Source organism: Streptomyces sp. 8N616 (assembly GCF_052246385.1).
In the GTDB taxonomy this organism is placed as follows: Bacteria; Actinomycetota; Actinomycetes; order Streptomycetales; family Streptomycetaceae; genus Streptomyces.
The window spans coordinates 1-54,552 of record NZ_JBQQBY010000047.1 but is presented as its reverse complement, the minus strand read 5'-3'; the positions used below and the strand labels follow the sequence as shown (position 1 = coordinate 54,552).

The 54,552-nt window shown below is 71.3% G+C and carries 52 protein-coding genes and 4 pseudogenes (1 of these 56 only partly in view); 30 read left to right on the top strand and 26 right to left on the bottom strand.

Going from position 1 to position 54,552, the window contains the following annotated elements:
• On the bottom strand, positions 1-1,893 hold the 5' portion of the coding sequence (locus tag ACTWQC_RS31780) for a thioredoxin domain-containing protein (RefSeq protein WP_443319306.1). It extends 150 nt beyond the left edge of the window; 1,893 of the gene's 2,043 nt are visible here — the first part of the coding sequence; its start codon is at positions 1,891-1,893; the stop codon falls past the left edge of the window.
• A gap of 134 nt (positions 1,894-2,027) precedes the next feature.
• Here ACTWQC_RS31780 and ACTWQC_RS31775 point away from each other — a divergent pair, with 134 nt between their 5' ends.
• On the top strand, positions 2,028-5,363 hold the full coding sequence (locus ACTWQC_RS31775; protein ID WP_443319305.1) for a tetratricopeptide repeat protein: 3,336 nt from the start codon (positions 2,028-2,030) through the stop codon (positions 5,361-5,363).
• 107 nt (positions 5,364-5,470) lie between these two features.
• On the opposite strand, the gene ACTWQC_RS31770 is transcribed toward ACTWQC_RS31775, so the two are convergent.
• Entirely contained in the window at positions 5,471-5,767 is a 297-nt protein-coding gene (locus ACTWQC_RS31770) for a hypothetical protein (protein WP_443319304.1), read from the bottom strand.
• A gap of 4 nt (positions 5,768-5,771) precedes the next feature.
• Entirely contained in the window at positions 5,772-6,623 is an 852-nt protein-coding gene (gene mca / locus ACTWQC_RS31765) for a mycothiol conjugate amidase Mca (protein ID WP_443319315.1), read from the bottom strand.
• A 150-nt stretch (positions 6,624-6,773) separates the two neighbouring features.
• Between mca and ACTWQC_RS31760 the strand changes: the two genes are divergently transcribed.
• Together ACTWQC_RS31760 and greA are read left to right on the top strand one after the other, a co-directional pair.
• Positions 6,774-7,184 carry a DUF4307 domain-containing protein gene (locus tag ACTWQC_RS31760; protein ID WP_443319303.1) on the top strand — a complete coding sequence of 137 codons (411 nt, stop codon included), beginning with the start codon at positions 6,774-6,776 and terminating at the stop codon, positions 7,182-7,184.
• Between the two features lie 166 nt (positions 7,185-7,350).
• Positions 7,351-7,848, top strand: coding sequence for a transcription elongation factor GreA (greA, locus tag ACTWQC_RS31755; protein ID WP_443319302.1), 498 nt, complete (start codon positions 7,351-7,353; stop codon positions 7,846-7,848).
• Between the two features lie 129 nt (positions 7,849-7,977).
• Here greA and ACTWQC_RS31750 read toward each other — a convergent pair whose 3' ends face one another.
• From ACTWQC_RS31750 to ilvA, 3 genes are all read right to left on the bottom strand, one after another.
• Complete coding sequence (locus tag ACTWQC_RS31750; RefSeq protein ID WP_443319314.1) at positions 7,978-8,826, bottom strand: ABC transporter permease; 849 nt, start codon at positions 8,824-8,826, stop codon at positions 7,978-7,980.
• A 5-nt stretch (positions 8,827-8,831) separates the two neighbouring features.
• Complete coding sequence (locus tag ACTWQC_RS31745; protein WP_443319301.1) at positions 8,832-9,887, bottom strand: ATP-binding cassette domain-containing protein; 1,056 nt, start codon at positions 9,885-9,887, stop codon at positions 8,832-8,834.
• Between the two features lie 184 nt (positions 9,888-10,071).
• Positions 10,072-11,322: a threonine ammonia-lyase gene (gene ilvA, locus ACTWQC_RS31740; RefSeq protein ID WP_443319300.1), complete on the bottom strand. Its 1,251-nt coding sequence runs from the start codon at positions 11,320-11,322 to the stop codon at positions 10,072-10,074.
• Positions 11,323-11,467: 145 nt separating this feature from the next.
• On the opposite strand from ilvA, the gene ACTWQC_RS31735 reads away from it, so the two are divergent.
• From ACTWQC_RS31735 to ACTWQC_RS31725, 3 genes are all read left to right on the top strand, one after another.
• Positions 11,468-12,028: a MarR family winged helix-turn-helix transcriptional regulator gene (locus ACTWQC_RS31735; RefSeq protein ID WP_443319299.1), complete on the top strand. Its 561-nt coding sequence runs from the start codon at positions 11,468-11,470 to the stop codon at positions 12,026-12,028.
• A gap of 129 nt (positions 12,029-12,157) precedes the next feature.
• Positions 12,158-12,616, top strand: coding sequence for a sigma factor-like helix-turn-helix DNA-binding protein (locus ACTWQC_RS31730; RefSeq protein WP_443319298.1), 459 nt, complete (start codon positions 12,158-12,160; stop codon positions 12,614-12,616).
• Positions 12,613-12,864: a hypothetical protein gene (locus tag ACTWQC_RS31725; RefSeq protein ID WP_443319297.1), complete on the top strand. Its 252-nt coding sequence runs from the start codon at positions 12,613-12,615 to the stop codon at positions 12,862-12,864. Before ACTWQC_RS31730 ends, ACTWQC_RS31725 begins: the two co-directional genes overlap by 4 nt.
• A gap of 66 nt (positions 12,865-12,930) precedes the next feature.
• Here the strand turns inward: ACTWQC_RS31725 and ACTWQC_RS31720 are convergent, their stop codons facing one another.
• Positions 12,931-14,109: a cystathionine gamma-synthase gene (locus tag ACTWQC_RS31720; RefSeq protein WP_443319296.1), complete on the bottom strand. Its 1,179-nt coding sequence runs from the start codon at positions 14,107-14,109 to the stop codon at positions 12,931-12,933.
• 221 nt (positions 14,110-14,330) lie between these two features.
• On the opposite strand from ACTWQC_RS31720, the gene ACTWQC_RS31715 reads away from it, so the two are divergent.
• The 3 genes from ACTWQC_RS31715 to ACTWQC_RS31705 all read left to right on the top strand — a co-directional run bounded on the left by ACTWQC_RS31715 (position 14,331) and on the right by ACTWQC_RS31705 (position 16,963).
• On the top strand, positions 14,331-15,443 hold the full coding sequence (locus ACTWQC_RS31715) for a hypothetical protein (protein ID WP_443319295.1): 1,113 nt from the start codon (positions 14,331-14,333) through the stop codon (positions 15,441-15,443).
• A 160-nt stretch (positions 15,444-15,603) separates the two neighbouring features.
• On the top strand, positions 15,604-16,269 hold the full coding sequence (gene msrA / locus ACTWQC_RS31710) for a peptide-methionine (S)-S-oxide reductase MsrA (protein ID WP_443319294.1): 666 nt from the start codon (positions 15,604-15,606) through the stop codon (positions 16,267-16,269).
• Positions 16,270-16,441: 172 nt separating this feature from the next.
• Positions 16,442-16,963, top strand: a complete 522-nt coding sequence (locus ACTWQC_RS31705; RefSeq protein WP_443319293.1) for a hypothetical protein — start codon at positions 16,442-16,444, stop codon at positions 16,961-16,963.
• Here the strand turns inward: ACTWQC_RS31705 and ACTWQC_RS31700 are convergent.
• A complete protein-coding gene (locus ACTWQC_RS31700; RefSeq protein WP_443319292.1) occupies positions 16,941-17,588 on the bottom strand; it encodes an HdeD family acid-resistance protein in 648 nt (215 codons plus the stop codon). The genes ACTWQC_RS31705 and ACTWQC_RS31700 overlap by 23 nt on opposite strands.
• A gap of 255 nt (positions 17,589-17,843) precedes the next feature.
• On the opposite strand from ACTWQC_RS31700, the gene ACTWQC_RS31695 reads away from it, so the two are divergent.
• Positions 17,844-19,448 (top strand): MFS transporter, encoded by a 1,605-nt coding sequence (locus tag ACTWQC_RS31695; RefSeq protein ID WP_443319291.1) that lies wholly within the window; start codon positions 17,844-17,846, stop codon positions 19,446-19,448.
• 252 nt (positions 19,449-19,700) lie between these two features.
• Here ACTWQC_RS31695 and ACTWQC_RS31690 read toward each other — a convergent pair whose 3' ends face one another.
• Positions 19,701-20,135, bottom strand: coding sequence for a DUF7144 family membrane protein (locus ACTWQC_RS31690; protein ID WP_443319290.1), 435 nt, complete (start codon positions 20,133-20,135; stop codon positions 19,701-19,703).
• A gap of 33 nt (positions 20,136-20,168) precedes the next feature.
• Positions 20,169-20,585 carry an SHOCT domain-containing protein gene (locus tag ACTWQC_RS31685; RefSeq protein ID WP_443319289.1) on the bottom strand — a complete coding sequence of 139 codons (417 nt, stop codon included), beginning with the start codon at positions 20,583-20,585 and terminating at the stop codon, positions 20,169-20,171.
• A gap of 571 nt (positions 20,586-21,156) precedes the next feature.
• On the opposite strand from ACTWQC_RS31685, the pseudogene ACTWQC_RS31680 reads away from it, so the two are divergent.
• From ACTWQC_RS31680 to ACTWQC_RS31665, 4 genes and pseudogenes are all read left to right on the top strand, one after another.
• A pseudogene (locus tag ACTWQC_RS31680) lies at positions 21,157-21,261 on the top strand (peptide-methionine (S)-S-oxide reductase MsrA); the annotation flags it as partial.
• A gap of 91 nt (positions 21,262-21,352) precedes the next feature.
• Positions 21,353-21,706, top strand: coding sequence for a DUF6247 family protein (locus ACTWQC_RS31675; protein ID WP_443319313.1), 354 nt, complete (start codon positions 21,353-21,355; stop codon positions 21,704-21,706).
• Complete coding sequence (locus ACTWQC_RS31670) at positions 21,703-21,900, top strand: hypothetical protein (RefSeq protein WP_443319288.1); 198 nt, start codon at positions 21,703-21,705, stop codon at positions 21,898-21,900. Before ACTWQC_RS31675 ends, ACTWQC_RS31670 begins: the two co-directional genes overlap by 4 nt.
• 177 nt (positions 21,901-22,077) lie before the next feature.
• Positions 22,078-22,209, top strand: a pseudogene (locus ACTWQC_RS31665) (peptide-methionine (S)-S-oxide reductase MsrA); the annotation flags it as partial.
• 197 nt (positions 22,210-22,406) lie between these two features.
• Here ACTWQC_RS31665 and ACTWQC_RS31660 read toward each other — a convergent pair.
• From ACTWQC_RS31660 to ACTWQC_RS31650, 3 genes are all read right to left on the bottom strand, one after another.
• The gene (locus ACTWQC_RS31660; RefSeq protein WP_443319287.1) at positions 22,407-23,096 is read right to left on the bottom strand and encodes a haloacid dehalogenase type II; all 690 of its coding nucleotides are present in this window, start codon (positions 23,094-23,096) and stop codon (positions 22,407-22,409) included.
• A 403-nt stretch (positions 23,097-23,499) separates the two neighbouring features.
• Positions 23,500-24,378, bottom strand: a complete 879-nt coding sequence (locus ACTWQC_RS31655) for an alpha/beta fold hydrolase (RefSeq protein ID WP_443319286.1) — start codon at positions 24,376-24,378, stop codon at positions 23,500-23,502.
• A 45-nt stretch (positions 24,379-24,423) separates the two neighbouring features.
• Entirely contained in the window at positions 24,424-25,230 is an 807-nt protein-coding gene (locus tag ACTWQC_RS31650) for a class II aldolase/adducin family protein (protein WP_443319285.1), read from the bottom strand.
• 119 nt (positions 25,231-25,349) lie between these two features.
• On the opposite strand from ACTWQC_RS31650, the gene ACTWQC_RS31645 reads away from it, so the two are divergent.
• Complete coding sequence (locus tag ACTWQC_RS31645; protein ID WP_443319284.1) at positions 25,350-25,967, top strand: TetR/AcrR family transcriptional regulator; 618 nt, start codon at positions 25,350-25,352, stop codon at positions 25,965-25,967.
• A 187-nt stretch (positions 25,968-26,154) separates the two neighbouring features.
• On the opposite strand, the pseudogene ACTWQC_RS31640 reads toward ACTWQC_RS31645, so the two are convergent.
• Both ACTWQC_RS31640 and ACTWQC_RS31635 read right to left on the bottom strand, forming a co-directional pair.
• Positions 26,155-26,908: pseudogene (locus ACTWQC_RS31640) on the bottom strand (glycosyltransferase); the annotation flags it as partial.
• A 2-nt stretch (positions 26,909-26,910) separates the two neighbouring features.
• Entirely contained in the window at positions 26,911-27,321 is a 411-nt protein-coding gene (locus ACTWQC_RS31635) for a nuclear transport factor 2 family protein (protein ID WP_443319283.1), read from the bottom strand.
• Positions 27,322-27,392: 71 nt separating this feature from the next.
• Between ACTWQC_RS31635 and ACTWQC_RS31630 the strand changes: the two genes are divergently transcribed.
• Positions 27,393-28,310 carry a LysR family transcriptional regulator gene (locus ACTWQC_RS31630; RefSeq protein ID WP_443319282.1) on the top strand — a complete coding sequence of 306 codons (918 nt, stop codon included), beginning with the start codon at positions 27,393-27,395 and terminating at the stop codon, positions 28,308-28,310.
• A gap of 203 nt (positions 28,311-28,513) precedes the next feature.
• Here ACTWQC_RS31630 and ACTWQC_RS31625 read toward each other — a convergent pair whose 3' ends face one another.
• Positions 28,514-29,710: a trans-sulfuration enzyme family protein gene (locus tag ACTWQC_RS31625; protein WP_443319281.1), complete on the bottom strand. Its 1,197-nt coding sequence runs from the start codon at positions 29,708-29,710 to the stop codon at positions 28,514-28,516.
• A gap of 64 nt (positions 29,711-29,774) precedes the next feature.
• Between ACTWQC_RS31625 and yczR the strand changes: the two genes are divergently transcribed.
• The 8 genes from yczR to ACTWQC_RS31585 all read left to right on the top strand — a co-directional run bounded on the left by yczR (position 29,775) and on the right by ACTWQC_RS31585 (position 36,617).
• Positions 29,775-31,235: an aminotransferase class I/II-fold pyridoxal phosphate-dependent enzyme gene (gene yczR / locus ACTWQC_RS31620; RefSeq protein WP_443319280.1), complete on the top strand. Its 1,461-nt coding sequence runs from the start codon at positions 29,775-29,777 to the stop codon at positions 31,233-31,235.
• A gap of 196 nt (positions 31,236-31,431) precedes the next feature.
• The gene (locus ACTWQC_RS31615; protein WP_443319279.1) at positions 31,432-31,623 is read left to right on the top strand and encodes a hypothetical protein; all 192 of its coding nucleotides are present in this window, start codon (positions 31,432-31,434) and stop codon (positions 31,621-31,623) included.
• 102 nt (positions 31,624-31,725) lie between these two features.
• The gene (locus ACTWQC_RS31610; protein WP_443319278.1) at positions 31,726-32,547 is read left to right on the top strand and encodes a hypothetical protein; all 822 of its coding nucleotides are present in this window, start codon (positions 31,726-31,728) and stop codon (positions 32,545-32,547) included.
• Complete coding sequence (locus ACTWQC_RS31605; protein WP_443319312.1) at positions 32,547-33,491, top strand: DUF6895 family protein; 945 nt, start codon at positions 32,547-32,549, stop codon at positions 33,489-33,491. The genes ACTWQC_RS31610 and ACTWQC_RS31605 overlap by 1 nt, the downstream gene beginning before the upstream one ends.
• 4 nt (positions 33,492-33,495) lie before the next feature.
• A complete protein-coding gene (locus ACTWQC_RS31600) occupies positions 33,496-34,746 on the top strand; it encodes a serine hydrolase domain-containing protein (RefSeq protein ID WP_443319277.1) in 1,251 nt (416 codons plus the stop codon).
• A gap of 73 nt (positions 34,747-34,819) precedes the next feature.
• Complete coding sequence (locus ACTWQC_RS31595; protein ID WP_443319276.1) at positions 34,820-35,233, top strand: hypothetical protein; 414 nt, start codon at positions 34,820-34,822, stop codon at positions 35,231-35,233.
• An 82-nt stretch (positions 35,234-35,315) separates the two neighbouring features.
• Positions 35,316-35,735, top strand: a complete 420-nt coding sequence (locus ACTWQC_RS31590) for an acyl-CoA thioesterase (protein WP_443319275.1) — start codon at positions 35,316-35,318, stop codon at positions 35,733-35,735.
• Positions 35,736-35,873: 138 nt separating this feature from the next.
• Positions 35,874-36,617: an SCO6745 family protein gene (locus tag ACTWQC_RS31585; protein ID WP_443319274.1), complete on the top strand. Its 744-nt coding sequence runs from the start codon at positions 35,874-35,876 to the stop codon at positions 36,615-36,617.
• 40 nt (positions 36,618-36,657) lie between these two features.
• On the opposite strand, the gene ACTWQC_RS31580 is transcribed toward ACTWQC_RS31585, so the two are convergent.
• The 4 genes and pseudogenes from ACTWQC_RS31580 to ACTWQC_RS31565 all read right to left on the bottom strand — a co-directional run bounded on the left by ACTWQC_RS31580 (position 36,658) and on the right by ACTWQC_RS31565 (position 42,425).
• Positions 36,658-40,011 carry a S8 family peptidase gene (locus ACTWQC_RS31580; RefSeq protein ID WP_443319273.1) on the bottom strand — a complete coding sequence of 1,118 codons (3,354 nt, stop codon included), beginning with the start codon at positions 40,009-40,011 and terminating at the stop codon, positions 36,658-36,660.
• A 197-nt stretch (positions 40,012-40,208) separates the two neighbouring features.
• A pseudogene (locus ACTWQC_RS31575) lies at positions 40,209-40,349 on the bottom strand (ABC transporter ATP-binding protein); the annotation flags it as partial.
• A 107-nt stretch (positions 40,350-40,456) separates the two neighbouring features.
• Positions 40,457-41,743: a L,D-transpeptidase gene (locus tag ACTWQC_RS31570; protein WP_443319272.1), complete on the bottom strand. Its 1,287-nt coding sequence runs from the start codon at positions 41,741-41,743 to the stop codon at positions 40,457-40,459.
• A 262-nt stretch (positions 41,744-42,005) separates the two neighbouring features.
• The gene (locus ACTWQC_RS31565; protein ID WP_443319271.1) at positions 42,006-42,425 is read right to left on the bottom strand and encodes a hypothetical protein; all 420 of its coding nucleotides are present in this window, start codon (positions 42,423-42,425) and stop codon (positions 42,006-42,008) included.
• A gap of 107 nt (positions 42,426-42,532) precedes the next feature.
• Here ACTWQC_RS31565 and ACTWQC_RS31560 point away from each other — a divergent pair, with 107 nt between their 5' ends.
• Complete coding sequence (locus ACTWQC_RS31560) at positions 42,533-42,841, top strand: hypothetical protein (protein WP_443319270.1); 309 nt, start codon at positions 42,533-42,535, stop codon at positions 42,839-42,841.
• Between the two features lie 73 nt (positions 42,842-42,914).
• Here the strand turns inward: ACTWQC_RS31560 and hutH are convergent, their stop codons facing one another.
• The 5 genes from hutH to ACTWQC_RS31535 form a co-directional block, all read right to left on the bottom strand.
• Complete coding sequence (hutH, locus tag ACTWQC_RS31555; protein WP_443319269.1) at positions 42,915-44,459, bottom strand: histidine ammonia-lyase; 1,545 nt, start codon at positions 44,457-44,459, stop codon at positions 42,915-42,917.
• Positions 44,460-45,856: 1,397 nt separating this feature from the next.
• Positions 45,857-46,960 (bottom strand): diguanylate cyclase domain-containing protein, encoded by a 1,104-nt coding sequence (locus ACTWQC_RS31550; protein WP_443319311.1) that lies wholly within the window; start codon positions 46,958-46,960, stop codon positions 45,857-45,859.
• Positions 46,961-47,176: 216 nt separating this feature from the next.
• On the bottom strand, positions 47,177-47,977 hold the full coding sequence (locus tag ACTWQC_RS31545) for an enoyl-CoA hydratase/isomerase family protein (protein ID WP_443319268.1): 801 nt from the start codon (positions 47,975-47,977) through the stop codon (positions 47,177-47,179).
• A 157-nt stretch (positions 47,978-48,134) separates the two neighbouring features.
• On the bottom strand, positions 48,135-49,226 hold the full coding sequence (locus ACTWQC_RS31540) for an adenylate/guanylate cyclase domain-containing protein (protein WP_443319267.1): 1,092 nt from the start codon (positions 49,224-49,226) through the stop codon (positions 48,135-48,137).
• 346 nt (positions 49,227-49,572) lie between these two features.
• Positions 49,573-50,457, bottom strand: coding sequence for a biotin--[acetyl-CoA-carboxylase] ligase (locus ACTWQC_RS31535; protein WP_443319266.1), 885 nt, complete (start codon positions 50,455-50,457; stop codon positions 49,573-49,575).
• A 168-nt stretch (positions 50,458-50,625) separates the two neighbouring features.
• On the opposite strand from ACTWQC_RS31535, the gene ACTWQC_RS31530 reads away from it, so the two are divergent.
• The 4 genes from ACTWQC_RS31530 (at position 50,626) to ACTWQC_RS31515 (ending at position 53,469) form a co-directional block, all read left to right on the top strand.
• Complete coding sequence (locus tag ACTWQC_RS31530) at positions 50,626-52,215, top strand: acyl-CoA carboxylase subunit beta (protein WP_443319265.1); 1,590 nt, start codon at positions 50,626-50,628, stop codon at positions 52,213-52,215.
• A gap of 50 nt (positions 52,216-52,265) precedes the next feature.
• Positions 52,266-52,472 carry an acyl-CoA carboxylase epsilon subunit gene (locus tag ACTWQC_RS31525; RefSeq protein WP_443319264.1) on the top strand — a complete coding sequence of 69 codons (207 nt, stop codon included), beginning with the start codon at positions 52,266-52,268 and terminating at the stop codon, positions 52,470-52,472.
• A gap of 192 nt (positions 52,473-52,664) precedes the next feature.
• On the top strand, positions 52,665-52,790 hold the full coding sequence (gene mmpB, locus ACTWQC_RS31520; protein WP_443319263.1) for a morphogenic membrane protein MmpB: 126 nt from the start codon (positions 52,665-52,667) through the stop codon (positions 52,788-52,790).
• 76 nt (positions 52,791-52,866) lie between these two features.
• A complete protein-coding gene (locus ACTWQC_RS31515) occupies positions 52,867-53,469 on the top strand; it encodes a Maf family protein (protein ID WP_443319262.1) in 603 nt (200 codons plus the stop codon).
• Positions 53,470-53,500: 31 nt separating this feature from the next.
• Here the strand turns inward: ACTWQC_RS31515 and ACTWQC_RS31510 are convergent, their stop codons facing one another.
• Positions 53,501-53,953: a hypothetical protein gene (locus ACTWQC_RS31510; RefSeq protein WP_443319261.1), complete on the bottom strand. Its 453-nt coding sequence runs from the start codon at positions 53,951-53,953 to the stop codon at positions 53,501-53,503.
• A gap of 385 nt (positions 53,954-54,338) precedes the next feature.
• Here ACTWQC_RS31510 and ACTWQC_RS31505 point away from each other — a divergent pair.
• Positions 54,339-54,552 (top strand): biotin carboxylase N-terminal domain-containing protein (locus tag ACTWQC_RS31505; RefSeq protein ID WP_443319260.1); only part of this gene is annotated, 214 nt, incomplete at its 3' end.

Here is a 54,552-nt window from a genome sequence, read left to right as displayed (position 1 = left end):
CTCACCGACCGCCACCACCGCGCCGGGCGCCGTGCCCAGCAGCGCCGTCCGGTGCAGCTCGGCGGTGCCCGGGTCGTCGGCCGGGCCGACCACGGCCACCTCACGCGGCCCGTCCAGCGCGGCCTCGGCGACCGCCAGGCCCCAGCCGATGAACCGCGGGGCGCGCGGCCCCAGCGCCTTGACCACGCCCAGCGCGTGCTCGACTGCGGCCCGGTGGCGGAAGCTGCCGGTACAGGCCGCGTACGACAGGAGGGCCCCGGCCGCGGCCGTCCAGCCGGACGGCGCCGCGTTGTCGGTCGGGTCCTGGGGGCGCCGGATCAGCGCCTCGCCGTCGTCGGGGGTGTCGTACAAGTCCCCTTCCTCGCCGGTGAAGTGCCGCAGGACGGTGTCCAGCAGCAGGCCCGCGAACTCCACCCACACGCCTTCGCCGGTGACGGCGGACAGCGCGAGGAAGCCCTCGGCGACATCGGCGTAGTCCTCCAGGACGCCTGAGTTGTCGCCCGCCGTGCCGTCGCGCGAGGTGCGGGAGAGGCGGCCCGTCTGGTCCATGTGGACGCGGACGAGCAGGTCGGCCGCGTCGAGGGCGGCCGCGGTCAGGTCGGGGCGCTCGAAGTAGGCGCCGGTCTCGGCGAGGGCCGCGATGGCCAGGCCGTTCCAGGCGGTGACGACCTTGTCGTCGCGGCCGGGGCGCGGCCGCTCCTCGCGGGCGGCCAGCAGCCGCTGCCGGATCGACTCGGTGCGGGACGCATCTGCGAGCCCTTCGCCGGGCAGCTGGAGCACGGAGGTGCCCTTTTCGAAGGTGCCCTCTTCCGTGACGCCGAAGTATCCGGCGGCGAGCCGCGCGTCCTCCTCACCGAGGACCGCGCGCAGCTGCTCGGGCGTCCAGGCGTAGTACGCGCCCTCGACGTGCCTGCCCGTGCCATCGTCGCTGTCCGCGTCGAGCGCCGAGGCGAAACCGCCCTCCTGCGTGCGGAGTTCACGCACCATGAAGTCGGCGGTCTCCAGCGCCACGCGCCGGGCGAGGTCCGATCCGGTGGACCGCCACAGATGCGCGTACACCCGGCAGAGCAGCGCGTTGTCGTAGAGCATCTTCTCGAAGTGCGGGACGGTCCAGGTGCGGTCCACGGAGTAGCGGGCGAAGCCGCCGCCGAGCTGGTCGTAGATGCCGCCGCGGGCCATCCGCTCGCAGGTGTCCAGCGCCATCTGCAGGGCGCCCTCGGAGCCGGTGCGGGCGTGGTGGCGCAGCAGGAACTCCAGGACCATGGACGGCGGGAACTTGGGCGCGCCGCCGAATCCGCCGTGCGAGGCGTCGTACTCGCGGGTCAGGGCGAGCAGTGCCGCGTGCAGGTCGTCCTCGCCGGGCGGCTGCGTCGCGGCGGCGCTCAGGGCGAGCGAGCGGGAGGAGAGCTCGCGCACGATGCGGCCCGCGACGTCCCCGACTTCGTCCCTGCGGTCGGCCCACGCGGCCTGTACGCCCTCCAGGATCTGGCGGAAGGAGGGCATGCCGTGGCGCGGCTGGGGAGGGAAGTAGGTGCCGAAGTAGAACGGCTCGGCGTCCGGGGTGAGGAACACGGTCATGGGCCAGCCGCCCTGCCCGGTGGCCGCCTGGACCGCCTCCATGTAGACGGCGTCGACGTCAGGCCGCTCCTCGCGGTCCACCTTCACGGGCACGAAGTGCGCGTTGAGGTACGCGGCGGACTCCTCGTCCTCGAACGACTCGTGCGCCATCACGTGACACCAGTGGCAGGACGAATAGCCGACGCTGAGCAGCACGGGCAGATCGCGCCGCCGGGCCTCGGCGAACGCCTCCGCGGACCAGGGCCACCAGTCGACCGGGTTGTCGGCGTGCTGGAGGAGGTAGGGGGATGTCTCGTGAGCCAGTCGGTTCGGCATGTTCCCATCCTGTCTCATCCGCCGGGCTTCCCCGAGTTGTCCACAGGTCCGAGTTATCCACAGGGCTGACGGAAAACCTTGAGAAGCGGAAGACTTGGGCCGTCGAGAACGATCGCGGGTGGAGGGGGAAGCCCATGTCGGGCTCTTCGGGCTCTATGGCCGTCCTGCGGGACAGCCACCGCGCGGAAGCAGAGCGGCTGCTGGCGCGCGCCATCGAGGAGGAGGTGCGCCGGTTCGGGGGTACCTCCCATGCCGGAGGCTATGGGGGAGGACGTACGGACCCGTCGCTGCTGATGGGGCGGGCGAGAGACGCGCTGGACGATATGGCGGCGACGGCGGCCGAGGAGTACGGCGCGTATGTGCGCGCGCTGGACGAGTCCGCAGCGGCCCGGCAGCCGCTGGGCAGGCGGCTTTCGCGCGAGCGGCTCGGCACTCCTGCGCTGGTGACGGTCGTGGCGGCGGTGGCCGCCTTCGGAGCGGACCTCGGGTACGGCACGTCGGCGGGCACGGCTGTGGGCGCGGCGGCCGCCGTGGCGGTGGCGGGTGCGGCGACCGCGCTGGTCAAGTTGACGGCGGGGCACTGGCCGTCGGCGCAGCGGGACGCGGCGTTGCAGAATCAGCCGGGCGGCGCGGAGCAGTTGAGGCTGGAGTGGCTGACGGCGCTGGAGGTGCGGGGCATCCGGCCGTTCCTCGACCAGCAGCGCATGCTGGCCGCCGCGACGCGGCGCGGCGGCGGTGCGCAGGGTGGTTCGCATGCGCGCGGCCCGAGCGGCACGGCCGCGCCGGCAGGGCGGGGACCTCAGCTGCGGGGCAGCGACAAGAGCGCGGCGGCGCGGCGGCGGAGCGTGCTCCAGCAGTCGTTCGGCCATCTGCCCGAGCAGGACGGCCCGTTCGTCGGGCGGCGCCCGCAGGTGCTGCAGATCGCCCAGTGGGTGCACGCCTCGCGGGCGAGCACGGAGACGAAGCCGACGGTGGTGGTGCTGCACGGTGCGCCGGGCTCCGGCCGCACGACCCTGGCGGTGCGCGCCGCGCACCACTTGAAGGACCAGTTCCGCGGGGCGTGCGTGGTGGATCTGCGCGGTGCCAGCCCCGGGGAGCCGCCGCTGCCCACCCGGGATGCGCTGCTGCATCTGCTCAACCGGCTGGGCGCGCCCCGCGAGCAGTTGCTGTTCCGGGAGCGGGCGTCCACCGAGCAGCAGGTCAAGCGGCTGAGCGAGCTGTACCACCAGCACGTGACGGGGCTGCCGGTCACGGTCGTCCTCGACGACGCCTCCGACCCCGAGCAGGTGCGGGTGCTGCTGCCCGAGCGCTCCGACAGCCTGCTGCTGGTCACCGCCCGTGATCCGCTCGAGCTGCCGGAGGACCTTCCGGCGCGGGTCCACCAGCTGGCCGTCGAGCCGCTGGACGCGGCCGGGGCCGAGGAGCTGCTGAAGACCGTGGCGGAGCAGCCCTCGGGCCCGTATGACCTGGAGGCGGGCGATCGGATCCGTGACCTGTGCGGAGGGCTGCCGCTGGCGCTGCGCGCGGCCGGTTCCTCGCTGGGCGCCCGTACGCCGAGCGGCCTGGCGGCCGAACTCACGGCTTACGGCCCGATGGGCCCGGTCGACCGTGCCCTGAGCCTGCGGTACGCCGACCAGCCGGAGACCGCGCGCAGGCTGCTGCGCAGGCTGTCGCTGGCGGGGCGGGCGAGCCTGGGCGCGGCCGCGGGCGCCGCCCTGCTGGCCACCGACGAGGCGGAGGCAGTCCGGCAGCTTGCCGCCCTGGCCAGGGCCGGGCTGATCGAGCACGTCCGGGGCAGCCGCTACCGGCTGCACGACCTGGTGCGCGGCTTCGCGCACGCCCGGCTGCTCGACGAGGAGGAGCCGGGCGAGCGCTCGGCCGCGCAGGAACGGCTGATCCGCAGTTACGCGGAGCTGGCGGACTCGGTGATCCGGCTGGTCGACGGCAAGACGTCGACCCGCGCGGACGCCGCCTTCCAGCAGGGCACCGTGGGTCCGCACGGCTTCACCTCGCTCGAGGCGGCACTGCGCTGGCTGGACGACGAGTCGAGCTTCATCACGGCGGAGCTGCGGCACGCGGAGGACGTGGATCAGTCCGCGGTGCTGCACCTGCTCGGCGCGCTGTGCGACTACTGCCTGCTGCGCGGCGACCTCTACCGCCTCGGGGAGCTGAGCGAGCTGACGAAGGCCGCGGACCGGGGCCTGCTGGTGCGGTCGGTGCAGTGGCGCACGGGCGTGGCGGCCCGCCAGCTCGGCGAGCTGGACAAGGCCCGTACGACCCTGTCGTCGGTGGTCGACCTCTACCGCGAGGCGCAGCACCCGGCGGGGGCGGCGCGTGCGCTGCGCGACCTGGGCATCACCCTGCACCACCAGGGCAACCTTCCCGAGGCCGGTGCGAAACTCCGTGAGGCGCTGGCGATGCAGTCCACGGCCGAGTTGCGCGGAGACCGGGCCTGGACCCTGCACGCGCTGGGTGCGGTCGAGCGCGACCGGGCGCACATAACCGAGGCACTCGAGCTGCTGCGCGAGGCGCTCGAGCTGCACCGGGAGAACGAGAGCCTGCACGGCCAGGCGTGGGCGCACTTCCAGCTCGGCCAGGTGTATCTGCGGATGGGCGAGGTCCCGGAGGCGGAGAAGCAGCTGCGCCAGGCCTTCGACCAGTACGAGAGCACCCGCGACGGCCGCGGCGAGGCCTGGGCCCTCACGCAGCTGGCCCGGGCCCGACTGGTCGACGGCGACGCGGGCGTGGCCGCGGACCACCTGGGACAGGCGCTGTCCCGGCACCGGGAGAACGAGGACGCGCGCGGCGAGGCCTGGACCCGCTACTACCTCGGTCAGGCCCTGGAGGAGCGGGGGGAGCACGGCGCGGCGGTGCGGGAGCTGGAGCGGGCCCGCACGATGTTCAGCCGCATGCGGGACGTATACGGGCTGGCGTGCGCCCGGCACCACTCGGCGCGAGTCACCCGCGACCAGCGGGCGGCCCAGACGGGTTCGCTGCGCAACAGCGGGTTCGCCCGGCAACTGCTGCAGGACGCCCGGCAGGACTTCCACCGGGTGGGGGTGGCGCACGGCGAGGCGTGGTCGTGCATCGAGCTGGCGGTGGTCGACGCCGGGAACGGCCGCACGGCCCAGGCCCTGGCGCTGGCGGACGAGGCGGGCCGGCTGTTCGCGGGCTACGGCGACCGGCGGGGCGAGGACTGGGCGCGGTTCCTGCGCTGCTCGCTGCTGCCGCTCGCCTCCGCGGGCGGTTCGGTGGTCGGCACGGCGGTGGCCCAAGAGGAGCTGGCCCAGCTTCTGCGGGAGTCGCACGGGACGCGCGACGCGAGGCTGGAGGACTGCGCGGAGGCGTACGTGCTGATACTCGAGCGGGGCGTGGAGCCGGAGACCGGCTGGCAGGCCTGGTACCTCGGCATGATCCCGAACCGCCACTCCCGCGAAGTCATGGGAGTGGCCTCCGCGGCCCCCAAATAGCGGCACGGGCAGACAGGACACGCGCCAACAAGGGAACGGACCAATAAGGGCACGGACCAATAAGGGCACGGACGGCGGCCACGCCGGGCCGCCGCGGCGCCGCGCCGTCAGTCCCGCTTCGGCGTGGCGGCCGGTCGCCCGGAGGTCTTGGCCTCCGGGCCGTCCGACCCGCGCTCACCCTCACCGGCAGCGACCGGCGCCTCTTCGAAGTCGATCTTCTGGAACTGCTTGTTCATGCTCTTCATCAGCAGCCACACGGCCCCGCCGAGCAGTGCGAAGACGATGAAGCCGAGTACACCGGGCGTCACCTGGTTCTCGTCCAGTTCCTTGGCGAGCGGGACGAGTGGTGTGAGGGCTGGGGTCTCCCATGCCGAAGGCCAGGGGAGCGTGGTCGCGATCGTCATGCGGTCAATTCTCGCGGATGCCCGCGAAGAGGTCGTCCTCGGGGAGGGAGGTACCGACGAGCGACTTCGCGAGCTCGTACTCCTCCGTCGGCCAGACCTCCTGCTGGATCTCCATCGGCACCCGGAACCAGCCGCCGTCGGGGTCGATCTGCGTGGCGTGGGCGATCAGGGCCTTGTCGCGGACCGGGAAGAACTCCGCGCAGGGAACGTGCGTCGTCAGTGTCCGCTCGGCCCGCTGGAACTGCTTCCACCGCTCCAGCCACTCGCCGTACGGGGATTCCATGCCCCTCGACAGCAGCGCCTCGTGCAGCGCGACCGTGCGCGGCCGGTTGAAGCCCTGGTTGTAGTAGAGCTTCAGCGGTCGCCAGGGCTCACCGGCCTCCGGGTATCTCTCCGGGTCGGCCGCGGCGTCGAAGGCCACCATGGAGATCTTGTGGGTCATGATGTGGTCGGGGTGCGGGTATCCGCCGTTCTCGTCGTACGTGGTGATCACGTGCGGCCTGAACTCGCGGATCAGTTTCACCAGCGCACCCGCCGCCTCCTCGACGTCCTGCAGTGCGAAGCACCCGTCGGGCAGCGGCGGCACGGGGTCGCCCTCCGGCAGCCCGGAGTCCACGAAGCCCAGCCAAGCCTGCTTGACGCCAAGGATCTGCCGGGCCTCTTCCATCTCCTTGGCGCGCACCTCGTGGATGTGCTCCTCGATGTAGGGGTCGCCCTGCAGCTTGGGGTTGAGGATGGAACCGCGTTCCCCGCCCGTGCAGGTCGCGACCAGCACGTCCACCCCCTCGGACACGTACTTGGCCATCGTCGCCGCGCCCTTGCTCGACTCGTCGTCGGGATGGGCGTGGACTGCCATCAATCGCAGTTGCTCGGTCTCGGTCAAGACTCGATCCTCAGATCCTCAGTCACTGGTCGCGGCCCCCTCCACCGTCCGGAGAAGGCGCCTTCTATAGTGACCGAAACCAGGGACCGTACATTCCTCGGTCCGCATCGCGGGAGGACGACGATGACCGCCACGGGCGACGAGCGTGCTGCCGCGCGTTACGGCCGCTCCGCGGACACCCGCGCGGACCGCAAGCTGAAGATCGTCGGAGCGGTGCTCGGAGCCGCGCTGCTCGTGGTGATCGCCTGGTCCGGTGTGTCGTACATAGCGGGCCAGAACGTCAGCGGCGAGCTGATCAAGTTCAAGGTGGTCTCGGACACGGCCGTCGAGGTGCATCTGGAGGTCCGCAAGGACGCCGGCACGCCCGGGGTGTGCACCCTTCGCGCACAGGCCGAGGACGGCACCGAGGTCGGCTGGAAGGACCTCCGCTTCGAGGAGCGCGGGGGCCGGGTCGACAAGGTCGGGACGGTCCGTACGACGCGGCGCGCGACGGCGGTGGAACTGGTCGGCTGCAAGGCCGCAACCGCCGGATGAACGGCATCCGAACCATGCCCCGACCTGCATTTATGCTCCTTTAGCGGTTTTCCTCCTCCCCCTTTCCGCGCGGAATTGTTAGGCTCGTGGTTTCGCCCACTCGTGAAGGCGTAATGCTCCGGGGTAGGGCGTTGCTTTGTATTCCCAGCACCGACGAGGAGCACCTGTGACCCAGACCAGCGAGAACGTCACCTGGCTCACCCAGGAGGCGTACGACCAGCTCAAGGCCGAGCTGGAGTACCTGTCGGGTCCCGCACGTGCCGAGATCGCCAAGAAGATCGAGGCGGCCCGGGAAGAGGGTGACCTGCGGGAGAACGGCGGGTACCACGCCGCCAAGGAGGAGCAGGGCAAGCAGGAGCTTCGCGTGCGCCAGCTGACTCAGCTGCTGGAGCAGGCCAAGGTCGGCGAGGCTCCCGCGGACACCGGTGTCGTCGCCCCCGGCATGGTGGTGACGATCGCCTTCGACGGCGACCCCGACGACACCGTGACCTTCCTGCTGGCCTCCCGCGAGTACGCCAGCGCGGACATCGAGACCTACTCGCCGCAGTCCCCGCTGGGCAGCGGCGTCCTGGACAAGAAGGTCGGCGACGACGCCGAGTACGAGCTGCCGAACGGCCGCACCGCGACGGTGAAGATCCTCGACGCCAAGCCGTACCAGGGCTGAGCACGCAGAGGTGAGCCCCCGGCCGGAGAACGGCCGGGGGCTCGGTGGTGCCACTCCCGCTCAGGTCAGCCCGATCAGGTCAGGCTCGATCGCGTCAGGCCCGATCACGTCAGACCCGCGCAGGCTCCATCAGGCGGTCGCCGAGCGGTACTTGCGCACCGCGAACGTGCGGAAGGCGACGATGATCACGATCGACCAGAGCACCGAGGCGAGCACCGGGTGCTGCATCGGCCAGGCCTCCGGCACCGGGTAGTTGGCCGGGAGGTTGCCGAACAGCTCGCGGCACGCCTGCACCGTGGCGCTGAACGGGTTCCACTCGGCGATATGCCGCAGCACGGTTGGCATGTTGTCGGCCGGCACGAAGGCGTTCGAGATGAACGTCAGCGGAAACAGCCAGATCAGACCGCCCGAGGTGGCCGCCTCGGGTGACCGTACGGACAGGCCGATCAGCGCGCCGATCCAGGAGAAGGCGTAGCCGAGCAGGAGCAGCAGCCCGAATCCGGCGAGCGCCTTGAAGATCCCGTCGTGGATCCGCCAGCCGACGATCAGCGCGACGATCGCCAGGACCACGACGGTCAGCGCGGTCTGTACGAGGTCGGCGAGCGTACGGCCGGTGAGGACCGCGCCGCGCGCCATGGGCAGCGACCTGAAGCGGTCGATGAGGCCCTTGTGCATGTCCTCGGCGATGCCCGCACCCGCACCCGCCGTGGCGAAGGTGACGGTCTGCGCGAAGATGCCCGCCATCAGGAACTGGCGGTACGCGTCGGCGTCGAGACCGGCGCCGGGTACGTTGATCGAGCCGCCGAAGACGTAGCTGAACAGCACCACGAACATGATCGGCTGGATGAGCCCGAAGATCACGACTTCGGGGATCCGCAGCATCCGGATCAGGTTGCGCTTGGCGATGACCAGCGAGTCGCGGACGGACTGGCCTATGGCGCCGCCTGCCTTGGGCACAGCTGTGGTGGTCACGTTCACGGCGGTCACTTCGCGGTCTCCTTCTGCTGCGCGTCAGCCTTCGCGCCTACCTTGGCGGCCTTCTTGGGATCCGCCTTCGGACCCGCCTTCGCACGGGCCTCCGCCTCCGCCTCGTCCTGAGCCTCGGCGGCGTGGCCGGTCAGCGAGATGAAGACGTCGTCCAGGGTCGGCCTGCGCAGGCCGATGTCGTCGATCTCGATGCCGCGGGTGTCGAGCTCGCGGATGACCTCCGCGAGCAGCTTGGCGCCACCTGTCACCGGGACGGTGACCTTGCGGGTGTGGGTCTCGACGCTGGTCTCGCCCTTGCCGAAGCCGCGCAGGATGTCGGTGGTGGTGGCCAGATGCTCGGGGTCGTGGACGACGACCTCGACGCGCTCGCCGCCCGTCTGGGCCTTGAGCTGGTCGGACGTGCCGCGGGCGATGACCTTGCCGTGGTCGATGACGCAGATGTCGTGCGCCAGCCGGTCGGCCTCTTCCAGGTACTGCGTGGTGAGCAGCAGCGTCGTGCCGCCCGCGACCAGTTCCTCGATGACCTCCCACAGCGCCTGCCGGTTCCGCGGATCCAGGCCGGTAGTCGGCTCGTCCATGAACATCACGGGCGGGCTGACGACCAGCGCGGCGGCCAGGTCGAGCCGCCGCCGCATGCCGCCGGAGTACGTCTTGGCGGTCCGGTCGGCCGCCTCGGAGAGGTTGAACCGCTCGAGCAGCTCGTCCGCGCGGGCCTTCGCGTCCCGGGCGCCCATCTGGTAGAGCTGGCCGACCATCTGGAGGTTCTCACGCCCGGTGAGGTACTCGTCGACAGCGGCGAACTGGCCGGAGAGGCCTATGGCACGGCGGACTTCGTTGGGGTGCTTGACGACGTCGAGGCCCGCGACGACGGCCCTGCCGCTGTCGGGCTGCAACAGCGTCGTCAGTACCCGCACCCCGGTGGTCTTGCCGGCCCCGTTCGGGCCCAGCAGTCCGAGCACGGTGCCCTCGGGTACGTCGAGGTCGACGCCGTCCAGAGCCCTCACGTCGCCGAAGGTCTTCACCAGACCTTCGGCGTAAATGGCGCCTGGCATGGAAGTTCTCCCAGAGTGATGGTGGTCAGGAGTTTGGGTGGTGGTGTCCGACATAAGGCTTGGATGAAGCCGTGCAGGAGAAGACCATACCGCAGACGCGATATGTCGCGACACCCTTTCAAGCGAAACGCGATAGCTTCCGTTTGAAAGGGTTCAGAACCAGAGCCGGGCCTCAGGCCGCGGCTCACGCCATGACCGTGTAACCCGCCTCCCGCAGCGCCGTCCGCACCTCGGCGCAGTGCTCAGGCCCCTTGGTCTCCAGGTGCAGCTCCACCTCCGCCTCCGTGAGCCCGAGCCGGGGATCGGTCCGTACGTGGCTCACGTCGAGGACGTTAGCGTCGACCACTGACAACACCCCCAGAAGCGTTGCCAGCGCCCCCGGCCGGTCCGTCAGCCGTAGCCGCAGCGACAGGTAGCGCCCCGCCGCCGCCATACCGTGCCGCAGGATCCGCTGCATCAGCAGCGGGTCGACGTTCCCCCCGGACAGCACCGCCACCACCGGTCCCTGGAACGCGTCGGGCCGGGACAGCAGCGCCGCCACCGGGCTCGCCCCGGCCGGCTCCACCACGAGCTTCGCGCGCTCCAGGCAGAGCAGCAGCGCGCTGGAGAGCTCGTCCTCGGAGACCGTACGGACCTCGTCCACAAGATCGCCAACGATTTTGAACGGAACATCGCCCGGCCGCCCCACCTTGATGCCGTCGGCCATCGTCGCCACCGACTCCAGCGCCACCGGGTGCCCGGCCGCGAGCGACGGCGGGTACGCGGCTGCGCCCTCCGCCTGCACCCCGACCACCTTCACATCCGGCCGCAGCGCCTTGACCGCCACCGCGATCCCGGCCGCCAGCCCCCCGCCGCCGATGCCGACGACGATCGTCCGCACCTCCGGGCACTGCTCGAGGATCTCCAGACCCACCGTGCCCTGCCCGGCGACCACATCGCGGTGGTCGAAGGGGTGGATGAACACGGCGCCCGTCTCGCGCGCGTACTCCTGCGCCGCGCGCAGCGTCTCGTCCACGACCTGTCCCTGCAGCCGCACCTCGGCGCCGTAGTCCCGGGTCGCCGCGACCTTCGGCAGCGGGGCGCCGACCGGCATGAAGACGGTGGAGCGCACGCCGAGCAGGGATGCGGCGAGGGCGACGCCCTGCGCGTGGTTCCCGGCGCTGGCAGCGACCACGCCCGCCGCGCGCTGCTCCGCGCTCAGGCCCGCGATCCGCACGTAGGCACCCCGCACCTTGAAAGAACCGGTGCGCTGAAGGTTCTCGCACTTGAGGTGCACCGGGGCTCCGACCAGCCCGGACAGGTGCCGGCTCCCCTCCATGGCGGTCATCCGGGCCACTCCGGAGAGGATCTTGTGCGCCGCGCGCACCTCGTCGACGGTGATCTCGGAGAGGGGAGGGGACGCCGTGCCGGAGGGGTCGTCGTGGGTTGCTGCCATGGGGCAAGTCTCGCAGTTCCCGCCCGGCCCGGCGGTCCGGGTACGACCGGAGTTCGCCGGATTCTCCCGGGCCGGTACGGGCAAGCCCCCGGCCGCGTACCCTGTGCGCATCCAACAGACCGTCCTCACGAAGTGAGCCCAGGCCATGCCCACTACTCCGGACATGACGACCGCTCCCCCGACTTCCACCGGCGGGGTGGGGGTCCCCCCGGCGGAGCCAGGGGGAGTGCCCTCAGACAGCGGCCTTCTCGACGACCTGCAGCACCAGGTGGCCCTCTTCGCCCGTCGCGCGGAGCAGACCCGGCTGGGCGGCGTCGGACAGGTCCGCAACTCCATGGACCGCGCCGCGTATCTCCTGCTCAACCGCCTGGACCGGGAAGGTCCCATGGGCGTCAAGGCACTCGCCGCCGGCATGGGCATCGACTCCTCGACGGTCACCCGGCAGGTCGCCCCGCTGGTCGACACCGGCCTCGTCAAGCGCACCTCGCACCCCGAGGACGGCCGGGCCGTCGTACTGCAGCTCTCGGCGCGCGGCAAGGCGCGCCTGGAGGAGGTGCGGTCCTCGCGGCGGCAGCTGATGGCGCTGCTGACAGAGAACTGGGGAGAGGAGGAGCGGGAGGTCTTCTGCACCCTGCTGACCCGGTTCAATGAGGCGCTGTCCGCGCGGATGGCGGCGGCGCCCGTCCAGGAGCCGTCGGCCTCCTGACTCCGTCTCCGACGACCTGCCGGGAGACCCCGGCGACCTCCCTGCCTGCTTCCTTCCTGCCGCCTGCCTGCCACCTGCCTCTTGACCCGGGCCCGCGCCTGCCGTCCTATGGAGGACCAGGAGGGCGCGGTGCGAGAGCGGCGGGCGGAACGGGATCGCCGCCGGGCCCGGGAGTTCGAGGCATTCGTCGCGGGCGCGGCAGGCCGGCTCCTGCATGCCGCCACGCTGCTGACCGGCGACCCGGAGGCCGCCGAGCACCTGCTGACCGCCGCCCTGGCCCGTACGTACGCGGCGTGGGACCGCCTCAACGGCGAGGACCCGTACGACCGCACCCGCCAGGAGCTCGCCGCCCGCTTCGCCCACACCGCACGGCGCCACCGCCACCCCTGTGGAGGCGCCCTCGACCGGCTCACCCCGCAGGAGCGCCTGGTGCTGGTGCTACGGCTCTACGAGGGCGTGGCCGAGGAGCAGGCCGCGGCCCAACTGGGCCTGCCCGCCGAGCGGGTACGCGCGATCTGCCTGCGCTCCGTCGCCACCATGCGCAGCCGCCCCGCCCCGCCGCCCCGCCCGGAGGTGGCCACGCCGTGAGCTTGCCCGACCGCAAGGAGGACGAGGTCCGCCGGATGCTGGACGGGCCGCATCCCGTCGTACCGCCGGACCTGGCGGCGCGGGCGGCCGAGCGTGGGCAGCTGCTCCTGGCCCGCCGCAGGGCCGTACGGGCCGTGGGCTGGGCGCTGCTGCTGGCGGCCGCGGTGGCCTTCGCCCTGTGGGCGGCGGTGGTCCAGCCATGGGTCGCACCGCCGGTCGACACGACGCCGCCGCTGGAAGGCTGGTGAAGACCGGTCGACGGGGGCGAGGGCGGGAGCGGGCGCCGGCGCGGGGGGCGGGGGCGGGGGTGCCCGTCAGCCCAGGGCTTGCGCCAGGTCGGCCAGCAGGTCGTCGACCGCCTCGATGCCCACCGAAAGGCGCACCAGATCCGCCGGCACCTCGAGCGCGGACCCGGCCACCGATGCGTGCGTCATCCGCCCCGGGTGCTCGATCAGCGACTCCACGCCGCCCAGCGACTCCCCGAGCGTGAACAGCCCGGCCCGGTTGCACACGTCGACCGCCGCCTGCTCGCCGCCCGCCACCCGGAAGGACACCATGCCGCCGAAGGACCGCATCTGCTTCGCCGCGGTCTCGTGCCCGGCGTGCTCGGGCAGGCCCGGGTAGAAGACCTGGGTGACCTTGGGGTGGGCGACGAGAAGCTCGGCCACGCGGGCGGCATTGGCGCTGTGCCGGTCCATCCGGACCGCCAGGGTCTTGATGCCGCGCAGGGTCAGCCAGGCGTCGAAGGGGCCGGCGACCGCGCCCATCGCGTTCTGGTGGAAGGCGAGTTCGTCCCCGAGCGCGTCGTCGTTCACCACGAGCGCACCGCCGACGACGTCCGAGTGCCCGCCCACGTATTTCGTCGTGGAGTGGACGACGATGTCCGCGCCGAGCGCCAGCGGCTGCTGGAGGTACGGGCTGGCGAAGGTGTTGTCGACCACGAGCCGGGCCCCGGCGCCGCGCGCCACGTCCGCGACCGCCGCGATGTCGGTGATGCCGAGCAGCGGGTTGCTGGGCGTCTCCACCCAGATCACCTTCGTACGGGGGGTGATGGCGGCCCGGACCGCCGCGGCGTCCGAGGTGTCGGCGACCGACCAGTTCACGCCCCAGCGCTCCACGACCTTCGCGAAGAGCCGGAAGGTGCCGCCGTACGCGTCGTTCGGAATGACGACATGGTCTCCGGGCACGAGCAGCGTGCGCAGCAGGCAGTCCTCGGCCGCCAGCCCCGAGGCGAAGGCGAGGCCGCGCCGGCCGTTTTCGAGGGCGGCGAGGTTCTCCTCGAGGGCGGTACGGGTCGGGTTGGCGGAACGGCTGTACTCGTAGCCGCCGCGCAGGCCGCCGACGCCGTCCTGCTTGTAGGTCGACACCTGGTAGATCGGCGGGACGACGGCACCCGTCAGCGGGTCCGCCTCGTTTCCTGCGTGGATCGCCCGGGTCTCGAAGCCGAGGTGTGCGGCGTGATGCGCGTGCTGCTGCTGGTGCTGGTCGCTCATGCGCCCGAGAGTAGTCCCCGGCGGTGCGGAACTCCTGGGCGTGCTCCGGTGTACTAGATGACAGAAGACGGAAGACCGGAGCGGACGACTCACCACGACGACTCACGACGACTCACCGCGACGCCTCACGACGACGACTCTTAACCCACCGCACGGGACGCTTGGAACCTGGACACGGGACACCAGGACACGGGACACGGGAACGGGACACGGGACACCTCATGGACGTACTGATCATTCTCCTCGGCCTGATCATGATCGGCGGTGTCCTCGTCGTGCCCGCCCTGCTGCGGATGCGCGGCGGCAGACAGGCGCTGCGCGGCCACGGCAGCGCCATCGATCCGACGCAGTACGGGTTCGCGCCCCCGGAGCGGCTCGACGTGCGGCTCCCGGGCCCCGACCCGGAGCTGGCCGAGGTCCTGGAGGAGGTCCGGCGCACCCAGGACTGGCACCCCGCGGCACAGCTGCTCGCCGCCACGGCCGGAGAAGACGACTGGGAGCTGCGCTGGCAGCGCGTGCAGACGCTGGCGGGAGCGGCGGCCGTGGAGCTGGCGGAGGCGCCGGGCGAGGGCGGCCGGTGGCTGCGGACCTGGCGAGTGGAGGCCCCGAAGGAGGCGGGCGGCGCGGTCGTGCACGCCGAGTTCCTGGTGCGGCAGGCGCGGCAGTCGCAGGCCGGGCCCGGCTCCCAGGAGTACCGGATCATCCTGGAGGAGGCGCGGACGGTGTGCGGCGAAGCCGCGCTGCTCGCACCGGGCGACCCCACCCCGTACATCGTGGAACTGGCCGTGGCCCGCGGGCTCGCCTACCGGCAGGCCGACTTCGAAGAGCTGTGGAGCAAGGTCACCTCGCGCGCGCCGCACCACATGGGGGCGCACATGGCGGCGCTCCACTACTGGTGCGAGAAGTGGCACGGCTCCAAGGAGCAGGCCGACGCCTTCGCGCAGAGCGCGGCGGCCTCGGCCCCCGAGAAGAGCCTGCTGCCCGCGCTGCCGCTGTTCGCGGTCTTCGAGCACCTGCCCGAGGTGAACATGGTCCGCGGCCTCTACGAGAGCGAGGTCGTGACCCGGGCGATCCAGGGCGCGCTTTACGCGGCCCGCTCCGTGCCCGCCGACCACCCCGTGCTGCCGCACATACGGCACCTGCTGGTCTGCTTCCTGGTGCGGGCCGAGCGCTACGCGGAGGCGATGGAGCAGCTGAGGCACGTCGACGGGCACGTGGGCGCGGTGCCGTGGTCGTACGGCCCGGATCCGGCGTCTGCGTACGTGGCCTATCGCGCGCTGGCGGTCGCGGGCTGGGAGCAGTCGGGCGGCAGCCCGGCGACAATGCCGCGTTGAGGCGGAGGCGGGAGGGCGGGGGCGGGGGCGGGGCCACCGGGGGCGCATCCCTCCCGCCGGACCCCGCCGGACCCCGCCGGGTCCGGCCGGAAACCGGGCGGAATTCTGCGGCCCGGTGGTGCGTTCACCAAGCGGACGCACCACGCCGAGGAGTCGCCCGATGTTCCTGAACCGCCACAAGACGCAACTGCCGACCGCCGAGGAGTCCCTGCGCGGCCGCGAGACCCCCGAATTCGCGGTCCCTGAGCGCCACACGGTCCTCGGTAACCCGCTCCTCGGCCCCTACCCCGAGGGCCTCGAGGTGGCGGACTTCGCGCTGGGCTGCTTCTGGGGCGCGGAGCGGAAGTTCTGGCAGACCCCGGGTGTGTGGACCACCCTCGTCGGATACCAGGGCGGGCACACGCCGAACCCCGCATACGAGGAGGTGTGCAGCGGGCTGACCGCTCACACCGAGGCGGTCCGCGTGGTCTTCGACCCGAAGGTCGTCCCGTACGCCGCGCTGCTCAAGCTCTTCTGGGAGTCCCACGACCCCACGCAGGGCTTCCGCCAGGGCAATGACGTGGGTACTCAGTACCGCTCGGCGGTCTACACCCACTCCCCCGAGCAGCAGTCCGCCGCGGAGGCCTCGCGCGACGCGTACCAGCCGGTCCTGACGAAGGAGGGCTACGGCCCGATCACGACGGAGATCCTCCCCGCCGAGGGCCGCACCTTCTATCCGGCCGAGCCGTACCACCAGCAGTACCTCGATCGCAATAAAAACGGCTACTGCGGCATCGGCGGCACCGGCGTCGCCTGCCCGATCGGTGTCGCCCCGGCGGGCGGCTGAGCGCACCCCGCTCGACTCCGGCTGTCCTGTGCGGGATTCGTAGTGGATGTGCCCTGCGCGGTACCGGTTACGGAATGCTGGTGCATCCTGGCAGATCAGCTGCCGGTCGGTTCTCCTGACCGTCGCATGCTGTGACCATGCGCAGCGCGGTCTGCTCGGCGACGCTGGGGATGTGACCCACCGGAACCGCGCGCAGGACTCGCAGACCCGCCCGTCGGCCGGTGCCGCCCACATCGACTACAGCGGCGCGGTCTACGGCTCGCTGCTCGCCGCCTCCGTGGTTGTTGGCGCCGGAACGCTCGGCTCGTTTCCGCGGCTGCAACTCGTTTTGCTGCTGCTCTGTACCAGTGTGGTGTTCTGGGCCGCGCACGTCTTCTCACGCCTCCTCGGAGCCCGGATGGCGCGCCAGCCCCCGAGCCTGGAGGAGTTCCGCCGTGTGTGCGCCGACGAGCGGCCGATCATCGAGGCGGCCCTGCCGCCAGCCGTAGCCGTGGCGACGAGCCCACTCCTCGGACTAGGAGTTCAAGCGACGGTATGGCTGGCACTCGCTGTCGCCCTGGCCGGGCAGGTCGGCTGGGCGACCGTGGCCGCCGTGCGCGCCGGCGCCTCACGTCGTCTGATCCTGGTCGCGGGTGCAGTCAATCTCCTCCTCGGGTTGGTCATCGTGGTCGTCAAGGTCGCGCTCCAGCACTGACGCCCTGCCCCGCGGTCAGCCTGGGCTGGCTGTGGCATTCCGGCGGGCCGCCCCCGAAGGGCGAACGCCGTCGCCACTCGACGACACCGAGCAGGACGAGCCACAGGCCCAGCAGCCGGGCCAGCGCCACCGCCGACTCCACGGGATAGCCGAGTACCACGATCCCGGCCACGAAGCCGAGCGCGCCGGCAGCGAAGGTCAGACCCCGATGGGTGAGGTCGCGGTCGGCGATCGCCACGAATGCGGTCAGCAGGCCTGACAGCAGCCAGGAAGCCCCGACGATCAGGGACACCGCGGCGATCGTCTGCAGCGGGTGCCGAAGTGACAGCACCCCTGCCAGGACGGCCACGACCGCTACGAGCACTCGGGTGGCCCTGCCGCCGCCCCGGTCACCATCCCGGGAGAAGGCCGTCACGAAACGGAATCCGCCCGCCACCAGTAGATGCAGTCCGACGATGACGGCCGGCACGTGCAGCGTCGCAGCGGGCCAGACCAGCACCAGGATGCCCGGCAGCAAGGTCGCGAGGGCGAAGCCGAGGGCCCAGAGCCATGAGCCGCCGAGAGCTCCCAAGATCTCCTGAGGATCGGCCCCGCGCTCCGGCGCGGCATCGGGCGGTACAGCCACGGCACCTCCTTCGGAAGGGGCGGCTACCGGGCGCCCGCGGACGCCCGGCAAGAGCCGGAGACTCGGCTGCCGCGACGGCCGATTCCTGACTGCGAGCGTCCACAAGACCGTACGGGGGGTGGCACACTCCGTGCGGGTGACTCCACGCCCGCGATGGCATAAATGTCCCTGTTGGAGCCGAATTTATGCTCCCGTGGTCTCTGGTGCCGCTGATTCGCCGTGAGGTCGCGGCGGAACCGGTGGAGGTGCGACGCGGTGGGGCGCTGGCGGGCTCTGATCATTCTCGGGACGGCCCAGTTCCTGATGGTGCTGGACACCTCGGTGATGAACGTATCGATCAGCCAGCTGGTCGAGGACTTCGACACCGAGGTCACCGCGATCCAGGCCGTCATCACCTTCTACACCCTGGTCATGGCCGCCTTCATGATCACAGGTGGGAAACTCGGCGACATGCTCGGACGCCGCCGCGCGTTCGCCATCGGACTGGTCGTGTACGGCGTAGGGTCCGCACTCACGGCCTCGGCCCCGACCCTGTGGGTGCTCACACTCGGCTGGTCGGTGGTCGAGGGGCTCGGCGCGTCACTGGTCCTCCCCTCCCTGGCCGCCCTCGTGGCCGGCGCCTACAGGGGCCGGGACCGGGCTGTCGCCTACGGGGTCATCGGAGGGCTGGCCGGGGCGGGCATCGCGGTGGGACCGCTAGTCGGCGGATGGGTGACGACGTACCTGACGTGGCGGCTGGTCTTCGCCGCCGAGGTCGTCGTGGTGGTGGTCATCCTCGGCTGCATCGGATGGATCAAGGAGTACCCGCCAACGGGGCCGCGGATCCGGCTCGACAGCGTCGGCGCCGCACTGTCCGCCCTGGGCCTGGCCCTGGTGGTTTTCGGCGTGCTGCAGAGCAGCTCCTGGGGATGGCTGCGGCCCCGCAACTCCCCTATCACGGTCTTCGGGTTCTCCCTCACCCTGTTCGTCATCGCGGCGGGCGCCGTCGTCCTCTGGTGGTTTCGTGCCTGGGAGAGACGGCAGGAGGCGCGAAGGCGGGATCCGCTGGTGCGGTTCTCGCTGTTCGCGATCCCCCCGCTGCGCTCCGGCCTGACCATGCTGCTCAGCCAGAACCTCATCCTGCTCGGCCTGTTCTTCACCATCCCCCTGTACCTCCAGGTCGTACAGGGCTTCAACGCGTTCGAGACGGGTCTGCGGCTGCTGCCGGTGTCGATCACCATGCTGCTGTCCGCCATGACCGGCCCCCTCCTCGGCCGGATCGCAGGCCCCCGCACGGTGGTGCGGCTCGCTCTGCTGGTGCTGTTCGCCGCCATCCTCTGGCTGCTCGCCACCATCGAGCCCCGCATCGACAATCTCTCGTTCGCGCTGGCGATGGCCGTGCTGGGACTGGGTATGGGCCTGCTCGCCTCGCAGCTGGGAAACGTGACGCAGTCCAGCGTCGGGGAAGCGGACCGCAGCGAGGTCGGCGGTCTGCAGTACACCGCCCAGAACCTCGGCTCCTCCCTCGGCACCGCGCTCATCGGCTCCCTCCTGATCGGCGCCCTGGTGAACGCGTTCACCACCCAGATCGAGGACAACCCCAAGATCTCGGACGAGGTGCACCAGCAGGTCGGCGTCGCCATCCAAGCCGGGGTCAGCTTCGTCAGCACCGACCAGGTACGAGCCGCCACCGAACGCGCCGCGTTGCCGCCGTCCGAGGCCGACGCGGTCGTGGACGCGTACGCCGACGCCCAGCTCGAAGCTCTCAAGGAGGCCATCCTGGCCACCGCAGGCATCACGCTCGCCGGTTTCGCGTTCACCCGCCGCCTGCCCACGGAACCGTTGGCCCAGCAGCCGGACACCGCGCCAGCGGCATCCTGACCCGCCAACCGGCAAGGTGAAGGCCGACTTTTACGCAATTCAACGCGCCGACAGTACCGTCCGCGGGCTACGGCATGAGCTCGATCCAGGGCAAGCGATGGTGGCGTCGCGACGATCACCTCTCGGTGTTCTGACCCGGCGGATCCAAGGGTGCCAGCAGCCGTTTACCGGGAACCATTCCGGCTAGTGAAGGGTCCGCTTCATCTCCCGTGTGGAATGTCGGATGAAGCGGACTCTCGCTCAAAGGCCCGTTCAGCGCTCCCTCTGCGATGCTGAGGCCAGCGTGTCTCCCCTGACAACGCACAGGGCCCATATGACGAAGCCATATATGGCGATCAGGATGATCGACCAAAGCGGGTAGTAAGGCAGGGACAGAAAGCTGGAGATCAGGAGCAGCCCGGCCAATAGAACACCAATGATCCGGGCCCCGAGCGTGGCCTTGAACAGCCCGAAGCCTACTATGACAGCCAGTACTCCGAGTACGAGATGGATCCAGCCCCACCCGCTGACATCGAACTCGAAGACGTAGTCCGGTGTAGTGACGAAGATGTCATCCTCTGCGATGGCCATGATGCCGCGGAAGACGTTGAGGAGACCGCCGATGATGAGCATCACGGCGGCGAAGGCCACGAGCCCGCTGGCCAATTGTTGGGTTTCGCGGGCCTCACGTCGGGTTGTCGTCGTCATGGTTTTCTGGATTCGCTGATGGGAGCCCTGGCATCAGCGCAGGATTTTCTCCTTGGTCTGCTGGAACTCCGCCTCCGAGATCTCACCTCGCGCCTTGAGCTCCGACAGTTTGGCCAACTCGTCCGCTGCGCTCATGCCACTGGTTCCAGCAACAGTCCTGCGGAGGTACTCCTCGAGCTCCTCCTGCCGTGCCTGTGCGTGCAGTGTTTCGCGCTTCCCCATCTCCTTGCCCCGGGTGATCACGTACACCAGGACGCCGAGGAACGGGACGACGATGACAAAGAGCAGCCAGCCAGCCTTCGCCCAACCGCTCAAGTCATGGTCACGGAATACGTCGGCTATGACTCTGAACAGCAGCATCAGCCAGACCACCCAGAGGAATATCCACATCACGGTCCAGAAGGCGCCCAGCACCGGATAGTCATACGCTAGGAACACATAGCCGTCCATCGCCATCCTCCTGCCACTGCGTGCCTGGGAGTTGGGATTCCATCGTCCGGCGAGACAGGCAACCTCACTTGCACCGTATGAGAGGTGCGGCTGCGGAGGCTGCGTCCACACCGTGGCAGCATCGAGCCGGGGGCGACCGGTTCTGGCATGACCGAGCAAGGACCATGATGTGGTCCTCCCTGTGGGGCCGCCTCAGAACCCGGCAAACCCACCCTCACGCAAACAGACTAGCCCCTAGCGGGGCATAGCGCCCATCGATTGCCCGTGGCGACCCCCCAGTCAGTAAGACCGGGTCTCCGTGGTGGAGCGTACGAGGACCTACGTTGAGCGCTCGAGCACGAGAGCCGATTGCCTGTGACTGAACCAACACGGTCCGTCATCTATTCCCGATTCGTACCGACCGAAGGCTCCCGTACGGTCTCGTGCACCTGGGTCACCGGCATGCAGCCTGCCCGGTGAACACCCGAGCAGGGGCGGCCGAGTCCACGCCCTGCACGTGCACGCAGCAAGCCGAAGGGGACGGCTCCCCCGACACAACGGACAGCGGTACCGCCAGGGCAGCAATACCGGCGACAGCAGCCACCAGCAGTACCTGGACGAGAACCCGAACGGCTACTGCGGCATCGGCGGCACGGGCGTCGCCTGCCCCGTGGGAGTGGCACGAGCGGACGGATAAGGCGCACGCCATCACTCATTCGGAGGACGGGGGTCTGTTTCTGCTGAGTAGGCTGTGCCCAGAGAGCAGGATCTCGCTCATGGGAGAAGCCGTGACCACCTCCGCCACCGAGGAGCCGCTCATTCCTCAACCGCCTGCCACCGCGACGGCGCTGCGGCAGGCAGTGGCCCAGATCGCGCCCGCGGCTCTTCCTGCCTTCACCCGTGAGCTGGACCACGCAGCGGACCAGTCACGTCAGGGGTCGGACCTCGCCCCGCTTCAGCGTTTTGTCGCCCAGTGGGCTGCGTACGTGCACATCCAGCGGTTTCCGCACCTGGCCCGGCGGCTGCGGCAACTGGAGGACATTGCGGCCACAGGAGACGCCGAGAAGGTCCGGGAGGCCGCGTCCGAGATCGGCCGCATCCTGGACGATGCCCACGCCGCTATCGCCGCCGCTCAACAGTGAGCCATAGCTGGCGCTGGGAGTACGACCCCGACTACGCACACGTCGCGGGAGGCATTCCCACCGAGATCGTCACCGAGGTTGAGCGTCTCGCCGATCAGCTCGTCGAACTGGCCGACACGGGTGTCGACCTCACCGACATCGGCAACGGACCACGCCCTGGTGGTCTACGTCGCATGGACGCGGCCGGCGGCTGATTCTACTTCCTGGCCGCCCCGAGGAGCCGACTGGTCATCGTCGTCAGAATCGTCCCACCCTTCCGGTCCCTCTAGCTGTTGCCGTCGTCGGAGTGCGATCCAATATGCCTGTCGGCGCAACGCACCGGGTGCGATCGTCTCAGCTTGTCGAAGGGCTTGCTTGAGAAACGGCGGCGCCACCAGCAGTACCTGGGCAAGAACCCGAACGGCTACTGCGGCATCGGGGGCACGGGCGTCAAGCTAAGTACCCCTTCGGAGACCAACTGGGGCCGCTCCTGCCCGACCGGAATTGCGCCTACTGACGGCTAACGATCCCGTCAGGCCAGGCTGTTCGACCCATACGACGAACCGGTGAGACCTACCTCAGGCATGGAGCTCGTGATCACATTCACGTTTCGAGATTCCGAAGGCCGCCGGTGGAAACGAAACAGTGGTAGCCAGCCGGAGCAGTGCGAAGCCCGTCCCGTCGGATAGGCAAGTCGCCTCCCAGACCGGGAGAGTGCTAGTTAGGCATTGTCGAGTTGGTCGGCCAGGTCGGCCAGGTCGTCGGCGTGCAGGTCGAACCGGTCCGAGGAGGTGGGCGGGTCGCCGACGGGGCGGGCGACGTAGGCGGAGCGCAGGCCGAGGCCCTGCGCTCCGCGCAGGTCCCAGGCGTGGGCGGCGACCATCAGCAGCCGCGCAGGCGGTCGTCCGGAGACGGTGACGGCCAGCTGGTAGACCGCTGGGTCCGGCTTGTAGGTCCGGACATCTTCGGCAGACAGGGCTTGGTGCCAGCGCAGTCCGGCGTGGGCGTTGAGTCCCAGCAGCGCCATCCGGCTCGCGTTGGAGAGTCCGATCAGCGGGAACCGTTCGGCGAGTCGGGCGAGCCCTGCCACGGTGTCGGGCCACGGCGGGAGCCGGCGACCTGACAGGGCCAGCGCCGCTACGGCGGTCGGGTCGTCGACTCCGGCGGCGTCGGCGACGAGCCGGGCGGCTTCCCAGTCGAGGACGTCGCTGGTGAGGTAGGGCCGGACGCCGTCGAGGATGCGACGTTGCTCGCGTTCGATGTGCTGCTGCCACAGCGACAAGAGCTGCTCGATCCTGGGATCGTCGAGCGACGGGTCGAGTTCACGTATGCCGGCGCGGATACCGGCGGGTTCGTCGACGAGCGTGCCGAGCACGTCGAACACGACGGCATCGATCTCTAGCTCTGACATGGGAGAGGTCTCCTGGACGAAGCAGGGCGTGAGAGTGGCTGTTAGCCGAACGTAGCGGGAAGCCACCCTGATTCCCGACCCGCACACGAGATCCGCACGCTCTGGGCCGCCCCGCTCCGCGACAGAGCAACCGCGCCGACGCCCTCTCGATGATCTGCAGCATGGGCAGCTTGGGGGTCGTGCACACCCTCGGCGAGCAGCGATTCCGCCCGTGCGGCGCGCCCACCTGCTGGGGAGTGTTCATCGGCACCACCCTGCCCGGTCGCCGCCGCTCCTGCATGCCGGCCCGTGCGGCAACCGCGTCAACGTCGCCAACCGCCGCGCCCGCCAAGCCAAAACGCACGACCGGCGCACCACCTCCGAGTAGGCGCCATAGCCCGCGGCGGGGCTTGTCCGCCCGGGGTCAGGCCAGGAAAGCCCGCAGCTCCGCGGCGAGTTCGCCGGGTAGCTCCTCGGGCAGCCAATGACCGCCCGGCAGTGGCTTGCCCTGGACGTCGGACGCGCATTCCTTCCAGGTGTCGAGTACGTCGTAGAGGGCTCCCATAGCCCCTTGGGCGCCCCAGAGGGCGAGGACCGGGCAGCGGACGCCGAGGCCGTGATCTGCCGTGTCGTGCTCGAGGTCGATGGTGGCTGCGGCGCGGTAGTCCTCGCACATCGCATGCAAAGTGGCGGGGTCCGTGAAGCAGCGCAGGTACTCGGCGAAGGCCGCCTCGGTCACGACCGAGGGGACGTAGCCGCGGAACGCCCAGTTGCGCAGGAAGAACTCGGCGTTCCCGGCGAGCAGTGTCTCCGGCAGGGGCGCTGGTTGGATCAGGAAGAACCAGTGGAAGTAGACGGTGGCCAGCTCTTTCGAGACCTCGGCGTAGACCCGGCGGGTCGGGACGATGTCCAGCACGGCCAGCTTCGACACCACGTCTGGATGGTCGAGTGCCATCCGATGGCCGACGCGGCCGCCACGGTCGTGACCGACCACGGCGAAGCGGTCGAACCCGAGCGAGGTCATGACCTCAACCTGGTCACGCGCCATCGCGCGCTTGGAGTGACCGTCGTGGCCCTGGCCGTCGGCGGGCTTGCCGCTGTCGCCGTAGCCGCGTAGGTCGGTGGCGACCACCGTGAAGTGCGGCGCCAGCAACGGAGCGACGCGATGCCACACGACGTGGGTCTGCGGCCAGCCGTGCAGCAGAAGCAGGGGCGGGCCGCTTCCGCCGATCACCCCGTTGATCGCCACACCGGCCGTCTCGCACCGGAACGCCTCGAACCCGGGAAAGAACGGTACGGTCACGCCGTCCACCTCCTTGTGACCGGGCGGCCGGCCCGCCCGGTCAGGTCAGTCGAACAGATCCGGGTCCGAGGCGACGATCTGGTCCCACAGCGGCTGGGCCTGGAACCAGCCCGCGCGGTGTGTGCCGATCTGCTCCCGGGTCGCCAGCGCGACGTCGCGGTCGATGTGCTTCGGGGTACCGGCGGCCATGGCGAGCAGCTGGGCCTGGCAGGAACGCTCCATGGTGACGAACCACCAGACGGCTTCCGCGACCGACTGACCGACGGTGAGCAGGCCGTGGTTCTGCAGAACGACCGCCTTGTGCGGGCCAAGTGCCGCTCCGATCCGCTTGCCTTCCTCGAGTTCGCTGACCACGCCCTGGTAGTCCGCGTACAGGCCCTGGTCCTCGAAGAACGCGCAGGCGTCCTGAGTGATCGGGGCGAGGGGAATCCCGAGGCTGGCGAAGGCCTTGCCGTACAGCGAATGTGCGTGCGCGGCGGCGAGCGCGTCCGGACGGGCGGCGTGCACCTGCGAGTGGATCACGAAGGCCGCCCGGTTCACCGGGCGGTCGCCGTGCAGTACGGCACCGGCGTGGTCGACCAGGATCAGATCGGACGCCTTGATCTGGTTGAAGCTCATGCCGAAGGGGTTGACCCAGAACGCCTGCGGGTTCTCCGGATCGCGCACGGTGATGTGGCCGGCGACGCCTTCGGAGAAGCCGAACTTGCCGAACAGCCGGAAGCCGGCGGCGAGCTGCTCCTTGCGGTACTTCCGCTCCGCCTCGACCGAGTCGAACGTCGGGGGCTTCGGAAGCGCGAGACCCTCGGGACTGGGACCGACAGCCGTAGCCGACTTTTGCACGGTGGTTGTCATGGCGCTTCCCTGAGATCGGTGGACGACCGTCCGGCCTATGGGATACATCGGTGTATCGGATACACCCGCGTATCCTGACCGAGGACCCGAGACACCGTCAAGGCGTAGGAAGAGGTGCGATGCCCAGAGGCGCGACGAAGAGACGCCCCCAGACCACGGCGGCACTGCTGAATGCCGCATTGGAGACGTTCGCCGAGCGGGGGTTCCATGCGGCGACGATCGAGCAGATCTGCGAGCGGGCCGGTTACACGCGGGGCGCCTTCTACTCCAACTTCCGCACCAAGGAGGATCTGTTCTTCGCCCTGTTCGACGCGCACAGCGACCGAGTGATCACGCGGCTGACGGACCTGGTCGAGAAGGCGGGCAGCGACGCGCTGGCGCTCGACCGCTTCACCCAGCTGATGTCACAGGTGGAGCCGAGCGAACGTACCTGGTATCTGGTGACGACCGAGTTCACCCTGTACGCGATCCGCAACCCCGAGGCCGCGCGCGTGCTGGCCGGGCGCGACGCGCGGCTACGCGCAGAGATCTCCCGGCTGCTCCTCGACGTCATCCGCCGCGCCGGCCGCAGGATCGACGTCGACCCCGACCAACTCGCTCGACTGCTGGTCGCGATGCGCGAAGGCGGCCTCGCACAGAGCTACGTCGAGCCCGATCGGCTACCGCCGGGAGAACTCGAACGGACGTTCCTTCCCACCCTGCTCCTCGGCGTCTCCACCGAACAGGACGGTCGCTGACCGGCCGGGCCCTACCGACGGACAGGGCCAAGCGCACCGCACCGAGCCGGAGCCCAAGAATCGCGAGCCCCGGCCACCGCATGGCATGACTGGGTTGCCGACGTCTGGCCCCCACCGCTATCGCGCCGACCGGGGACGGACTCGGCCGCCTCCGTCACGGTTCCGCGCTGCGCCCGGCCAGGGGCTGTCAGCCCGTGTTGACCTCTTGACGAAGCTGCTCGGTCGCCGATCCCGTCCGCTGCATACGGTGCCAGCGGAGCCGACTGCCGAGCAGCGCGGTGACCACGGACTGCACGACCACCAGATACATCAGCTGTCGGTAGACAAAGATCTGCAGCGGCATGGTCCACAGCGGCTCGAAGCGCTCACGGTCCAGTTGTAGCGCGTACACCGCACTGCACACCTGCACGGCCGTGAAGCCGAGCCAGACGGCACCCGCCTGTGCCGGGTCCTGGAAGAGCAGCCCATACAGGGCAAGGACGTCCACGAGTGGCGCGACCAGCGGCAGTACGGTCTGGAAGAGCGCGAGGTAACTGAGCCCGCGGCGGCCGAGCTTGCCCGCGGCGCCGCGCTCGACGACGGCATGGCGGTGCTTCCACATGGCCTGGAGGGTGCCGTAGCACCAGCGGTAGCGCTGTTTCCACAGTTGCCGCAATGAGGCCGGCGCCTCGGTCCAGGCGATGGCGGACTCCTCGTAGACGACCCGCCAGCCGGCCCGGCACAGCGCCATGGTGAGGTCGGTGTCCTCGGCGAGGGTGTCCTCACTGACGCCGCCGACGCCGGACAGCGCGTGGCGACGGAATGCGGCGGTCGAGATTGAAGCCGATGACGTACTCGAGGTGCTGCCAACGGCCCAGCATTCCCTGTCTGTTGCCGACCTTGGTGTTGCCGCTGATCGCGCCGACTGCGGGATCGGCGAAGGGCTGAATGAGATGGTGGACAGTTACGACGTCCGGACAGGGGCATCGAGGACCCGTTCGACCAGCGCTGTGTCGCAGTGCTCGACCACTTCGACGAGTTGCCCGTCGGCGACTCGGAAGATGTAGCAGTACGTCTGGTGGTAGGGATCACCGCGCTTGGTGGTGGCGTATCCACGGGCTTGGACCACGACGCGGTCGTCTTCGGCGATGATGAGGTCCGCATCGCTGCGGTAATCGGCGAGTTGGGCCATGAGAGGCCGCAGCAACTCGTCCAGGGCCACCGACTTCGGTCCCCAGATCCCCGACCATGACCAGTTTCCCGGCACGACCCACCGGAAGTCGTCGGCCATCGCCTCGCTCATCGCGCGCGTGTTTCCACGGGCCATCTCGTCGAAGATGTCCTGGAGCAGCTTCTTGTTCTCCGTAGTAGCCATGCGAATGAGGCTAGGCATGCCGCACCCATGCCACAAACGACGGTCTGGCATATCTGCTATCACTGTCTAGCATGGCTGACTTCACGATTCTGGGCCTGCGCGTGGTCCGCGAGGCAGCCCGCCGCGGCTCGTTCTCAACGGCGGCCGAGCGGCTGGGGTACACACAGTCGGCCGTCTCCCGCCAGATCTCGCTCATGGAGCAGGCAGCAGGCAGGGCGTTGTTCGAACGCCATGCACGCGGCGTCCAGCCCACCGAAGCGGGCCGCATCATCCTTCGTCATGCCGAAGCGGTCCTTGGTGAGCTCGACGCCGCCCGCCAAGACCTCCAGGACCTCGACGCGCGCCCGCCCGGCCGGCTGAGTGTCGGGGCCTTCTCCACCGCCCTCGCGGCGTTGGTCCCCCGAGCGCTAGCCGCCCTCGCCGAGCAGGAACCGCACACGCAGATACCGTTGCGCGAGGGGATGAGTCCCCGTCTGCTCACCGCTGTCGCGCGAGGACGCCTGGACCTGGCGGTGGTGACCCAGCCCCAGCAGGCACCGGACGGCGTCGAGGTGATCCGCCTTCTGGACGACCCCCTGCTCATCGCGGCCCCGCCGGACCATGCCCTCGCCGGCCGAGCAAGCGTCACGACCGCGATGCTCCGAAACGAACGATGGATCACCGCAAGCACAGAGCCGGGCGCAACACTCCTCGGAGCCTGGAGCGAGGCCACCTGGCGGCCCGATATCGCCTTCGTCGCGCGCGACTGGGTCGCCAAGCTCGGTCTCGTGGCCGCCGGACTGGGCATCACCGTGGTTCCCGGACTCGCCGTGCCGGCGATCCCCTCGGCCATCGCCGTCATCCGCATCGACCACCCCGCCGCCGTACGCACCACAGCGGTCGCCCAGCGCGCCGGTACCCCGGGCGAGCACCTCCGGCGAACCTTCACCGAGGCACTCCGCGACGCGGCAGCCGAGCTTTCCGCCCAACTCCGGCACAGATTGAGATAGCGGCAGGACAAGAGGCTGTTGACTCAGCGTTGGGACCGTTGATTTCGTCCACCGCCTCGGGGATCACACCACCTCAGCGAAAACTTCGCCTGACCGCGCTCGTACGGGCCGTGCCGGGCGGCGGGGGCTCGGTTCGGGCGCCCTCGCCGTGCTCAGCAGCCCGGCGCGATACGGCCGACAGCTGTCGGTGAAGCGACCGCCCTTCAGGCGACCTTGGCCAACGCCTGCTCGATGTCTGCCCACAGGTCGTCGGGGTGTTCGATGCCGACGGCGAGTCGGACCGTGCCCTCCCCGATGCCCGCCGCCGCCAGCGCCCCGGCGTCCAGCTGCCGGTGGGAGGTGCTCGCCGGATGCATGACGAGGGTTTTGACGTCGCCGAGCGACGGGCTGAGCGAGGCCACCCGTACGGCCTCGATGAAGGTGCGGCCCGCTTCCCGCCCGCCGGCCGGCTCGAAGGCCAGCACCCCACCGCCCGCGGCCAGCAGCCGCCGGGCGGTCGCGTGGTCCGGGTGGCCGGGCAGAGCCGGGTAGCGGACGCGGGAGACGCCGGGGTGGGCGGCCAGCCGCTCGGCGAGGGTGAGGGCGTTGGCGCACTGCCGCTCCATCCGCAGCGCCAGAGTCTGCATGCCGCGCAGGGTCAGCCAGGCCGCGAACGGGTCGGCCGAGGCGCCCTGCTCGACAGCGTGGTCCCGGATGCGCCGATGCAGCTCGGCGGATCGGAAGACGGCCACCCCGCCGAGGACGTCAGCGTGCCCACCGAGGTATTTCGTCGCCGAGTGGACGACGATGTCGGCGCCGTGCTCCAGGGGGCGGCACAGCATCGGTGAGGCGAAGGTGTTGTCCACGACGCTGGTGACCCCGTGTGTGGCGACCTCGCCGATCAGCGCCGGCAGGTCGGCCACCTGCGTGGTCGGATTGACGATCGTCTCGAGGTAGAGCAGGCGGGTGCGAGGCCGCAGCGCTTCCCGCACTTCGGCGGGGTCGTCACCGGATACGTAGGTCACCTCGACTCCCCACCGCTGGGCCAGGTCGTTCAGCACGGCGTAGGTACCCCCGTAGAGGCAGCGCTGGGCGATCACATGGTCGCCCGAGCTCAGCACCCCGAGCAGCACGGCGTTGATCGCGCCCATTCCCGAGGCGAAAGCCAGGCCGGCCGTGCCGCCCTCGAGACCGGCGACGGCGTCCTCCAGCGCCCGCACGGTCGGGTTGCCGAGCCGGCTGTAGAGGAAGGCAGCGTCCGGGTCCTGGAAGGCCGCGGCCATCTGGTCCGCGTCGTCGAACGAGAACACGTGCCCCTGGTAGATCGGAACTCCCAAGGGCTTACTGCCTGCGGGAAGCGGCACGTGCTGGTGAACGGTGCGGGTCTCCGGGTGAAGGCGGTGAAGGCGGTGAAGGCTCATGCCGTTCAGTCTTGCTGTCGGCCGGGTTGCCTCGACAGAGCCAATGAGGGAAATTGGTTTGCTTATGGAGCCAATCGAGTCTCTGGTCGCCATGCTCGGCCGCTGGTCCGCCGGGCGCGGCCCGCTCTACCTTCTTCTCGCCGCCCGTTTCCGCCAGTTGATCGACGAGGGACTGCTGCCGCCCGGGGCCGCTCTGCCCCCGGACCGAACCCTCGCCGCTGCCCTCGCGGTCGGCCGTACGACCGTGGTCACCGCCTACGACACCCTGCGCCAGGAGGGCAGGATCGTACGGCGCCAGGGCAGCGGCACACAGGTCGCCGCCGCCGCGCTCGCTCCGGAACCGCGGACGACGGGAACGTCCAACCCGCTCTTCCTGCACCTGCTGGAACAGCCCGACGACGTCATCCTGCTCAGCTGCGCCGCTCCCGACGGCCCTCCTGAGGAGCTGGCGCGGGCCTACGCGTCGATCACCCTCCCCACGAGGGACCTGGGCTACCACCCCGTCGGCCTCGCTGTGCTGCGGGAGGCACTCGCCGCCCGGTACACCGCGCGGGGCATAGCCACGACACCCGGGCAGATCCTCGTCACGACGGGCGCGCAGCAGGCCCTGTCGCTGCTCACCAGGCTGCTGGTGGCGCCCGGCGACCCGGTACTCGTCGAGGCCCCTACGTATCCGGGTGCGCTGGATCTGCTCCGGGAGGCCGCCGCGGCGCTGCACCCCATCCCCGTAGGACCGGACGGCGTGGACGTCGACGCCGCGATCCGGGCCATGACGGAGCACCGGCCCGTGCTGTCGTACGTGATCGCCTCCTACCAGAATCCGACAGGCGCCGTGCTGCCTCCGCTGGCTGCACGCCGGCTCGTGGCGGCGGCGGCCGAACTCGGCCTGCCGCTCGTCGACGACGAGGTGCTCGCCGACTTGACGTTCTCGGACGACCCCGGCGCCGTGCCGCGCCCATTGGCCGCGTTCGGTGACGCCGGCGAGGTGATCAGCGTGGGGTCGCTGAGCAAGGTGGCCTGGGGCGGGCTGCGCGTCGGATGGGTCCGCGGACCTGTCCCGCTGATCTCCCGGCTCGCGCGGCTCAAGGCCATCCACGACCTCGGCACGGACGTGCCGGCCCAGTTGGCGGCAGTCCATCTGTTGTCCGGTTTCGAGGAGCTGCGTGAGCGGAGGGTCGAGCAGCTGCGGCTGCGCCACGACCACCTGAGGGCCGAGCTCGCCCGTCGGCTGCCCTCCTGGAGGTGTCCGCCCGCCGCCGGAGGCCAGACCCTCTGGGTAGAGCTTCCCCACGGTGACGGGGTCTCGTTCGCACAAATCGCCATGCGGCATGGCGTGGCCGTGCTGCCGGGCACGACCGTGGATGCCCTCGGCGGCAGCCGTCCATATCTGCGGCTGCACTTCGCCACCTCGACCGACCTGCTGACCGAGGCCGTCCGCCGTCTCGCCGCAGCGTGGCAGGCCTTGGACGGCACGGCGCCTACGGCCCCTGCGGCTCCCGCGGCCCTCCATGGGATCGTCGTCTAGAAGGCGGCGGCCGCCAACTCCTCGTCGGCGCAGAGGAGTTCACCCCGGGGCCACCAGACCTTGACCACGCTGGGTAACGGCGGTCCCGAATAGGCGTTCACCCGCCTGAGTTACACCTTTTGTGATCTTTCAGGGGTGCGCTTAGCGTCGAGATGCAAAGCGCCATCGAGGGATGGCCTGTTCAAGGAGGGACGCCATGCGTACCCAGGAAACGACCCGTCCGTTCGGCATCGGCCTCGCTGCCCCGGTTGAAGACGCAGCGGTCATGGAGCTCACGGTCCGGCAGGAATCGGCCGTGAGCGACGCCCCGCAGTACACCCCGGAGGCAGCGCAAGCCTTTGCGATGCTGCTGTCGCCCAAGGAGCCCAAGGAGCGCAAGGACAAGTAGCAGAAGACCTGTCCTGAGCTCCCGGCAACAACGCTCAATCGAACCGCCCTCGGAATGACAACGGGCCCCGCCCGTGGCGCAGTTGGTGGAGGTGAACAGCGGATGCCAGTCACCGGCACCGCGCCGCGCGCGGAGTACGCGGAGGCGGTTGAGGAGCTCGCAACCCGTGTCCTCGGTGCCCTTGAGGGTGCCGAGGACACGGGGCTGCTGGCCGGTTTTCTGCGGAACGCGGACGACATCAAGGCGGCGCTGGCCGCCGTACGGGCACTCGGGGCCGATGCGCTCGCGCCGTACGTCCTGAGGGGTGTGCCGGTCGGCGCGGAGGAGGCCGACGCGGTGGCGGAGGCGCATCGCGTGTTTCCCCTCGTAGGGGCCGGCCCGGCCGACGCCCTGGTCATGGCGTGGCGCGACTGGGCCACCGCCCGGGTGCTGGCCTCGTCCGGCCGGCCCGTCCTCGATGCGCCGCAGCCCGGCGACATGTTGGAGGAGCCCGGCGGCGAGGACGGCACCGGCTGGCAGAGCTGGTCCGTACGGATGGCGCAGCTGGCACCGCTCGCCCTGCCCGGGCCGGACGGGCCCCGCAAACCCGGCCGGCCCGGTCAGCCGGGTCAGCCCAGCAAGCCGGGTCAGCCGGGCAAGCCGGGTAAGCCCAACGCGCTTGCCGCGCTTGACAGTCCGGTGCACGAGGCCGCGCGCCGCCACGTACGCGCCCTCGCCCGCGGCGCCGCGCGCTCGATGCTGCGCCGCGACCCCGCCACCGCGGCCGGGCTCGCGCGCTGGCTGGCGCTGGTTCGGGTCAGCGGGGCCGGAAGCCCGCTGGACCCGGCACCCCTGCTCGACCATGTGCTGCTGTTCCGTCCCGGCGACGCGCGTACGGCGCTGGACGTGACGATCGGTCAGTGGATGCTGCGGAGGGCGGGCTGATGAGTGCGCCGGTGACGACGACGGCCCACCAGGTGGCCACCCGGGCCTTCGACTGGCTCCGGCGGTCCGAGACGTACGGCGGCCTGCCCGCCGACAGCACCGCCGACCTGGCCGACCCCAACAGCGACTACAAACCGCTGGCGGAAACGGCCCTGGCCTGCTCCCTGATCCTGCGCGAGGGAGTCGCGGGCCCCCGAGAGGCCCAGACCGCCCGCGTGTTGCTCGACTTCGCGTGGCAACAGCTGCGCGAGGGAGACCTGCTGTACGAGCGGCAGCTGCGGCATCCGCTGATGACCGATCCGCTGGAGGTCTACGCGCACTTCGTACGGGCCGGTTACCGCCACACGCGCCTGGAGCGGCTCCTGAAGCATCTGAACGGCCTCCGCTCACGCCACGCCGCCGAGATGATGCCCAACCGCCGCCTCGCCGTCGCCAACGCGACCCGCATCGCCGGGTTCGCGACCGAGCAGGAGCAGGACTGGGACGCCCTCACCGCCGGCACCTGGCTCGGCCGCGCGCCCGAGCCGTGGGCCATCGACTGGATGACCGCGTACTGCCTCACCCACACCGTCTTCCACATCACCGACTGGGGTGCGCGGCCCGAGGCTCTGCCGCCCAGCCTCCAGTCTTATCTGACCACGTGGCTGCCGGTCTGGACGGACATCTGGAAGGAGGTCGCGCAGTGGGACCTCGTGACGGAGCTGCTGATCGTCGGCGCCTGCCTGGAGGAGCCGTACTGCGACCCCGTGGTCTGGGCGGAGATCGCCGCGGAACAGCACCCGGACGGCATGCTGCCGCGCGACGCGGACCCGGTGTCCGGCGATCCGGCCGAGGCGTTCAAGACCCACCAGCACACCACGGTCGTAGCGGCGGTCGCCGGAACCCTGACGCTGTCCCGCACGCTCGGCGCACCCGCGCCCGCGCCCGCCACCGTGCGGTCGTGACCAGGTGATCATCGGTACGCGGAAGGCGCGGACGCTGACGGGGCCGCCTCCCGCCGCGGACCCCGTCGACCGTACGGACCCGAGCCGTACGGAGCTGTGGCCGGCGGACCTGAGCCCCGCGGAACTGAGCCCCGCGGACCCGAGCCGTACGGACACGAGCCCCACGGACCTGAAGGGACGGCTCGCGGCTCTGACCGGCGCCGTACCCCACGGCACGGCCGTCGTCGCCGCGGCCATCAGCGGCCCCGAGCAGGCGCTGTTCTGCCACGGCAGCCCCGGCCACGGCCCAGGTGTCACCGTCGGGCCGGACACCCGTTTCGAGATCGGCTCGCTCACCAAGACGTTCACCGCGCTGCTGCTCGCCGACATGGCCGCGCGCGGCGAAGTACGCCTCGACGACCCGATCACCGCCCACTTGCCCCCCGGCGCAGCGCCCCGCCACCCCTCCGCCCGGCGCATCACCCTGCTGCACCTGGCCACTCACACCTCGGGCCTGCCGCGGCTCCCCGCCAACGTCTACCCCGTCGCCCTCCCCCGCTGGGGCACCAACCCGTACGCGGGCTACTCCCCCGAGCAACTGCTCCGCGCGATCGCGCACGCCCGGCCCCGCAGCCGCCCCGGCACGCGGGTGCACTACTCCAACTTCGGTGTCGGCCTCCTCGGACGCCTCCTCGCCGAGGCGGCCGGGGACACGTACGAGCACCTGATCGCCGACCGCGTCTGCGCTCCCCTCGGCATGACCGCCACAGCCACGGCCGCTGCCCCGGCCGCGGACCGCGCGACAGGGCACCGCCGCCGCGGCGAGCCCGTGCCGCCGTGGCGGATCCCCGGCCTTCCCGGGGCGGGCTGCCTCGCCTCGAGCGCCGCCGACCTGCTGCGCTACCTCGACGCCCACCTCGACCCCGACCGGGCCCCCACCACAGCCGCCGCCTCGTCCCTCGCCGCTGCCCTGCACGACGTACGACGCCCGCGCCTGGCCGTGCCGCGCACCGGCGACCGGCTCTGCCTGGTCTGGAACCTGCGCTCCTTCCCCGGGCGGGCCCCCGGTACCAGCCCCGGCCCCGGTCCCCGCCCCGGTTACGACCTGCTGTTCCACTCCGGCGGTACGCGCGGCTTCACCGCGTTCGCGGGCTTCTCCCCGCAGGCGGGTGTCGCCCTGGCCGCGGTGGCCAACACCGCCCCCAGCCTGCGCGGCACCTTCGTCCAGGCCGCGTACCGCCGGCTGGGGTCCCTGGTCCGCGAGCGGACTGCCTGATCCACTGATCCAGTTGCTTCCGGGGCTCGTCGGGTGTGCCCTGGTGTGAGAAGGGTGGAGAGAGGAGTCCGCCATGTCCGCTTCCGCTCAGCCCGGCATACCCGCCAAACCCACGGTCCCGGCCCTGCCCGGACGGCGCCGTCACGGGAGGGCGTTCGTGGCCGTCCCGCTGCTGCTGGGAATCGCCTACGGCCTCTACGCCGCCTTCCTCACCAGCAACAACGGCGCGTCCAACACCCGCATCATGCTGGACTCGTTCGTGGGCGGCGCCGTGGTCGCCGTGCTCTCGTTCCTCATCGGGGCCGCGCAGACCCGGCTGCCACGGGAGCGCCGAGCGGCCGCGTACGGAGGGCTCTTCGGCATCGTGATGGGCTACCTGCTCAGCCTCAGCGGTGAGACGTGGCTGAAGGCAGGATTCCTCGGGCTGATCCTCGGCCTGTCGATGGGGCTGATCGTCTTCTACGTCCGCTACACGCACGAGACCTGACGGTCCGGCAGGAGGGAAAATCTCTTGGGGACTTCGGGGAACTGCCCGCGGTCCCCGGCTCGCCATGCGCGAGGATGGCGGCATGACTCAGCCGTTCACCGTTCGGATCACCGTCCGTGGCTACGAGACGGACTCACAGGGGCACCTCAACACCAGCGTGTATACGCAGTACGCGGAGCACGCCCGCTGGAGCCTCGTCCAGGCCGCCGGAATCCGGCAGAGCGAGCTGGTCGAGAAGGGCGTGGGACCGGTCAACCTGGAGAGCACGATCAAGTTCCACCGCGAGCTGCGCGCGGGCGACGAGGTCGAGGTGTCCTGCGCGTTCGTGTGGGGCGAAGGCAAGACGTTCCGGGTCGAGCAGTCCTTCCGCCGCGGCGACGAGCTGGTCGCGGAGCTCAGCAGCGTCGGCGGGATCATGGACCTCCGGGAGCGGCGGCTGGTGCCCGACCCGCGCGCCGCCTTCCGTGAGTTCGCCTCCGACCCGGCGGTCCTCGGCCTCTGACGAGCCCACCGCCTCTGACGGCCGGCCACCTCTGACGGTCCGGCCACCTCTGACGGTCCGGCCGCCCCGCACGCAGCGTGCGGCCGGGACTGCGCGGAAACGGCCACCGTCCCGCGCGGAGCGCAGTACGTTCCGGACATGACATTCGCAGCGGACACGTTCAGCGCGGTCGTACGGCTCGGCGGCCGGTTCATGACCTCTCCGGACATGACGGCGCGGGGAGCGGAGTTGGGCCTGGCCGACCGGCTGCTGTACTTCCGCGGGAGGGCCGGCGTGCTCGGCACGGCCCCGCCCGTCGTCGTCACCCAGGTGCTCGGGATCTTCCCGGCCTGGATCATCGACTACACCTGGGAGAACAGCGCGGGCGTCACCCCGGAGCAGGCCGTGACGGCGTACGCGCAGGGGTGCTGGGACTGGGGCCGGAACCATCTCACCGGCACGCCGGAAGCGGTCCGTACCGCACGGCTCGCGCACCGGGTGGTGGACGCCGCGGACGGCAGCGCGCTGCCGCTGTTCACGGGCTGGCGGGCGGCCAGGCGCCCCTACGACACGGACGGCCCCGCCGCTCTCGCGCACGCGCTCATGCTGCTGCGCGAGTTGCGCGGCGGGCTGCACTTCGGGGCGCTGCGGGCCTGCGGGCTGGGCGTCACGGAGGCGGTCGTCGCCGACCCGGGCGGGGGGCGTGCGCGGCTGCTGCGCACGGCCTGGCCCGAGGACGAGGCGGATGCCCTCGTGGCGCGGGCGGGGAAGATCCCGGATCTGACGGAGCGGTGGCGGCGCGCGGAGCGGCTCACGGAGGACGCGTTCGACCGGGCGGTCGCGGCGACGCTGCCGGAGGCGGAGCTCGTCGAACTGCGGGAGCGGCTGGTCGCCCTCGGGTGACCAGCCGCTCGCTCCTGCAGGCTGGGGCGTTCCGGCAGCCCTACTTGCCCAGGTAGGCGTTGTAGAGCGTCTGCGACAGGGTGTTGCCCTGCTTGTCGGTGACATTGGCCCGGAAGGAGATGCCCTTCCCGGCCTTCGGGTTCTTCACCGTCACCTTGCCGCCGCTGACCTTGACCTTCCGCCAGTGCGCGCCGCCGTCGTACGACACGTACACGGCCAGCGACTTGAGGTTCCGGCCCGCGCCCGAGCCCTGGACCGCGACCGGGACGGCGGCCGTCGCTCCGGCCTTGGCGGTGCTGTCCGCCGCCAGCGCCGGGGTGAAGCGGACCGCCGAGGCGGGGAGCTGGGTCTGCTCGCTCGTCTTCCTCGACGTGAACGTCCAGCTCGCGGTCAGCTTGGTGGTCACCGCGGCGACCTTGCTCCGGGTGACCGAGGTGGTGAGCTTGTAGCGGGCCTTGCCCGCCGGCACCCGGAAGGCCTTCTCGCCGGTCAGCGGGTCGTCATTGGTGCCGACCTTGGTGCCGTTCCGGTAGAGCGTGGTGACCGCCTTGTCGTACACCGAGCCGCCGACGTGGCCCTTGCCGTCCGCGTGCACCGGCAGGTAGCCGGACAGGCTGTTGCCCTCGCGGAAGATGCCGTACTCCTTGCTCACCTTCGGCCCGAAGACGCCGACGTTGCAGACCTTCTCGTAGCTCTTCCCCGCCTTGTACGGCTTGGCGCCGATCGAGTAGGCCACCTCGGGCGCCCAGGGGTCGGGGCCGTCCTGCTCGAAGTCGAAGGCCCACTCCACGCCGGCCGCGTTGACGTACGAGGTCCTGGTGCCCGGCAGCTTGACCGGGGCCGCGTACGCGGAGCTGCCGAAGCTCCCGGGGATGTAGCCCCACGCCCACAGGCGGCCGGTCTTGTTCCTGACCGAGGCGCCCAGCTTCCCGGTGATCTTGGCGAGTTCGCCCTTCTCGGTGTGCTTGGTGTAGCCGGTCGCGAGCTTGCTCACCGTGCCGCCGTACGCCAGGTCGTACTGGGCGGCGGCGCTGGTCCAGGTGCCGGCCCACTGCTGGAACAGCTCACCGGCCGCTGGCTTGGGGCCGAGGTGCGCGGTGCGGAAGCCCTGGTAGGAGTCGAGCCACCAGCCGTAGCCGTACCCGCCGTCCTCGGTCTGGACCGAGAAGTCGGCCGAGGCGTTCTTCGGCTTCGCCGCGCTGTCCGGGACCCTGATGTCGACCGGCTTCGCGGTCCGGGCGTCGACCGTCACCGTGGTGTCCTTGGTGATGTCGAGCTTGGGCTGATTGATCCAGTCGATCCCCTTGGTCGCGTCCTCCTCGTCGACGAGAACGCTGGAGCTGAGGATGTAACGGCCCTTGGGGACGCGGATCGTGGCGGTGCCGCTCTCGTCGTACGGCGCGAAGAACTTCCCGGCGCCCAGGCCGCTGACGCCGTCCACGGTGGTTCCGTAGATCTTGGTCGGCTCGCCGTCGCGCCCCAGGTGCCTGACCGTCAGGTCGTACGACTCGACCTCGCGGTCCACCGCGGCCGCCGTGCGGACGGTCTGCCCGCCGCCGGTCGCCGTGATCACCGCGCCGTACGCCCCGTCGAGCATCCCGCCGAGCCGGGTGTCCACGGTGGCCGACACCGTGCCCTCGGCCTTCGGCTCGAGGGTGAGCTGCTTCGTGTCGATGCCGAACATCCCGGCGGGCGCGGGCTTTCCGTCCGGTCCCGTGCCCTGGACGGCGAGGTCGAGGGTGACCGGCTCGGTGCCGAGGTTGCGGTAGGTGACGGCCTTCGTCACCGGCTTGTCGTCGGTGTGCGGCCAGGCCTGGGTGCCGAAGCTCACCGACACCGGCTCGGCGACGACGGTCTGCTTGATGGCCGCGGAGACGTCGACCCGTCCGGACCCCTGCTGGAAGGGGGTGTAGTCACCGGGCTTGGTGGAGCCGGTGAGCGCGGACTTGAGCTGTGCGCCGGTCCAGTCGGGGTGCTGCTGAGCGAGGATCGCCGCGGCGCCCGCGACGTGCGGGGTGGCCATGGACGTACCGGAGATGGCGACATAGCCGTCCGCGACCGGTGTGCCCTCCTCGGCGACGATGCTGCCGGGGGCGGCAGCGGCGCCGATGTCCACGCCGGGCGCGGTCAGGTCGGGCTTGACGGCTCCGTCCCCGACGCGCGGCCCTGTGCTGGAGAAGGAAGCGAGCCTGTCCTCCTTGTCGACGGCGCCGACGGTGAGCGCGGCGTCCGCGCTGCCCGGCGAGCCGACGGTGCCGGGGCCGAAGTCGCCCTCGTTGCCCGCCGCGATGACGAACAGCGTGCCCTTCTCGGCGGAGATCCGGTTGACGGCCTCCTCGAGCGGGTCGACGCCCGGGGAGTCCGGGCCGCCGAGGCTGAGGTTGACGATGTCGGCGCCTTCCGCGGCGGCCCACTCGAGGCCCGCGATGATGCCCGAGTCCTCGCCCGAGCCCTCGTCGCCCAGAACCTTTCCGTCCAGCAGCCGTGCGCCCGGCGCGACGCCCTTGTACGTGCCGCCCGACTTGGCGCCCGTACCCGCCGAGATGGAGGCGACGTGCGTGCCGTGGCCGTAGCGGTCCTTGCTGTCGGCCGCGTCCGAGAAGTTCTTCTCGGCGATCTCCTGGCCCGCCAGGTCCGGGTGGGTCTGGTCGACACCGGTGTCCAGGACGGCGATCTTCGCGCCCTTGCCGTCGAATCCGGCCTTCCATGCCTCGGGCGCGCCGATCTGCGGCACGCTCTTGTCGAGGCTGGCCCGGTGGATGGCGTCGAGCCAGACCGCGCCGACGCCGGAGGCGGCCGTACGGAATCCGGCGGCTCCTTGCGGCTCGCTGGTCAGCGCGTCCCAGGCCGCGGAGGCGGCCTCCCCCTGCCCGGTCCGCACGGCCTCGGCGCCCAGCTTCGGGAAGCTGCGGCGCACGTCGGTGCCTCCGGCGGCGCGCAGTTCGGACTTGGCGGCGGGGCGGGAGCCCTTGTAGGTGACGATGAGCCGCAGGCCTTCGCGGTGGGCCTTGCGGTACTCGGGGCGGCTGAGCAGGCCGACGTCGAACAGCCGCTGGTCGACCCGCCCTTCGCGGATCAGCTTCTGGGCGTCCCGCGGCACGACGTACGCGTGCTTGCCGGAGCGCTGGACCTGTACGGGTATGTGCTCGCGCCCCTCGGCGCGCTGGATGCCGACCGGGCGGCCCTTGGCGTCGACGGCGATCCGGTCGCCGGTGAGGAGGGTGACCCAGTGCTTGGCCGGGCCGCCCTTGCTCGGGGCGGACGACGCCGACGGGGCCGTGGTCGCGGCCCGCTCTCCGGCCACTGACGGCGAGGCGGTCAGTCCCGCCGTCATCGCGATGGCCGCGGCCATGGCGATCGTGGTTGCTCCGGCCGTTTTGAGTTGTCTGTGCAACTTTCCCCCTGGTGAGTTCAGTTCACCGTTACGGAAGCCCTCGGCCCCCTGCACACGGAGTATGCAGGGGGTGGTACACCAGTTCAACAGTGGGGCTTCCGTGGGGAATTGGGGCACATGGCTCCGCTTGGGGCTTCACGTGCGGGCTTGCATGCCGGGCCTCATGCGGGCTTGCTGCACGGGCCTCATCCGGAGCCTCATGCGGGCGAACGGTCGGTGACCGTCACCCTGCCCTGGTGGATGGTCGCGAGGCGCGGCGAGCGGCGGGCGATCGCACTGTCGTGCGTGACCATGATGAAGGTCAGCCCGTGCTCCTTCCACAGGCCCTCCAGCAGGTCACGATGAGAGCCGACCTGAGAAACGCGACGGCGGCGGTACGCGCCCCCTTCCGGGGGTACGTACCGCCGCCGTACGGAGATCCGCAGCCCGTGGCTACGGGTCGGCGTCAGGCGCCGGTTGCGCTACCTGCCACCCACTCGCTCCACGGCAGGTTCCAGCCGTTGAGGCCGTTGTCCGGGGCGATGGTCTTGTCCTCGGAGTTCTTGACCACCACGACATCGCCGGTGAGCGAGTTGTCGTAGAACCACGCGCCGGGCTGCTTCGGGTCGTTCGCGCCCTTGACGTCGTTCAGGCCGACGCAGCCGTGGCTGGTGTTGGCGCTGCCGAAGATCGAGTCGGCGCCCCAGTAGTTGCCGTGAATGAAGGTGCCGGACGAGGACAGCCGCATCGCGTGCGGCACGTCCTTGATGTCGTACTCGCCCTTGCCGTTCTTCTTCTTGAAGCCGACGGTGGAACCGTTCATCCGGGTCTCCTTGAACTTCTCGGAGATCACCATCTGGCCGTTGTACGTCGGGTTCTCGGGGCTGCCCGCGGAGATCGGGACGGTCTTGATCGTCTTGCCGTCGCGGACCACCGTCATCTGCTTGGTCTTGGCGTCGACCGTGCTCACCTGGCTACGGCCGGTCTTGAAGGTGACGGTCTTCTCCTGGACGCCCTGCACGCCCGGCGCACCCTCGACGCCGTCGAGGGCGAGTTTCAGCGTCACCGTGGAACCGGCCTGCCAGTACTCCTCGGGACGGAAGTCCAGGCGGTTGCCGTTGAACCAGTGGCCGACGACCTCCTGGCCGCTGCTCGAGGTGACCGTGATGCCGGACTGGACGTCGGCCTTGTTGGTGATCGCCTTGTCGAAGTTGATCGACACCGGCATGCCGACACCCACGGTCGAGCCGTCCTCCGGCGTGAAGTTGCCGATGAAGCTGTTGGCCGGGGAGACGGTCGTGATGGTGGAGTTCTCGTTGGCCTCGCGGCCCTTGGCGTCCTTCGCCTCAGCGCTGATCTTGTACGTGGTGGACCGCTCCAGCTGGGCGTCCGGCTTCCAGGACGCGCCGTCCGGGGAGATCGTGCCCGCGACCTCGGCGCCGGTCTCGACGGCCGTCATGGTGACCTTGGTGAGCTTGCCGCCCGCCACCTTGACCTTGACGTCGCTGTTGATGCCGGCGTTGTCGGCGCCGTCCTTCGGCGTGATCGCTATTCGAGCGTCGGAAGCGTCCTTGGCGGCCGCCTCGTCGACCTGCGCCTGCGACTTGGCCTGGCCGCCGTTTCCGCTGCCATTGCCGCTGTCGTCGCCGGCGTCACCGCCACAGGCCGTGAGCGTCAGTGCACCGCCGAGCAGCACGGCCGTCAGAGCCAGCGCCCTGCGGTGCTTACCGTCCGTCATCACACGCTTCTCCATCGCTATGGTTTCCCCTGAATCCCCGATCCGGGCCACGGGTGCAGATGTCCCGGTCACCCGAGAAGAACACGAATTCCTATTCGTCCGGTTCCCTCACAGCTGGAAATGTGGGGAACACCACGTTCGGCGCGGGAACACCCCGGGCCGTGCGGGGGCTGCCCGGGGTCTCCGGCTCGCCTGGCTCACGCCCTCCCGGCGCCGCCTTCCCCATTCGGGCGGTCTTCATCCTCACGGATGATGCGGGATCCGTCGAGGTCCCCGCTCACATCCTCCGCGCATTCTGCTCGCCACCCCCTCCGACCTGGTCGTTTTCGCCCGCGCTCCCGTCCTCGTCCATGTCCTCGTCGTCGCCCGTGTCCTCGTCCATGTCCTCGTCATCGAGGCCGAGGTCCCATTCCGCGGAGTTCGGGTCGTACTCGATCTGCTCACTGCTCCAGGACGCCTGCGCCAGCTCGACCCCGGGGACGCCGCCCACCAGCTCGAACGGGTCGACGAGATAGGCCAGCGCCTCCGCGTCGTCCTCCTGGACCGCCGCCCTGGCGTGGCCGCGCTCGTCCTCCGGCATGAACGCGTCGGAGTCGATGTGGTCGAGGGCCGCACCGGTGAGGTCGCCTGGGCCGATGACCTCGAGGACCAGTTCCACCCGAAGCCGTACGAATCGTGATGTCTCAGCAGTAGTCATGCGCGGAGCGTAAGGGGCCCGCGGACCGAGACTTTCCCGCGACCCGCGGCACTTACTAACATCAGCCCGGACGGCCAAGTCTCCTATGCCGCAAGGGGGTCCGTTCCGTGTCCGCACGCCGCCCGCTGCTGACCGCCACCGCCGCGGGTTCACTGCTCTTCGCGCTGTGGTTCGTGCCTTCGGCGAACGCGACGGTCGAGCGGGGCACGGCGGACGCGCGCAGCGAGTCCCCGGGCTCCGCCGCCGCTCCGTCCGAACCTCAGAACGGCGCGAAGGACCTTTCCCAGGACCTCTCCCTCGCCGACACCGGCAGCGTGGACACCACGCCGTATCTCGTGGGCGGGACGCTCTTCCTCGGCTTCGGCGCGGCGATGGTCGCGTATGCGGCGCGGCGCGCCGGTACGAGCGCGCTCTGACCCGTAGCGGGGCGGTACGGGGCCCAGCTGTGCGCCGGCCCCGTAACGCCGCCGTATCGCGAACCCTGGGGCCTCAGGCCAGCGGGCCCGTCACCGGCTCCACGGCCCGCACGAGCCCCCCGGACCGTACGAAGGAATCCGCCGCCGCGAGGTCCGGCGCCAGGTAGCGGTCGCCGCCCGGCCCCCGGACGCCCGCCTCGCGCACGGCCGTCAGCACCGCCCGCGTCGCCGGCGCCGGGAGGAGCCCCTCGCGCAGCTCGATCGCGCGGGTCGCGGCGACCAGCTCGACGGCGATGACGCGGCCGAGGTTCTCGACGGAGTGGCGCAGCTTGCGCGCCGCGGACCAGCCCATCGAGACGTGGTCCTCCTGCATCGCGGAGGACGGGATCGAGTCCACCGAGGCGGGTACGGCCAGCCGCTTCATCTCGCTGACCAGGGCCGCCTGCGTGTACTGGGCGATCATCAGGCCGGAGTCGACGCCGGGGTCGTCCGCGAGGAAGGGCGGCAGTCCGTGCGAGCGGTTCTTGTCGAGCAGCCGGTCGGTGCGGCGCTCGGCGATCGACGCGAGGTCGGCCGCGGCGACGGCGAGGAAGTCCAGGACGTACGCGACGGGCGCGCCGTGGAAGTTGCCGTTGGATTCGACCCGGCCGCCGGGGAGGACGACGGGGTTGTCCACGGCGGCTGCGAGCTCGCGGTCGGCGACCACGCGCGCGTGAGCGAGGGTGTCCCGGCCCGCGCCCGCGACCTGCGGGGCGCAGCGCACGGAGTACGCGTCCTGGACGCGCGGCGCATCGTCCTGGTGGTGGCCGGTCAGGCCGGAATCGGCAAGGACTTTGAGCATGTTGGCGGCGCTGGCCGCCTGGCCCGGGTGCGGGCGGATGGCGTGCAGCTCGGGCGCGAGCACCTTCTCCGTGCCGAGCAGGGCCTCGAGGGAGAGCGCGGCCGTGATGTCGGCCGCGGTGAACAGCCGCGCGAGGTCGGCGCAGGCCATGACGAGCATGCCGAGCATGCCGTCGGTGCCGTTGAGGAGCGCGAGGCCCTCCTTCTCACGGAGGACCACGGGCTCGATGCGGTGGGCTTCGAGCAGCTCGTGGGCGGGGCGGACGACGCCGTCGGGGCCTTCGGCGTCGCCCTCGCCCATGAGGGTGAGGGCGCAGTGCGAGAGCGGCGCGAGGTCGCCGGAGCAACCGAGGGAGCCGTACTCGTGGACGACGGGGGTGATGCCCGCGTTGAGGATCGCGGCCATGGTCTGCGCGACCAGCGGACGGACGCCCGTACGGCCGGAGCAGAGGGTCTTCAGCCGCAGGAACATCAGCGCGCGCACGACTTCGCGCTCGACGCGCGGGCCCATGCCGGCAGCGTGCGAGCGGACGATGTTGCGCTGCAGCTGGGTGCGCAGCCCGGGGCTGATGTGCCGGACGGCGAGCGCGCCGAAGCCGGTCGAGACGCCGTAGACCGGGTCCGGCTTGGCGGCGAGCGCATCGACGACCTCCCGCGCGGCCCCCAGCGCGTCCAGCGCCTCGCGGGACAAGTCAACCCGCGCCTCTCCGCGGGCCACGGCAACAACGTCCTCAGCCGTGGCCCCGGCCGTCCCCACCACCACATTGTGCATATCCATATTCAGGAACCCTAGAGAGTGAATCCCCGAAAGTCACCAGCGGGCCCCTCGCCGGGAGGGCCGCTCAAGCGAACTCCCTCCCCGGGGGGCCGCTCCGCCAGTGCCTCGCCGGGAGGGCCGCTCCGCGAAGTCCCTCCCCGGGGGGGCCGCTCCGCGAGTGCCTCGCCGGGAGGGCCGCTCCGCGAACTCCCTCGCCGGGAGGGCCGCTCCGCGAACTCCCTCGCCGGGAGGGCCGCTCCGCAAAGTCCCTCGCCGGTGGGCCGCCCCGCGGAGGGGGCTGCGCCCCATCGCGCAGCGGCTCCCCTCGCCGAGGGGGCCTGCGCAGACCTCCACACCGGGCGACCGCCCCGCGAACGGGCCGGCAAAGGAACCACGCCCCGCCGCCGGGCGACCGCCCTACGAGTTCCCCAGCGGTGACGCTTCACCGCGACGCGCCACCAGGGCAAGCCGCGAAAGCGAGCTCCCTCGGCGGGAAGCCGCCGCCCCGCCAGGGGCCCGCCCACGGATCGCAGCCCCGTCGGGCAGCCAGCCTTCAGGCCCGGCCCCGGGAGGGTCGCCTCGTCAAATACGCGGCGGACGACCGCGGAAACGAGCCCCCTCCGCGGCCAGGCCGCCCGCAGCGGCCGAGCGGCCACCGAAGACAGCCCCTCGGCGGCGAGATGGCCCCGCGCCAGGGGCCCGCCCACGGGCCGCAGACCCGCCCACGGGCCGCAGACCCGTCGGAAAACCGGCCTTCGGGTTCCCGACCTCGAGAGGACCGACCGCCTCGTCGCCACGCGGCGCGGGCGCGGAAGCGAACACCCTCGGCGGGGAACCGCCCCGCCGAGGGGAACCCGCAGGCGGGCCGAGCGACCGCCGACCAACCAGCCTTCACGTTCCCCGGCCCGGGGAGCCGGCGCGCCGCCACCGCGGCGCCGAGCGGCCGCGGAAGCGAGCCCCGCTGGGCGGGGAGCCGCACCGCGCCAGGGGCCCGCCCATGGGCCGCGGGGCCGCCGGACAGCCGGTCTTCGGGTTTCCCGAGGCCCGGAGGGCCACCTCGCCGGTACGCGGCGGAGGACGACCGCGGGGGCGAACACCCTCGGCGGCGGAGGCCGCACCGCGGCAGGGGGCCCGCCCGCGGGCCGAGGGTCCGCCCGCGCGCCAGGCGCCCGCCCGCCGCGGGGCACTTGTGTTCCCTCCGGCGCGCCATGCCCCTGAGGCCAGGCAGGGCCGGCCCTTGCAGGGGAGGCGAGGGCGGCGCGGGCGGCGGGGCGCGTGGCCAGGCCGCTCGCCGCCGTGCGGCCCAGGGGGTGCGGCATGCCGGCGTTACGGCTCCGTGCTCAGGCCGGTCGCCGCCCCGCGGCCCGTGGCCCGGCGCCACGCGGGCTTCGGCGCACGGGGTGCCCGCCAGGCGTGCGTTATGACTCCGTGCGGCTGCGGAAGCGGCGGCGGTCCGGGCCGGGTTCCGGGGGAGTCTCCGCGAGGCGGACCACCGGGTCGTCGGGGCCCTCGCGGCCCGCCACGACCGGCTTCTCCGAGCGGGCCGCCTTCGCCCGGTACTGCGCCGCGTCCGCGAGCCGGAAGAGCCGGCGCGCGGACCGTACGGGCCCGATCTGCTCGCCCGTGGAAGCGACCCCGCAGGCGACGCCCTCGCCCAGCTCCAAGTCGCCCGCCCGGCGGCACAGTTCATCCGCCGCGTGCACCACGTCGTCGGCCGGCGGCCCCACCGCCAGCAGGCAGAACTCGTCGCCGCCGAGCCGCGCGACCAGGGCGCCCGGCAGCGCCGCCCCGCACAGCGACAGCAGCGAGCCGAAGCGTTCCAGCAGGCGGTCGCCGACCGCGTGGCCCATCGAGTCGTTGACCTCCTTGAGGCCGTTGATGTCGCAGACCACGAGGCTGACCACCGTGCCGTCCGCCACGTGCCGGTCCACCGCCTCGTCGAGGCGGAGGTCCACCAGCCGGCGGTTCGCGAGCCCCGTCAGCGGGTCCGTGAACGCGAGCCGGCGTGCCTCCTCCAAGCGCTCCGTCTGCGCGATCCCGGCCGCCGTCACGGCCGCCAGTACGGTCGCGAAGTCCGCGTCGTCCCGGCCGAAGACCGGTTCCCCGGCCCCCCGCGCCACGTACAGCTCGCCCCACGCCCGCCCGTGCAGCACGATCGGCGCGACCACGCAGCAGCCGCGGCCGCGCCGCTGGAGGGCGGCCACGCGCTGGGTGCAGTAAGCACCGGACACAGGCCCCGCGCCGGGGCCGTTCGCGGTCTCCACCCATGCGTTGGGCTCGCCGCCCCCGGCCCACCGGTCATGCAGAAACTCGGCGATCTCCGGGAACTCGTGCACCGGGTAGGACTCGTCCTCGGGGAACTCCTCCTCGCCTTCGGCGAGTTCGCCGGTGTTGACGAGCACCCGGAGCCGCCCCAGCTCCCGCTCCCACACCGACAGCGCGGCGAAGGTCCCGCCCAGCGCCCGCATGGCCCCGGCCGCCGCAGCGCGCGCGGACTCGCGCGGAGTCTGCGCGGCGGCCATCGCCTGGGCCAGGCCCACGACCGCCCGCAGCCGCGCATCGCCCCCGCCGCCGTCGTACGACACGGGCACCGGCACCTCACATTCCGTAACCGAGTGCGCACCTCGCACTCCAGCCTAGGAACATTTGATGGCATTCGCCCCGTTCCGGGGAATGGCTTTCGCTCACGCCCCCGGCCTGCCCCCCGGACCGGCTCCCCCGGGCGCTGCTCCGCCCGCCTACTCCCCCGGCCAGTCCGGCGTGCGCTTCTCGTTGAAGGCCGCGACGCCCTCCGCCCGGTCCCCGGAGAAGGCCACACTCCGCCAGGCCGCGTCCTCCACCTCGAGACCGGCCCGCAGGTCCAGCCCGTGCCCGAGCCGCAGCGCCCGCTTGGCCGCCCGCAGCCCGACCGGCGAGTTCGCGGCGATCCGCCCGGCGAGCGCCAGCGCCTCCGTACCGTCCGCGCCCTCCTCGACCAGCAGGTCCACGAGCCCCAGTTCCCGGGCCTCCTCCGCCGCCACCCGCCGCGCCGTGAACACCAGCTCGGCGGCGCGGGCCGCGCCCACCCGCCGCGGCAGCAGCTGCGTCCCGCCGCCGCCCGGGATCACGCCCACCGACACCTCCGGAAGACCGAGGACGGCGGTCCTGTCCGCCACGATCAGATCGCAGGAGAGCGCGATCTCGAACCCGCCGCCGAGTGCGAAGCCGTGCACCGCCGCGATGGTGGGCATCGGCAGCTCCAGCACACCGGTGTACGCGGCCCTGGTCACCGGCCGCTGCCGCAGCAGCTCCGCGTCCGTGAAGGAGTTGCGCTCCTTGAGGTCCGCGCCGACACAGAACGCCCGCTGGTGGCTCGAGGTCAGCACCACGACCCGCGCGGACCGGTCCGCCGCCAGCGCACCGCACGCCTCCGCGAGCGCCCGCGCCATCTCCGTCGAGACGGCGTTCATCGCTTTGGGGCGGTCCAGTACGAGCTCTGCGACGTGCTCGCCGTGCCGCCGTACGGCGACCCACTCCCCGTACCGCTGCTCGCTGCCCATGCGCCCTCCGCTCTCCCCGTTCCCGCTCCGGGTTAACGACCGTGAACCTGCGCGAGGCATCATCGCACCCGGGACAGAACTCCGCTGGTTCAGGCCGGCTCGGCACAGCCGGACAGCGACACAGCGGTCGCCCGCCGTCGGGGCGGAAAGATCTTGCCTACCCCCGCCGGGTCAGCAGCCACGGCTCCACGACCCCGAGGCCTCGCACCGGCCGCTGCCACATCGGCTGCAGCGCGAACCGGTACGCGGAGGCAGGGCTGCGGCCCTCCTTCTCCGCCTTCGCGGCCTCCGCCTCCGACTCGGGCGCGTCGCCCGAGCGCATCAGCTCCTCCGCGAACGCCCCGTCCACCAGCACCGCGTCCTTCGGCGCTATCGATGTCAGGCGGCTCGCCAGGTTGACCGTCGTCCCGAAGACGTCGCCCATCCGCGTCGTCACCGTCCCGAAGGCGATGCCGACCCGCAGCTCCGGCATCGTCTCGTCGTGCGTCATCGTCTCGATCAGCCGCAGCCCGATCTCGCTCGCGATCCCCGCGTCGTCCGCCGCGAACAGGACCTCGTCCCCCAGGGTCTTGATGAGCCGCCCGCCGTGCGCCGCGACCAGATCCGCGGCCGTGGTCTCGAAGGCCTCGACCAGCTCGCCGAGCTCCTCCTCCTCCAGCCGCCGGGTCAGCCGGGTGAAGCCCACGAGGTCCGCGAACCCGACCGCGATCCGCCGCTCGACCATCTCCTCGTCGTCCGCGGCCTGCACCACGCGCCCGGTGGCCGCCGCGAGCTGCCGCCGCCACACGTACACCAGGAACTCCTCGAGCTCCGGCAGCAACAGCTCGACCAGCGGATACGTGACCTCGGTGCGGGTCATCCCCGGCTCCGGCGGCTCGGTGAGCCCCTCCAGGAAGGAGTCGATCTGCCACTCCGCGAGCCGCGCCGTGGTCTGCCCGGTGGACCGCGCCACCTGCACCGCCATGGGCTCGCTCAGCAGCCCGGCCTCGACCAGACCCGCGAGCCGCCGCAGCGCCAGCACGTCCGCCTCCGTCAGCGCCTTGGCCTGCCCGATGTCGGCGAATCCCATGGCCCGCCAGAACCGGGAGGCCAGCTCCATCGAGACCCCGGCGCTGCGGGCCGCCTGGAAGGGGGTGTAGCGCCGCTCGGAGCCGAGGATCAGCTGCTCGATCCGGAGGGCGAGCGGGTTCTCCTCGGGCGGCTCCTCGCCAGGAGCGGAGGCGGCAGAAGAGGGCTCGTCCACGGTCACCGCCCGCCCCCAAGCCGTGTCTCCCAGGTCCCCGCGGGCCCGCGACGCGCCCCTGGCCTTCGGCAGGGGGAACCCCAGCCACCGCACCTCGCTGCGTTGTCGGGCCCGTCCGAGTACGCCCAGTACGAGGACGACCTCCCCCTGGCTCCGCCGGGGGTGCCCCCACCGCCTTGCGATGCACGGCACCAGACGCCGCGGGCTGATCCACGGGGACCTGGGAGACACGGCCTGGTCCGATCCCTGCGCACAGCCCTTCCGATCACTTCTCGCCCGCTCCGCCCACTCGGCCCGCTCTCTGCCTGGTCCGGCGCATCAAACGATACGGCAGGTGTGCCCTAGCTCACTCTCATCCGGCAGCCCGTAGATGGACGATGTCCCCGGCGCCCACCGGCTGCTGCACGCCCTCCTTGGTGGCCAGGACGAGCCTGCCGTCGCCGTCGACCGCGACCGCCTCACCGATGATCTCCCGGTCCCCGGGCAGCACCGCGCGCACGGTCCTGCCGAGGGTCGCGCAGCCCGCCGCGTACGCCTCCTGCAGCCGGCTCGCCCCGGGGTCGCCGCCGGCCCCCCGCCAGTCCTCGTACCACTGCTCGAGCGAGCGCAGTACGGCCCGCAGCAGCGGGTCCCGGTCCACCGCGGCCGCGCCCGCCAGCAACAGCGACCCGGCTTCCGGCACGGGCAGTTCGTCCGCGTGCAGCGTGACGTTGAGCCCGATCCCGACCACGACGCCGTCCCCGGCCCGCTCGGCGAGGATGCCGCCGGCCTTCCGCTCCTCGTCGCCGACCTGTACGAGCAGGTCGTTGGGCCACTTCAGCGCGGTGTCGACGCCGGCGGCCCGGGACAGCGCGGTCGCCGTCGCGACCCCGGCGAGCAGCGGCAGCCAGCCCCACCGCTCGGTTGGGACGTCCGGTTCGAGGAACACGGAGAAGAAAAGCCCCGAGCGCGCCGGTGAGGACCAGGTCCGGTCGAGCCGCCCGCGCCCCGCGGACTGCTCCTCGGCGACGAGCACCGCGCCCGCCTCGGCGTCGCCCGCCCTGGCCCGCTCGGCGAGGTCGGTGTTGGTGGACCCGGTCACCTCGACCACGTCGAAGGCGGTCCACAGACCGCCGGGCCGCACGAGGGCCTTGCGCAGCGCGGCGGCATTCAGCGGCGGCCGCTCGAGGTCGGACCAGCGGCCGTGGGCGGGGTCCGGCTGCGGGGAGCCGGGCGTTCCTGGCGGCTTCGGCGTCATGCCGCCAGCGTAGGCCCCGTACCAGCTCAGCCGCCGCCCCGCGAGGGTGCGCGGTGTGTCCAACGCCGCACTGCCATCGCGCAGCGTCGCCGATACGCTACGAGTCAGTAGCCCGTATAACACAGCAGCCCAGGCAGCACACACAGGACGAGCAGGAGCCGCATCCCGATGTCCGAGCCGGATTACGACATTCACACGACCGCGGGGAAGATCGCGGACCTGCAGCGTCGCACCGAGGAGGCGACGCACGCCGGCTCGCAGCGCGCGGTCGAGAAGCAGCACGCGAAGGGGAAGCTGACGGCCCGTGAGCGCGTGAACCTGCTGCTCGACGAGGGGTCGTTCGTCGAGCTGGACGAGTTCGCGCGGCACCGGTCGACCAACTTCGGCCTCGACAAGACGCGGCCCTACGGCGACGGCGTCGTCACCGGCTACGGCACGGTCGACGGCCGCCCGGTGGCCGTGTTCTCCCAGGACTTCACGGTCTTCGGCGGCGCCCTGGGCGAGGTCTTCGGCGAGAAGATCGTCAAAGTGATGGACTTCGCGCTGAAGAACGGCTGTCCGGTCGTCGGCATCAACGACTCCGGCGGCGCCCGCATCCAGGAGGGCGTCAGCGCTCTGGGCATGTACGGCGAGATCTTCCGCCGCAACGTCCACGCCTCCGGGGTGATCCCGCAGATCAGCCTGATCGTCGGCCCGTGCGCGGGCGGTGCGGTCTACTCCCCCGCGATCACCGACTTCACGGTCATGGTCGACAAGACCTCGCACATGTTCATCACCGGGCCCGACGTCATCAAGACCGTCACCGGCGAGGACGTCGGCTTCGAGGAGCTGGGCGGCGCCCGCACCCACAACACCACCTCCGGCGTCGCGCACCACATGGCGGGCGACGAGAAGGACGCCATCGACTACATCAAGTCGCTGCTCTCGTACCTGCCGTCCAACAACCTCAGCGAGCCGCCCGTCTTCCCCGAGGAGGCGGACCTGGCGGTCTCGGACGAGGACCGCGAGCTGGACACGGTGATCCCGGACTCGGCGAACCAGCCGTACGACATGCACCGGCTCATCGAGCACATCCTCGACGACAACGAATTCCTCGAGACGCAGGCGCTGTTCGCGCCGAACATCGTCACCGGCTTCGGCCGGGTCGAGGGCCACCCGGTGGGCATCGTGGCCAACCAGCCGATGCAGTTCGCGGGCTGTCTGGACATCAGCGCCTCGGAGAAGGCCTCGCGCTTCGTCCGTACCTGCGACGCCTTCAACGTCCCCGTGCTGACCTTCGTGGACGTGCCCGGCTTCCTGCCCGGCACCGACCAGGAGTACAACGGCATCATCCGGCGCGGCGCCAAGCTGATCTACGCGTACGCGGAGGCGACCGTCCCGCTCATCACCGTCATCACCCGCAAGGCCTTCGGCGGCGCGTACGACGTCATGGGCTCCAAGCACCTCGGCGCGGACCTCAACCTCGCCTGGCCGACCGCCCAGATCGCGGTCATGGGCGCTCAGGGCGCGGTCAACATCCTGCACCGCCGCACGATCGCCGCGGCCGAGACGCCGGAGCAGGCCGAGGAGGTGCGGACGCGGCTGATCGCCGAGTACGAGGACGCGCTGCTCAACCCGTACACCGCGGCCGAGCGCGGCTACATCGACGCGGTGATCATGCCGTCGGAGACCCGCCGCCACGTCGTCCGCGGGCTGCGCACGCTGCGCAACAAGCGCGCGTCGCTGCCGCCGAAGAAGCACGGCAACATCCCGCTGTAAAGCGGGGCCACAGGGGTACGAGGACGGCGAGAGGCTCAAGGAGGCTGCGCATGTACAAGGTCGTACGGGGCAACCCCACCCCAGAGGAGCTGGCCGCCGCACTAGCGGTGGTCCAGGCGCGCGCCGCGGCGGCGGGGGCCGTCTCCGCAGCGCAGGAGGAGCTCGACGAGTGGGCCGACAAGGCGCGGAACGTGGCGCGGGGCGTGCTGCCGCACCCGGGCCCGAAGGCGTGGCGCAGCTCGTACTGGCCGAGGTGAGCAGGCTCGTACCGGCCCAGGCGAGCAGATGACCTGGTGACCGGCGGGCCCGTGGAGCCGCGGGACCGCCGGGGCCCCGGAGCCCCTGGAGCCCCCGAATCCTCTGGACCAGCGGGATTAGTCCCTCCGGACGGTGCCGCCTGAGTACGCGTACTCAGGCGGCACCGTCGTATCCGACGGAGGATCGAATCCATGCTCTGGTCCGACCCCACCGACGAGCCCCCAGAGGAGCTGCGCCAAGCCGAGGCGATGCTCCGCCGGGCGGGCTGGGTGCTGGCGGTCGCCGTGATCATCATGACGTTGGCGCTGGCCCTCTGAGCCCGGTCGAGCCGGTCGGGAGTCGGTCCGGGCCTGGGGTCCGAGCCGGCCCGGGCCGGTCGATACCCTGGGCTCCATGACCGATCAGCGCCGTCTCGTCCTCGCCTCCGCCTCCCCAGCCCGCCTCGGACTGCTCCGCCAGGCGGGACTCATCCCCGAGGTGATCGTCAGCGGTGTGGACGAGGACGCCATCACCACGGACTCCCCGGAGGAGCTGGCCCGGCTGCTGGCCGAGGCGAAGGCCGCGGCGGTGTCCGTACGGCCGGAAGCCGCGGGCGCGCTCGTCGTCGGCTGCGACTCGGTGCTGGAGCTCGACGGTCAGGCCTTCGGCAAGCCGGTGGACGCCGAGGACGCCACCGCCCGCTGGAAGGCGATGCGCGGGCGCTCGGGCGTGCTGCTGACCGGCCACTGCGTGATCGACACGGCGACCGGCCGCCGGGCCTCGGCGACCGCGTCCACGACGGTCCGGTTCGGGGAACCGACGGACGCGGAGATCGCGGCGTACGTGGCGAGCGGCGAACCGCTGCGCGTGGCGGGCGCGTTCACCCTCGACGGGCGCTCGGCCCCCTTCATCGACGGCATCGACGGCGACCCGGGCAACGTCATCGGCCTGTCGCTGCCCCTGCTCAGGCGGCTGCTCGCCGACGTGGGCGTGGGGATCACCGAACTCTGGGCGTAGAGCCCGCGTTTCGGCGGCGTACGTCCCGGGCTTACGCCTCGGCTGCCGCCGCGGGCGCGGCGGGGGTGTCAGGAGTGTCGGGGGCGTCGGAGCTCCCCGCGGGGAAGGCCAGCAACACCAGCACGACCATCCCGAAGACGACCATCATGAAGGCGAACGCGGCCCAGCCGACCAGCCCGACGGTGAGCGCACCGAGCACGCCGTGCACCACCGCGCAGGTGATGAGCAGGATGCGCGCCAGCCGCCCGGGGGCCCGGTCGCGCAGCGCGCAGCGCCCCAGGACGAGCGCGCAGCTCGCCAGATAGAGGCCGAAGAGCCCGCCCATGACCCAGGTGGAGACGCTCATCGCGTCCGGGTCGAGGCCGCCGAGCGACATGTCCTGCCGGTCAACGGCGATGCCCAGGACCATGTTGAGCAGGACGATCCCGATCGCTTCCAGGAACAGCAGCACGGCCGCCACCGCGGCCACTGGTCTGCGAGCCACCCCCGCCCACCCCACTTCACTCGTTACCCCGAGTACTCAGACATCTGGCACGCTACTAACGGGTAATCCCATAAACAAGGGGTCTGCAGGCTCTGCGGAGGTGTCACCCGGCAGGACGCATCAGATCGGCAAAGTTTCCGTTGCGCGTTCGTAGGGATTCGACAAAGGGCACTTGGCCACCGCTGGTCGACCTGACAGAGACCTTGACCACACCGGAGCACGAGAGTTCCTCGAGATTTCCGGGCGTACCGTGGGACGACAAGGACTTTCAGTCCTCGCTCGGCGCTCGGATGACGCTCCGTGTGGGCAAGGTCACCCCCGGGGCCGACTCGGCAGGCCGTGTCGGCAGTCCCTAAACTCGCCTTGTTTCAAGGAGGGAGCCATCGTGCGCAAGGTGCTCATCGCCAACCGTGGCGAAATCGCTGTCCGCGTTGCCCGAGCCTGTCGGGACGCCGGGATCGCGAGCGTAGCCGTCTACGCCGACCCGGACCGGGACGCTCTGCACGTCCGCGCGGCCGACGAGGCCTACGCGCTGGGTGGTGACACCCCGGCCACCAGCTACCTGGACATCGCCAAAGTCCTCCAGGCGGCCGCCGATT

What these genes read in the sequence shown, in the direction of transcription:
- ACTWQC_RS31715 (WP_443319295.1), top strand. Translation starts at nt 14,331, where the DNA reads ATGGACGTACTGATCATTCTCCTCGGCCTGATCATGATCGGCGGTGTC.
- ACTWQC_RS31550 (WP_443319311.1), bottom strand. Translation starts at nt 46,960, where the DNA reads ATGGCCGCCGCGCAGACTCCGCGCGAGTCCGCGCGCGCTGCGGCGGCC.
- ACTWQC_RS31635 (WP_443319283.1), bottom strand. Translation starts at nt 27,321, where the DNA reads ATGGCTACTACGGAGAACAAGAAGCTGCTCCAGGACATCTTCGACGAG.
- ACTWQC_RS31775 (WP_443319305.1), top strand. Translation starts at nt 2,028, where the DNA reads ATGTCGGGCTCTTCGGGCTCTATGGCCGTCCTGCGGGACAGCCACCGC.
- ACTWQC_RS31735 (WP_443319299.1), top strand. Translation starts at nt 11,468, where the DNA reads ATGCCCACTACTCCGGACATGACGACCGCTCCCCCGACTTCCACCGGC.
- ACTWQC_RS31605 (WP_443319312.1), top strand. Translation starts at nt 32,547, where the DNA reads ATGAGTGCGCCGGTGACGACGACGGCCCACCAGGTGGCCACCCGGGCC.
- msrA (WP_443319294.1), top strand. Translation starts at nt 15,604, where the DNA reads ATGTTCCTGAACCGCCACAAGACGCAACTGCCGACCGCCGAGGAGTCC.
- ACTWQC_RS31625 (WP_443319281.1), bottom strand. Translation starts at nt 29,710, where the DNA reads ATGAGCCTTCACCGCCTTCACCGCCTTCACCCGGAGACCCGCACCGTT.
- ACTWQC_RS31660 (WP_443319287.1), bottom strand. Translation starts at nt 23,096, where the DNA reads ATGTCAGAGCTAGAGATCGATGCCGTCGTGTTCGACGTGCTCGGCACG.
- ilvA (WP_443319300.1), bottom strand. Translation starts at nt 11,322, where the DNA reads ATGGCAGCAACCCACGACGACCCCTCCGGCACGGCGTCCCCTCCCCTC.
- ACTWQC_RS31745 (WP_443319301.1), bottom strand. Translation starts at nt 9,887, where the DNA reads ATGCCAGGCGCCATTTACGCCGAAGGTCTGGTGAAGACCTTCGGCGAC.
- ACTWQC_RS31545 (WP_443319268.1), bottom strand. Translation starts at nt 47,977, where the DNA reads ATGGGCAGCGAGCAGCGGTACGGGGAGTGGGTCGCCGTACGGCGGCAC.
- ACTWQC_RS31630 (WP_443319282.1), top strand. Translation starts at nt 27,393, where the DNA reads ATGGCTGACTTCACGATTCTGGGCCTGCGCGTGGTCCGCGAGGCAGCC.
- mca (WP_443319315.1), bottom strand. Translation starts at nt 6,623, where the DNA reads ATGGCAGTCCACGCCCATCCCGACGACGAGTCGAGCAAGGGCGCGGCG.
- ACTWQC_RS31570 (WP_443319272.1), bottom strand. Translation starts at nt 41,743, where the DNA reads ATGGAGAAGCGTGTGATGACGGACGGTAAGCACCGCAGGGCGCTGGCT.
- mmpB (WP_443319263.1), top strand. Translation starts at nt 52,665, where the DNA reads ATGCTCTGGTCCGACCCCACCGACGAGCCCCCAGAGGAGCTGCGCCAA.
- ACTWQC_RS31690 (WP_443319290.1), bottom strand. Translation starts at nt 20,135, where the DNA reads ATGACGACGACAACCCGACGTGAGGCCCGCGAAACCCAACAATTGGCC.
- ACTWQC_RS31565 (WP_443319271.1), bottom strand. Translation starts at nt 42,425, where the DNA reads ATGACTACTGCTGAGACATCACGATTCGTACGGCTTCGGGTGGAACTG.
- ACTWQC_RS31685 (WP_443319289.1), bottom strand. Translation starts at nt 20,585, where the DNA reads ATGGACGGCTATGTGTTCCTAGCGTATGACTATCCGGTGCTGGGCGCC.
- ACTWQC_RS31645 (WP_443319284.1), top strand. Translation starts at nt 25,350, where the DNA reads ATGCCCAGAGGCGCGACGAAGAGACGCCCCCAGACCACGGCGGCACTG.
- ACTWQC_RS31535 (WP_443319266.1), bottom strand. Translation starts at nt 50,457, where the DNA reads ATGACGCCGAAGCCGCCAGGAACGCCCGGCTCCCCGCAGCCGGACCCC.
- ACTWQC_RS31760 (WP_443319303.1), top strand. Translation starts at nt 6,774, where the DNA reads ATGACCGCCACGGGCGACGAGCGTGCTGCCGCGCGTTACGGCCGCTCC.
- ACTWQC_RS31720 (WP_443319296.1), bottom strand. Translation starts at nt 14,109, where the DNA reads ATGAGCGACCAGCACCAGCAGCAGCACGCGCATCACGCCGCACACCTC.
- ACTWQC_RS31770 (WP_443319304.1), bottom strand. Translation starts at nt 5,767, where the DNA reads ATGACGATCGCGACCACGCTCCCCTGGCCTTCGGCATGGGAGACCCCA.
- ACTWQC_RS31615 (WP_443319279.1), top strand. Translation starts at nt 31,432, where the DNA reads ATGCGTACCCAGGAAACGACCCGTCCGTTCGGCATCGGCCTCGCTGCC.
- ACTWQC_RS31530 (WP_443319265.1), top strand. Translation starts at nt 50,626, where the DNA reads ATGTCCGAGCCGGATTACGACATTCACACGACCGCGGGGAAGATCGCG.
- yczR (WP_443319280.1), top strand. Translation starts at nt 29,775, where the DNA reads ATGGAGCCAATCGAGTCTCTGGTCGCCATGCTCGGCCGCTGGTCCGCC.
- ACTWQC_RS31585 (WP_443319274.1), top strand. Translation starts at nt 35,874, where the DNA reads ATGACATTCGCAGCGGACACGTTCAGCGCGGTCGTACGGCTCGGCGGC.
- hutH (WP_443319269.1), bottom strand. Translation starts at nt 44,459, where the DNA reads ATGGATATGCACAATGTGGTGGTGGGGACGGCCGGGGCCACGGCTGAG.
- ACTWQC_RS31525 (WP_443319264.1), top strand. Translation starts at nt 52,266, where the DNA reads ATGTACAAGGTCGTACGGGGCAACCCCACCCCAGAGGAGCTGGCCGCC.
- ACTWQC_RS31610 (WP_443319278.1), top strand. Translation starts at nt 31,726, where the DNA reads ATGCCAGTCACCGGCACCGCGCCGCGCGCGGAGTACGCGGAGGCGGTT.
- ACTWQC_RS31650 (WP_443319285.1), bottom strand. Translation starts at nt 25,230, where the DNA reads ATGACAACCACCGTGCAAAAGTCGGCTACGGCTGTCGGTCCCAGTCCC.
- ACTWQC_RS31590 (WP_443319275.1), top strand. Translation starts at nt 35,316, where the DNA reads ATGACTCAGCCGTTCACCGTTCGGATCACCGTCCGTGGCTACGAGACG.
- ACTWQC_RS31515 (WP_443319262.1), top strand. Translation starts at nt 52,867, where the DNA reads ATGACCGATCAGCGCCGTCTCGTCCTCGCCTCCGCCTCCCCAGCCCGC.
- ACTWQC_RS31595 (WP_443319276.1), top strand. Translation starts at nt 34,820, where the DNA reads ATGTCCGCTTCCGCTCAGCCCGGCATACCCGCCAAACCCACGGTCCCG.